Source organism: Bacteroides fragilis NCTC 9343 (genome assembly GCF_000025985.1).
Lineage (GTDB): Bacteria > Bacteroidota > Bacteroidia > Bacteroidales > Bacteroidaceae > Bacteroides > Bacteroides fragilis.
The window spans coordinates 4325120-4382790 of the sequence record NC_003228.3 but is presented as its reverse complement, the minus strand read 5'-3'; the positions used below and the strand labels follow the sequence as shown (position 1 = coordinate 4382790).

50 protein-coding genes and 2 pseudogenes (2 of these 52 running past the window's edge) are annotated in these 57671 nt (G+C 40.8%); 41 read left to right on the top strand and 11 right to left on the bottom strand.

Going from position 1 to position 57671, the window contains the following annotated elements:
• The 3 genes in view from BF9343_RS17940 to BF9343_RS17930 are tightly spaced (at most 22 nt apart) and all read right to left on the bottom strand, a layout consistent with a single transcriptional unit that may run on beyond the window.
• On the bottom strand, positions 1-125 hold the 5' portion of the coding sequence (locus tag BF9343_RS17940) for a bifunctional 3-deoxy-7-phosphoheptulonate synthase/chorismate mutase type II (protein ID WP_005791103.1). The gene continues 937 nt to the left of window position 1, outside the view; only the first 125 of its 1062 coding nucleotides appear in the window; the start codon lies at positions 123-125; its stop codon lies off the left edge, out of view.
• 22 nt (positions 126-147) lie between these two features.
• On the bottom strand, positions 148-1332 hold the full coding sequence (locus BF9343_RS17935; protein WP_005791102.1) for a pyridoxal phosphate-dependent aminotransferase: 1185 nt from the start codon (positions 1330-1332) through the stop codon (positions 148-150).
• Positions 1307-2152, bottom strand: coding sequence for a prephenate dehydratase (locus BF9343_RS17930; RefSeq protein WP_010993542.1), 846 nt, complete (start codon positions 2150-2152; stop codon positions 1307-1309). The genes BF9343_RS17935 and BF9343_RS17930 overlap by 26 nt, the downstream gene beginning before the upstream one ends.
• Positions 2153-2619: 467 nt before the next feature.
• Here BF9343_RS17930 and BF9343_RS17925 point away from each other — a divergent pair, with 467 nt between their 5' ends.
• The 7 genes from BF9343_RS17925 to BF9343_RS17895 all read left to right on the top strand — a co-directional run bounded on the left by BF9343_RS17925 (position 2620) and on the right by BF9343_RS17895 (position 13433).
• The gene (locus tag BF9343_RS17925) at positions 2620-3342 is read left to right on the top strand and encodes a FadR/GntR family transcriptional regulator (RefSeq protein WP_005791100.1); all 723 of its coding nucleotides are present in this window, start codon (positions 2620-2622) and stop codon (positions 3340-3342) included.
• Between the two features lie 205 nt (positions 3343-3547).
• Positions 3548-4456 carry a dihydrodipicolinate synthase family protein gene (locus tag BF9343_RS17920; RefSeq protein ID WP_010993541.1) on the top strand — a complete coding sequence of 303 codons (909 nt, stop codon included), beginning with the start codon at positions 3548-3550 and terminating at the stop codon, positions 4454-4456.
• Positions 4457-4546: 90 nt separating this feature from the next.
• Positions 4547-7843 carry a SusC/RagA family TonB-linked outer membrane protein gene (locus BF9343_RS17915; protein ID WP_010993540.1) on the top strand — a complete coding sequence of 1099 codons (3297 nt, stop codon included), beginning with the start codon at positions 4547-4549 and terminating at the stop codon, positions 7841-7843.
• Between the two features lie 13 nt (positions 7844-7856).
• A complete protein-coding gene (locus BF9343_RS17910) occupies positions 7857-9317 on the top strand; it encodes a RagB/SusD family nutrient uptake outer membrane protein (RefSeq protein WP_041926260.1) in 1461 nt (486 codons plus the stop codon).
• Positions 9318-9409: 92 nt separating this feature from the next.
• The gene (locus BF9343_RS17905; protein WP_041926259.1) at positions 9410-10510 is read left to right on the top strand and encodes a sialidase family protein; all 1101 of its coding nucleotides are present in this window, start codon (positions 9410-9412) and stop codon (positions 10508-10510) included.
• Between the two features lie 23 nt (positions 10511-10533).
• Entirely contained in the window at positions 10534-12192 is a 1659-nt protein-coding gene (locus BF9343_RS17900) for a sialidase family protein (protein WP_011203528.1), read from the top strand.
• A 5-nt stretch (positions 12193-12197) separates the two neighbouring features.
• The gene (locus BF9343_RS17895; protein WP_010993536.1) at positions 12198-13433 is read left to right on the top strand and encodes an MFS transporter; all 1236 of its coding nucleotides are present in this window, start codon (positions 12198-12200) and stop codon (positions 13431-13433) included.
• A gap of 67 nt (positions 13434-13500) precedes the next feature.
• Here the strand turns inward: BF9343_RS17895 and BF9343_RS17890 are convergent, their stop codons facing one another.
• The 3 genes from BF9343_RS17890 to recJ form a co-directional block, all read right to left on the bottom strand.
• Positions 13501-14463 carry a tetratricopeptide repeat protein gene (locus BF9343_RS17890; protein WP_005791091.1) on the bottom strand — a complete coding sequence of 321 codons (963 nt, stop codon included), beginning with the start codon at positions 14461-14463 and terminating at the stop codon, positions 13501-13503.
• Positions 14464-14526: 63 nt separating this feature from the next.
• Complete coding sequence (locus tag BF9343_RS17885) at positions 14527-16431, bottom strand: RecQ family ATP-dependent DNA helicase (RefSeq protein ID WP_005798437.1); 1905 nt, start codon at positions 16429-16431, stop codon at positions 14527-14529.
• Positions 16428-18146, bottom strand: coding sequence for a single-stranded-DNA-specific exonuclease RecJ (gene recJ, locus BF9343_RS17880; RefSeq protein WP_005817610.1), 1719 nt, complete (start codon positions 18144-18146; stop codon positions 16428-16430). The genes BF9343_RS17885 and recJ overlap by 4 nt, the downstream gene beginning before the upstream one ends.
• Positions 18147-18344: 198 nt before the next feature.
• Here recJ and BF9343_RS17875 point away from each other — a divergent pair, with 198 nt between their 5' ends.
• A complete protein-coding gene (locus BF9343_RS17875) occupies positions 18345-18917 on the top strand; it encodes a DNA-3-methyladenine glycosylase I (protein WP_010993535.1) in 573 nt (190 codons plus the stop codon).
• Between the two features lie 326 nt (positions 18918-19243).
• Here BF9343_RS17875 and BF9343_RS17870 read toward each other — a convergent pair whose 3' ends face one another.
• Together BF9343_RS17870 and BF9343_RS17865 are read right to left on the bottom strand one after the other, a co-directional pair.
• Positions 19244-20077, bottom strand: coding sequence for a DUF4373 domain-containing protein (locus BF9343_RS17870; protein WP_008770025.1), 834 nt, complete (start codon positions 20075-20077; stop codon positions 19244-19246).
• Positions 20078-20215: 138 nt separating this feature from the next.
• Positions 20216-20563 (bottom strand): SH3 beta-barrel fold-containing protein, encoded by a 348-nt coding sequence (locus BF9343_RS17865; protein ID WP_005791082.1) that lies wholly within the window; start codon positions 20561-20563, stop codon positions 20216-20218.
• A 1087-nt stretch (positions 20564-21650) separates the two neighbouring features.
• On the opposite strand from BF9343_RS17865, the gene updY reads away from it, so the two are divergent.
• The 23 genes and pseudogenes from updY to BF9343_RS17755 all read left to right on the top strand — a co-directional run bounded on the left by updY (position 21651) and on the right by BF9343_RS17755 (position 40699).
• Positions 21651-22190, top strand: a complete 540-nt coding sequence (gene updY / locus BF9343_RS17855) for a capsular polysaccharide transcription antiterminator UpdY (RefSeq protein ID WP_010993533.1) — start codon at positions 21651-21653, stop codon at positions 22188-22190.
• A gap of 58 nt (positions 22191-22248) precedes the next feature.
• Positions 22249-22734 carry a UpxZ family transcription anti-terminator antagonist gene (locus tag BF9343_RS17850; protein ID WP_010993532.1) on the top strand — a complete coding sequence of 162 codons (486 nt, stop codon included), beginning with the start codon at positions 22249-22251 and terminating at the stop codon, positions 22732-22734.
• A 98-nt stretch (positions 22735-22832) separates the two neighbouring features.
• On the top strand, positions 22833-23453 hold the full coding sequence (locus tag BF9343_RS17845; protein ID WP_010993531.1) for a PI-PLC domain-containing protein: 621 nt from the start codon (positions 22833-22835) through the stop codon (positions 23451-23453).
• Positions 23454-23464: 11 nt separating this feature from the next.
• Positions 23465-24097 (top strand): HAD family hydrolase, encoded by a 633-nt coding sequence (locus BF9343_RS17840; protein WP_010993530.1) that lies wholly within the window; start codon positions 23465-23467, stop codon positions 24095-24097.
• Entirely contained in the window at positions 24094-24810 is a 717-nt protein-coding gene (locus BF9343_RS17835) for a glycosyltransferase family 2 protein (RefSeq protein WP_010993529.1), read from the top strand. The genes BF9343_RS17840 and BF9343_RS17835 overlap by 4 nt, the downstream gene beginning before the upstream one ends.
• Before the next feature lie 2 nt (positions 24811-24812).
• The gene (locus tag BF9343_RS17830; protein ID WP_010993528.1) at positions 24813-25544 is read left to right on the top strand and encodes a glycosyltransferase family 2 protein; all 732 of its coding nucleotides are present in this window, start codon (positions 24813-24815) and stop codon (positions 25542-25544) included.
• Complete coding sequence (locus BF9343_RS17825) at positions 25541-25864, top strand: hypothetical protein (RefSeq protein WP_010993527.1); 324 nt, start codon at positions 25541-25543, stop codon at positions 25862-25864. The genes BF9343_RS17830 and BF9343_RS17825 overlap by 4 nt, the downstream gene beginning before the upstream one ends.
• Before the next feature lie 19 nt (positions 25865-25883).
• Positions 25884-27416 carry a lipopolysaccharide biosynthesis protein gene (locus BF9343_RS17820; protein WP_010993526.1) on the top strand — a complete coding sequence of 511 codons (1533 nt, stop codon included), beginning with the start codon at positions 25884-25886 and terminating at the stop codon, positions 27414-27416.
• 98 nt (positions 27417-27514) lie between these two features.
• On the top strand, positions 27515-28264 hold the full coding sequence (locus BF9343_RS17815; protein ID WP_133123829.1) for a hypothetical protein: 750 nt from the start codon (positions 27515-27517) through the stop codon (positions 28262-28264).
• A complete protein-coding gene (locus BF9343_RS24220) occupies positions 28239-28916 on the top strand; it encodes a CatB-related O-acetyltransferase (protein ID WP_050427974.1) in 678 nt (225 codons plus the stop codon). Before BF9343_RS17815 ends, BF9343_RS24220 begins: the two co-directional genes overlap by 26 nt.
• A gap of 35 nt (positions 28917-28951) precedes the next feature.
• Positions 28952-29932: a glycosyltransferase family 10 domain-containing protein gene (locus BF9343_RS17805; protein ID WP_010993523.1), complete on the top strand. Its 981-nt coding sequence runs from the start codon at positions 28952-28954 to the stop codon at positions 29930-29932.
• A gap of 51 nt (positions 29933-29983) precedes the next feature.
• Positions 29984-30835 carry an alpha-1,2-fucosyltransferase gene (locus BF9343_RS17800; protein WP_032534013.1) on the top strand — a complete coding sequence of 284 codons (852 nt, stop codon included), beginning with the start codon at positions 29984-29986 and terminating at the stop codon, positions 30833-30835.
• On the top strand, positions 30832-31818 hold the full coding sequence (locus BF9343_RS17795) for a glycosyltransferase family 2 protein (protein ID WP_010993521.1): 987 nt from the start codon (positions 30832-30834) through the stop codon (positions 31816-31818). Before BF9343_RS17800 ends, BF9343_RS17795 begins: the two co-directional genes overlap by 4 nt.
• Positions 31815-32900: an EpsG family protein gene (locus BF9343_RS17790; RefSeq protein ID WP_010993520.1), complete on the top strand. Its 1086-nt coding sequence runs from the start codon at positions 31815-31817 to the stop codon at positions 32898-32900. Before BF9343_RS17795 ends, BF9343_RS17790 begins: the two co-directional genes overlap by 4 nt.
• Before the next feature lie 34 nt (positions 32901-32934).
• Positions 32935-33762 carry a glycosyltransferase family A protein gene (locus BF9343_RS17785; RefSeq protein WP_032534012.1) on the top strand — a complete coding sequence of 276 codons (828 nt, stop codon included), beginning with the start codon at positions 32935-32937 and terminating at the stop codon, positions 33760-33762.
• 44 nt (positions 33763-33806) lie between these two features.
• Positions 33807-34559 carry a glycosyltransferase family 2 protein gene (locus BF9343_RS17780; RefSeq protein WP_010993518.1) on the top strand — a complete coding sequence of 251 codons (753 nt, stop codon included), beginning with the start codon at positions 33807-33809 and terminating at the stop codon, positions 34557-34559.
• Positions 34556-35452, top strand: coding sequence for an NAD-dependent epimerase/dehydratase family protein (locus BF9343_RS17775; RefSeq protein ID WP_010993517.1), 897 nt, complete (start codon positions 34556-34558; stop codon positions 35450-35452). Before BF9343_RS17780 ends, BF9343_RS17775 begins: the two co-directional genes overlap by 4 nt.
• Before the next feature lie 115 nt (positions 35453-35567).
• Positions 35568-36518 (top strand): MraY family glycosyltransferase, encoded by a 951-nt coding sequence (locus BF9343_RS17770; protein WP_010993516.1) that lies wholly within the window; start codon positions 35568-35570, stop codon positions 36516-36518.
• 6 nt (positions 36519-36524) lie between these two features.
• Positions 36525-37108: pseudogene (locus tag BF9343_RS24215) on the top strand (N-acetylmuramidase family protein).
• 320 nt (positions 37109-37428) lie between these two features.
• Entirely contained in the window at positions 37429-37908 is a 480-nt protein-coding gene (locus tag BF9343_RS17760) for an HU family DNA-binding protein (protein WP_005791037.1), read from the top strand.
• Positions 37909-37932: 24 nt separating this feature from the next.
• A complete protein-coding gene (locus tag BF9343_RS23790) occupies positions 37933-38025 on the top strand; it encodes a smalltalk protein (protein WP_149245192.1) in 93 nt (30 codons plus the stop codon).
• A 273-nt stretch (positions 38026-38298) separates the two neighbouring features.
• Positions 38299-38463 (top strand): annotated as a pseudogene (locus BF9343_RS23160) (PD-(D/E)XK nuclease domain-containing protein); the annotation flags it as partial.
• Positions 38464-38626: 163 nt separating this feature from the next.
• The gene (locus tag BF9343_RS17755; RefSeq protein ID WP_010993514.1) at positions 38627-40699 is read left to right on the top strand and encodes an LruC domain-containing protein; all 2073 of its coding nucleotides are present in this window, start codon (positions 38627-38629) and stop codon (positions 40697-40699) included.
• Between the two features lie 49 nt (positions 40700-40748).
• Here BF9343_RS17755 and BF9343_RS17750 read toward each other — a convergent pair whose 3' ends face one another.
• Positions 40749-41183, bottom strand: a complete 435-nt coding sequence (locus BF9343_RS17750) for an acyl-CoA thioesterase (protein ID WP_005791034.1) — start codon at positions 41181-41183, stop codon at positions 40749-40751.
• Between the two features lie 79 nt (positions 41184-41262).
• Between BF9343_RS17750 and BF9343_RS17745 the strand changes: the two genes are divergently transcribed.
• From BF9343_RS17745 to BF9343_RS17700, 10 genes are all read left to right on the top strand, one after another.
• Positions 41263-41826, top strand: a complete 564-nt coding sequence (locus tag BF9343_RS17745; protein WP_008770002.1) for an L-threonylcarbamoyladenylate synthase — start codon at positions 41263-41265, stop codon at positions 41824-41826.
• Positions 41826-43616 (top strand): chloride channel protein, encoded by a 1791-nt coding sequence (locus tag BF9343_RS17740; protein ID WP_032497022.1) that lies wholly within the window; start codon positions 41826-41828, stop codon positions 43614-43616. Before BF9343_RS17745 ends, BF9343_RS17740 begins: the two co-directional genes overlap by 1 nt.
• 94 nt (positions 43617-43710) lie before the next feature.
• The gene (gene fmt, locus BF9343_RS17735) at positions 43711-44685 is read left to right on the top strand and encodes a methionyl-tRNA formyltransferase (protein ID WP_008770001.1); all 975 of its coding nucleotides are present in this window, start codon (positions 43711-43713) and stop codon (positions 44683-44685) included.
• Positions 44686-44847: 162 nt separating this feature from the next.
• Positions 44848-45498 (top strand): ribulose-phosphate 3-epimerase, encoded by a 651-nt coding sequence (gene rpe, locus BF9343_RS17730; RefSeq protein ID WP_005798369.1) that lies wholly within the window; start codon positions 44848-44850, stop codon positions 45496-45498.
• Between the two features lie 9 nt (positions 45499-45507).
• Positions 45508-47607 carry a ComEC/Rec2 family competence protein gene (locus BF9343_RS17725; protein ID WP_010993513.1) on the top strand — a complete coding sequence of 700 codons (2100 nt, stop codon included), beginning with the start codon at positions 45508-45510 and terminating at the stop codon, positions 47605-47607.
• Positions 47608-47658: 51 nt separating this feature from the next.
• The gene (locus BF9343_RS17720; RefSeq protein WP_005791024.1) at positions 47659-48690 is read left to right on the top strand and encodes a DHH family phosphoesterase; all 1032 of its coding nucleotides are present in this window, start codon (positions 47659-47661) and stop codon (positions 48688-48690) included.
• A 142-nt stretch (positions 48691-48832) separates the two neighbouring features.
• Positions 48833-49477, top strand: coding sequence for a DUF4827 domain-containing protein (locus BF9343_RS17715; protein ID WP_008657631.1), 645 nt, complete (start codon positions 48833-48835; stop codon positions 49475-49477).
• A gap of 36 nt (positions 49478-49513) precedes the next feature.
• Positions 49514-50902 (top strand): phosphoglucosamine mutase, encoded by a 1389-nt coding sequence (gene glmM, locus BF9343_RS17710; protein ID WP_005791020.1) that lies wholly within the window; start codon positions 49514-49516, stop codon positions 50900-50902.
• Positions 50903-51146: 244 nt separating this feature from the next.
• Positions 51147-53456 (top strand): beta-galactosidase, encoded by a 2310-nt coding sequence (locus BF9343_RS17705; RefSeq protein ID WP_010993512.1) that lies wholly within the window; start codon positions 51147-51149, stop codon positions 53454-53456.
• 419 nt (positions 53457-53875) lie between these two features.
• The gene (locus BF9343_RS17700; RefSeq protein ID WP_005798361.1) at positions 53876-55072 is read left to right on the top strand and encodes a 6-bladed beta-propeller; all 1197 of its coding nucleotides are present in this window, start codon (positions 53876-53878) and stop codon (positions 55070-55072) included.
• A 120-nt stretch (positions 55073-55192) separates the two neighbouring features.
• Here the strand turns inward: BF9343_RS17700 and hydF are convergent, their stop codons facing one another.
• Both hydF and hydG read right to left on the bottom strand, forming a co-directional pair.
• Positions 55193-56368, bottom strand: a complete 1176-nt coding sequence (hydF, locus tag BF9343_RS17695; RefSeq protein WP_010993510.1) for a [FeFe] hydrogenase H-cluster maturation GTPase HydF — start codon at positions 56366-56368, stop codon at positions 55193-55195.
• Positions 56365-57671, bottom strand: partial view of a [FeFe] hydrogenase H-cluster radical SAM maturase HydG gene (gene hydG, locus BF9343_RS17690; protein WP_005798359.1) — the 3' portion only. 112 nt of this gene lie beyond the right edge of the window; the window shows 1307 of its 1419 coding nt (coding positions 113-1419); its start codon lies beyond the right edge, outside the window; the stop codon is at positions 56365-56367. The genes hydF and hydG overlap by 4 nt, the downstream gene beginning before the upstream one ends.

The window sequence follows — 57671 nt, the reverse complement described above, 5'->3', positions numbered from 1 at the left end:
CCTTTGGCTGCCAGTTGGGTAGCTGTTGACATTACTTGCTCTTCTGTTTCGGCGCTGCAAGGGCCGGCTATTACCATCGGGCGTTTATCTTCCACACCCGGCAATAAGATTGATTCGAGTTCCATATCGATCTAATTCGTTTAGTTGTTATTTCATTATTGATTTGATTCGTTCCAGCGCTTCTGCCAGCTTGGCGTCTTTGCAGCAGAGAGAGATGCGGATGTATCTTGCTCCGTTGCTTCCGAATATAAATCCAGGAGTGATGAAGACGCGGGCCTCCTGCAGCACTTTCTCTGTCAGTTCTTCCACGTCGGCGCAACTTGCGGGGATTTTTCCCCAGAGAAACATGCCCACCTGCTTTTCGTCGTACGTGCATCCCAGCGTTTTCATAATCTCGCCGGCCAGGTGACGACGGTTCCGATAGTTTACATTGTTGCCTTCGTACCAGGTCGAATCCGCTTCAAGTGCTTTGGCAGCTGCCAGTTGCATGGCACGGAACATTCCGCTGTCGATGTTGCTTTTCACTTTCAGAATCCATTGTACAAACTCTGCGTTCGAAGCCAGCATGCCGATACGCCATCCCGGCATATTGTGACTTTTACTCATGGAGTTGAATTCTATACAGCATTCTTTGGCACCCGGCACACTCAGGATACTGATCGGCTTATCGTTCAGGATAAAGCTGTACGGATTGTCGTTCACAATCACGATGTTCTTGCGGCGGGCAAACTCCACCAGGCGTTTGTACAGTTCCGGAGTAGCGTTGGCACCGGTAGGCATGTTCGGATAGTTGGTCCACATCAGTTTCACGCGGCTCAGATCCATCTTTTCCAGTTCATCGAAGTCCGGCATCCATCCGTCTTCCTCTTTCAGGTTATAGTTCACCACCTCGGCACCCAGTATTTTGCTTAACGAAGTGTAGGTGGGATATCCCGGATTGGGCACCAGTACCTGTTCTCCCGGATTGACAAAAGCGAGTGTCACGTGCAAGATGCCTTCTTTTGATCCGATCAGCGGCTGAATTTCTGTTGCCGGATTCAGTTCCACTCCATACCAGCGTTTATACCAGTCGGCAAAACCCTTGCGAAGTTCCGGTATACCCACATACGGTTGATAACCGTGTCCGTTCGGATCGTGAGCATTATTACATAGCGTTTCGATGGTCTGTTCCGAAGGAGGCATGTCCGGGCTTCCGATTCCCAGGCTGATTACATCTTTACCTTCTGCGTTCATCCGTGCCACTTCTTTCAGTTTCTTCGAAAAGTAGTATTCGCTTACACCGGCCAGTCTGTCGGCCGGCGCTACCTTATACGTTTGATTTTCCTTCTGCATATTCGCCTAATATTTTAAGTTCTTTCGTCAATGGAGTGATTGCTGTAATCGATTGTTTATATCTCAGGTAATCGTTGAAAGCTACATCTACGTAAAACTGGTATTCCCATTCCCGTCCGATGATAGGGAGCGATTGTATTTTTGTTAAGTTGATATTATAAAAAGATAGAATAGACAGAACCTGTGAGAGACTTCCTTCGGAGTGGGGGAGAGTGAAAACGATGTTTGCTTTGTTGAGAACGGTGTTTTGCTTTCGTATCTCGTCCACCTGCCACGGATCTGCCACTACCAGAAAACGGGTGAAATTGTGTTTGTTGGTTTCGATGCCTTCCTGCAGTACCTTCATTCCGTAGCGTTCGGCAGCGGCACGGGAACAGATGGCGGCGTGCCCTTTCAGGTTTTCCCGTTTGATGATTTCGGCACTCAAAGCCGTATCTTCGGCTTCTACCACTTTGATACGTGGGTGTTGGTTCAGGAACTCCCGGCATTGCATCAGGGCAATCGGGTGAGAGTTCACCTCGGTAATGTCATTCCAGTCCTCTTCGGGCAGGCAAACGAAGCTATGCGAAATGCGTAATTTGTATTCGCCGATAATTTGTGTGCCGCTTTGGCGCAACAATTCGTTGTTGTGCAGCAGGCTTCCTGCAATCGTGTTTTCAATGGCCAGCATCCCGATGGTCTGACTATCTTTCCGGATGGCAGCAAACACATCTTCAAAGTTGGCGCAACAGATTAATTCTATCTCTTCTCCTTCGAAGTACTTGTGTGCGGCTATATCGTGATACGAGCCCAGTGTTCCTTGAATTGCTATTCTTTTCATTCCTATTGAGTATATGGTATAAAAAAATCCCGCGTCCATGTCGGAGCGGGATTCATATTATTAGTTTCTCTTAATTTCAGTTCTTAAGCACCCTGTCACTTGATACATACAAACTCCCGCTCTACTTTCTGGCTAAAGTAAAAGTAAAAAAAGAAGTAATATGTAAAAGTGAATACGTTCATCAGATCTATTTTCTTTTTGTTTTAAATCTGAGGCAAAATTAATGCTTTTATCTTAAACGCAAATAAAAAACAAACTTTTTTTTGTGATTTATGTGTTTATATTCCCAATTTGTGCTTTTATGACTATAAATGGCCTTTATAATATAGTATATAGGCTTGTCTTTGTTAATGTTTGCTAAATGGGACGTTTCAGTTCTTAAGATGCTAGTTTTTCTCCTAAAAACTTCTTTTATTTGTCAGACAAATAAGATTAATCTTATTTTAACTAAACTGAATTGTTATACTATGGATACATTAAAACTACATGGTCAGGCGATAACTTTGGTCGATCAGGTCGAAGATAACCTACTTACTTATTTTAGAACCAAAGATCTGCGGGCAGGAGATGCCATTCCCAATGAGATGGAACTGGCCGCTGCTTTGGGTGTGGCACGTAGTGTGCTGAGGGAGGCCCTCAGCCGATTGAAAATGGTAGGGATGATCGAGACACGTACCAGGCGGGGAATGATTCTGACCGAACCTTCTATCCTTGGAGGCATGAAGCGGGTTGTCGATCCTCGCATTCTGAGTGAGCATTCCCTGTTTGATCTTTTAGGTTTCAGGATTGCTTTGGAATTGGGAATTTGCAGTGATCTTTTCCAGAATATAACTCCGGAAGATATTGTTGAACTGAAGGAGATTGTCCGGTTGGGAATCGCTTTTGAGAACAATGAATATGCCCCTATCAGTGAATTTACTTTTCATGCTAAACTTTATGAGATAACCGGTAATGCCACTATCCGTGAATTTCAGGAGATCATCCATCCCGTGATGGTTTTTGTGAAAGACAAATTCAAAGAGTTGCTCGAACCTATTAATATAGAGATAAAAGAGCGGGGAGAATTGGTAACTCACGCTGACCTTCTCGGCTTTTTGGAAAAACATGATGAGGCCGGTTATAGAAAGGCGCTTGAGAAACATTTTGCCGTATACAAGATTTTTATGAAACGTAGAATCGTTAACGAATAATCGGGGGGATTGCAAGAAGTCAAACAGAATTTTAGCATTCCCTTGGGGAATATCTGGAGGATGGCCGTTCTTTTATTGCAGGTAACCGGGTAAATAACCATTTATTGTAGCTGCGCAGCCATTTTATACCTTTGTTATCGACACTGAGAAATGGGTTTCCAATCAGAGATTCCTTATTCTTATTAATATCTAATTAAATAATAAAATGAAACATTATCAACGTTTGGAAGGAATGGTTGCCGCCACTTTTACTCCTATGGATGCGCGGGGAGATATCAATCTTTCTGTTATAGACAAATACGCCGACCTGATGGCTGAATCAGGAATGGCAGGTGTATTTGTTTGTGGAACCACAGGAGAATCTCATTCACTGACTACGGGTGAGCGTAAAGCTATTCTTGCTCAGTGGATAAAGTCTGCCCGGAAACGCTTCAAGGTGATTGCGCATGTGGGTAGTAACTGCCAATTGGAAGCTATGGAGCTGGCTCGGCATGCACAAGAGGTGGAAGCTGATGCTTTTGCCGCTATGGCTCCCTGTTTTTTTAAACCCTCTTCGGTAAAGGATCTGGTGGACTTTTTTACTCCAATTGCTCAAAGTGCTCCCGATCTTCCTTTCTATTATTATAATATGCCGTCTATGACGGGAGTATCTCTTTCGGTTCCCTCTTTTCTTATAGAGGGAAAGAAAACGATGCCTAATCTGGTTGGAACAAAATTCACACACAATAACCTGATGGAGATGGGTGAATGTTTGGAACTCAATAATGGAGAATTCGAAGTGCTGCATGGATACGATGAAATTCTGATTGCCGGATTGGCTTTAGGAGCCGTTGCCGGTGTTGGTAGTACCTACAATTATTTACCTGCTGTATATCAGAATCTTTTTGATGCGTTCAAGGAAGGTGATATCTGTACTGCTCGCCGGATGCAGCAGAAGTCGATTGAAATAGTAAAAATAATAATTAAATACGGAGGAGGTGTACGTGGAGGAAAAGCAATAATGAATTTAATAGGTGTTGATTGCGGCCGGTGTCGTCTGCCCGTCACACCGTTTGGCGATGATGAATATTCTTCGCTCAAAAGAGATCTTGAAAAAATAGGTTTCTTGAATTAAAAAATAAAAGTAGGGAAGGGGAAATAGACTTTGGACGGAATATACCCCCTTCGCCCTACGCCTTAAATTTTATATTAAAAGCATACAAAGATGAGAAAAATTACTCGAATTAAGTGTCTCATTGTTGTTTTATTGACATTTATTGGGACATTAGCACCCGTTCATGCTCAACAAAGTGGCAATTTTGAGATTAGTGGTGTTGTTAAGGACACATCCGGAGAACCGGTCATAGGTGCTACAGTTATTGTAAAGAACACACAAATAGGTACAACTACCGATGTCGATGGAAAATTTAAATTGAAGGTTCCACATAAATCTTTGTTACAAATCTCCTTTATTGGAATGAAAACCAAGGATCTGAAAGTAACCAATAATACATTTTATGAAATTACTTTGGAAGATGAATCGGTTCTACTTGACGAGGTCGTAGCCATCGGTTATGGAACTCAATCTAAGGCAACCGTTACTTCAGGAGTTGTATCTGTGAAGAAAGCGGAGTTAATGTCTTCTGTCTCTGCATCTCCTTTGAACAATCTACAGGGAAAGGTTGCTGGACTGGATATTCGACAGACTACCGGACAGCCCGGTGCACAGCCGGTAGTGCTGATCCGTGGCGGGTCAACCGATCCGGCTAACGACTCTCCTCTTTTTGTCATTGATGGGGTTGTCCGTAGCAACATGAATGGACTCAATCAGGAAGATATTGAGTCTATGGAAGTACTGAAAGATGCCGCTTCCGCTGCAATTTATGGTGCTAAGGCCGCCAATGGTATCATTCTTATTACTACCAAGCAAGGCTCTTCAAAAGATGGTAAAGCCACTATTTCCGCTTCCTACCGTTTGGGAGTTGAGCAGATTCGGCAGCATTATCCGTTTTCCGGTGCACGCGACTATCTGTATGCTTCCCGTTTAGCCGGTTCCCGTGGAATCAATGACGCCAATGTCAGCGGACGCCTGGAAGGCGGCGCATATCCTTATTCAACAGGTAATATCAATTATAAAAATGGAGCCTTGGAAGGATATGGCTATTCTCGTTTCACTACCGAATATTTAGATGATTTGATTTCCAATATGGGACAGTCTTATGTCGATGATTTGCTGAACAGACAAGGATATGAAACGATGACCGATCCTTATTCGGGAAAACAGTTGATATTTAAAGACAATCACTATCAAAAAGATGTATTGTTTCAGACTGCATTGACACACAACTACGATCTGAGTGTTTCCGGCGGAAATGACAAAGGTAATTATTATGTGAGTTTGGGGTATATTAATTCCGAAGGTATTGTTCTGGGTACGGGATACGATCGTTTCAGCCTTACTGCCAATGGAAATTACAATCTTCGCAGTAATTTAAAATTAACCGTCGGATTGAAACATTCCACAATTTCGAATAAAGCGACTGATCCGGAGAACTCGGGCACAAGCACAATGGACCGTTCTTCTCGCTATCCTACGACCTTCCGTCTGTATTATGACGATGGAACTCCCGGTATTGGTGAAGCCGGAGGCTCACCCCGGAATAGACTGCACGAATTATATTATCAGGATATTTCGGACAAAGCTTATCGAAACACGATTCAGTTAGGATTGGATTGGGAGATTCTGAAGGGATTGCATTTTAAGCCGTCAGCCTCCTATTATATGCAGGAAAATATCTATCGTTTTTTTGAGAAGTATAACGAGTTTAATAAAGGTCGTAAGACACTCGAGAAACACGACCAGTATAAGCAAATCATGGCAGACGCGGTGTTTACCTATGATAAAGTATTCAGTGATAAACACACTCTTAATGCAATGATAGGTATGAATTATACCCAGGACGATACTTATAAATTGAAAGGAACAGGCTCGGAAGCCCCTACGGATTATGTACCTACGTTGGCGCCTACCAAGCCCGATTTACAGCGTACCACTTCCTCTTTGGATAAAGAAGTACTGGTAGGTTTCTTTGCCCGTGTCAATTATGACTATAAGCGCCGCTATTTGCTGACGGTTTCAGCACGCTATGACGGAGCCTCCCAATTTGCCGAAGATCATAAATTCGCATTGTTTCCGGCCGTATCCGGAGGATGGAATATGCATTATGAAGACTGGTTTCCCAAAACCGTTGTCAGCCGGATGAAATTGCGGGCGAGTTGGGGACAGACCGGAAATAATAAGTTGTCGTATTCTAATACCCAAGGCGAATATGCTTCATATATTTATGCCGGAAATCCGGGGGTACTGAATAGTGTACTTGCCAATAACAGTTTGGTATGGGAAACAACCTCTAATGTGGATTATGGTTTTGATGCCGGTTTCTTTGATAATCGTCTTGAACTGTCGGTAACCGGATATAATAAATTGACTTCCGATCGTTTGTATGACAAAGCTCTTCCGGCACAGACAGGTTTTAGTTCTATAAAGGCCAATTTGGGGACTGTACAGAACAAAGGTTTTGAGTTATCGCTGACAGCACATCCTCTTTCAACAACTTCCCCCGTGAATTGGGATGTTACGGGTACTTTCAGTATGAACAGGACGTATATGAAAAAGCTTCCTTATAATGGGAGAGACAAAAATCGGGTACAGGGCGGACTTGTATGGGATGCTAAATCGGGTACTTATGTTGAGACCGGCGGCCTGGCCGAAGGCGAGAGGATAGGCGGACGTTGGGGATATAAGTATCTGGGGGTATACGATACAGATGAAGAAGCTGCAAAAGCTCCGGTCGACACCAAGGTCTCCGGTTCTAAGATGAATAAGAAAAAGGTTGCTGGAGATGCTATCTGGGCCGACCTTGACAATAATGGAGTTATCGATGATAAGGATATTACTTTTATTGGCTGGGCCAATCCGGATAAGAAGGGAGCCTTGATTAATAATTTGTCTTACAAGAATTTTTCTCTTCGTTTGGTTGTCGATTTTGCTTTAGGACATTCCATTGCCAATATATGGAGATGCCGTGCCAATGCCAATGCACGCAATGCCATTATAACGACTACTGACGTTACGAATGGAAACATCTGGTGGCAGACGGGTGATGCTGCAACAGCCAAGTATCCGCGTTACGATGTTGCTTCGGACTGGGATAACGGATATCGCAATCACATGCGTACAATAGCTTATGCCGGAATGAATTCAAATGGAAATGCCGACAATACGGCTTATTATTCAAAGGGAGATTATTTGTGCTTCCGTGAGGTTTCGTTAGGTTATGAACTGCCGCGTTCCGTATGTTCTAAAATGAAGGTGAAAGGGGTGTCTTTGAATGCCGGTGTGACAAATATCGGATACATTACAGCCTTTGACGGATTAAATCCTGAACAGTACGATGGACAAGAGACCGGTGAATACTTTCTCCCGATTCAATTTAACTTTGGTGTAAGACTAACTTTTTAAAATGATTTTCACTATGAAAGCAACAAAAATATTGATCTGTATTCTCTGCTGCACATGGATTTGCAGTTGTAGCTTGTTGGAGGTTGATCCGGTTTCTACCATCACTTCACAGTCGTTCTGGAAAACTCCGGGAGATGCCAAAGCTTATCTTACGGGCATTTACAATAAGGTGCGTTCCCTGAATAATACTTCTTATTACGGTGAAGACCGGGGAGATGCTTTTAAAGCCGGTGAGATCGGCCCTACGAGTGTGGCATGGGCCCATACTTTGCTTGAGAGCAATGCTCCTTCTTATCGTTCGGCTTATAATATCATTCATCACGCCAATCTTCTTTTCAATAAAATTGAAAGTCTGAAGTTTACTAATGAGACTGAGAAGAATCGTATAAAAGCTGAGTGTCACTTTCTAAGAGCATATACTTATTTTCTTATAGTGCGTATTTGGGGAGATGCTCCCATCATTACTGATCCTGTGCTTTCGGACAACGTTGAGCTTAAACCCCGTTCTCCCAAAGAAGACGTCATGAAGTTGATCCTTGAAGATATAGAACAGTCTGTCCTGTTATTTCCGGAGGATGGATATATCAATAAGAATTTAGCTTCAAAGCCGGCTGCCTATGCTTTGAAAGCCGATGTTTTAATGTGGAAAGCAAAGGTCCTGAATGGTGGAAATGCGGATCTGGAAGAAGCGATCAAGGCAATCGATCAGGTAGGCGGGAGTGGAGTGTCTTTGCTACCGGATTATGCAAAGGTATTTGCCAATGATAATAAAAAGAATAATGAGATCATTTTCTCTTTTTATTTTGAACGCTATGAAACTGGAAATCTTTCTATTGCAACCAACACTACATCGAGAACCGATAATTTATCGATGGCTGTCAACTTGGCCGATGCGGCAACTTCACCCAATCAGAGCCGCCATGTCTATGCCCCAAGTGACAAGGCCAGAGAGTTGTATCTTAAGTATCCGGGCGATAGGCGCTATAAAGTCGCCATGATTGATTTGGTGGATAAAGATGGTAACCTGATTTTAACCCAGACAAACAAATTCAGGGGGAAGGCCTATTCCGACGATCGTTATTTTGACGATGACTTGATAGCTTATCGTTGGGGAGATCTTCTTCTGTTGCGTGCTGAGGCCAATGCTGCACTCAATAAGATATCTGAGTCTCTTGTCGATCTGAATGAGGTTCGTGACCGGGCGGGCCTGGAGCCCTATGATGGCCCGAAAGATAAGATTGCTGTAGAGAAAGAAATCTGTGACGAACGTTTAAGAGAGCTTTTTATAGAGCAAAAACGATGGTTTGATTTGGTGCGTTTCCATTGTGGCGGGACCATTGACATTTATAAGGAGGTGCCCAATTTGAATGACAAACCCGGTTATCCGTTGTATTTCCCAATCAATTATAATGATATGGTCTTAAATGACAAACTGGTGCAGACAGATGGGTACGAAAGTAATGTAGAGAGATAGAATATAAAAAGAAGGAACTGTGTGGAGTAGCTGTTATATACTTTTACACAGTTCTTTTGATACGGAAGTATAATAATTTAAAGCATAAGTTTATGAAGAACACAATCTTGAAACTGTTTCTATTGTTTTGTGCTGTTCCTTCAATCGGACAAAATGTCCACCCCAATCTGCCTTGGATCGACATATCGGGGCAGCGTGAACGGCAGGTGACAATAGCTCCGGGCAGGCCGGATTTATATAACGGACATCCTACTACTGTAATGATGGATGATCATAAGACTATTCTTTGTACCTGGTCTTACGGGCATGGAGGTAAAGCGTCTTTCATAGCCGAAAGTAAGGATGCCGGGCTGACTTGGAAAAATGGTAAAACCCCTGCTGACTGGCAGACGATGAGCAATTGTCCCAGTATTTATAAACTGACGGATAAGCAGGGGAAAGAGCGTGTCTTTGTGTTTAGTGCCTGGCCGGACATGCCTATGACTTATAGTGAAGACGGAGGGAAGAGCTGGAGTCCGGTCCGTAGTTTGAATAAACCTTGTGTGATGGCGTTTTCAAGCATTGTAAAATTGAAGAATGGCGATTATCTCGGGTTGTATCACCGTGGACTGAATGATCGGGATCGTCCTCCGTTGACTTTGTGGCAATCTGTCTCACATGACGGAGGATTGACCTGGAGCGAGTCGGTGAAAGTAGGCGAGATGGAGGGGCGTTCACCCTGTGAACCCTGTGTCTTCCGCGCTCCCGATGGCAAACGGCTTGTCTGTGTAGCGCGTGAAAATAACCGGGTAGGCAATTCTCTGATGATGTTTTCTGATGATGAGGGAACCACCTGGTCTCCTTTGCAAAAAACTCCCTGGGGCCTGACCGGAGACAGGCATGTAATAAAGTTTACTCCTGACGGTCGTATGATTGCCGTCTTTCGGGATATGGCTCCCAACAGTCCGACGAAAGGGCATTTTGTAGCCTGGGTCGGTAATTATAAAGATTTGCTTGAGGGAACTTCCGGACAATATAAAATAAAGCTTTTACATAGTTATGCCGGTTCGGATTGTGGATATCCCGGTCTCGAAATCCTTCCGGATGGGACTATTGTCGCCATCACTTATGTTAAAATGCGGCCGGGCCCTGAACAACACTCCATTGTCGGCGTACGCTTCAAACTTGAAGAAACTGATAAAATGCTATATTAACTTTTATCCCCAATTTTACCAATATGCGTTATATTTCGATATTGTTTTTATTGAGTTGTTTTTTACTCAGTACTCCGTTACGTGCCGAGCGGGTGAAAGTTATTGTTAGACAGCCCATAGTACCGGTCTTGACAAAAAAGGAGATTAATCCGGTTTTGCAATTAAAGTTGATAAAGAGCTGTCCGGGACCATGTTTTGTAAAGGAGATCGGATTATCCCTGAAAGGTACTACTTTGTTGACCGATTTAACTCATTTGAGTTTATATAGAGTTGCCGGAAAGAGGGGGCTTTCTGACTGGGAAAAGTGTGTCGACTCAGTTGCTCCCGCTTTAAAAACGGTTTTAGACACTCCGTTGGAATTGAAATCAGATACTACCATACTGTGGGTAACTGTTAAATTGAAAGATAAAGTTGACTTAACCCATCGTGTGACGGTCAGTTGTGATCATGTGACGACGACTTGTGGTAAGGCTTCTGTAACTTCCGTTCGTCCGATTGTCGCACTCCGTACCGGAGTCGCTGTACGGCAAAGAGGGGAAGACGGAGTTCATACTTCGCGTATTCCCGGCATTACTACTTCCCTGAAAGGAACTTTGATGGCCATATTTGATGCCCGTTACGATAGTTCGCGTGACTTGCAAGGTGATATCGATATTGCGATGATGCGAAGCCTGGATGGTGGAATGAGCTGGCAGCCGATGCAGATAGTGCTCGACCGCAAAAAGTGGGGTGGATTGCCAGAGAAATATAATGGAATCAGTGATGCTTGTATCCTGACCGATGAAAAGAACGGTACTATTTATGTGGCGGGACTCTGGATGTATGGAGTCTTAGATCCCCGATCGGGTAAATGGGTGGAAGGAATGACGCAGGACAGTACCCGTTGGATACACCAATGGCATGCGAAAGGTTCTCAGCCCGGGCTCGGGGTTAAAGAGACCTGTCAGTTCTTGATTACGAAAAGCGTGGATGACGGACTGACTTGGAGTGACCCTGTAAATATAACAGCACAAACCAAGAAACCGGAATGGTGGCTGTATGCTCCGGCACCGGGGCATGGCATTACTTTGAAAGACGGTACATTAATATTTCCCACACAAGGCCGTGATAAAGATGGAATACCATTCTCTAATATTACGTATAGCAAGGATGGGGGAAAAACATGGATAGCCTCTAAGCCGGCTTATCACAACACTACGGAGTGCATGGCAGTCGAATTACAGGATGGCAGTGTCATGTTGAATATGCGTGATAACCGTAATCACGGTAATAAAAAGGTCAATGGACGCCGTATTTGTGTCACCTCCGATCTGGGAAGCACATGGACGGAACATTCCACTTCCCGAAAAGCATTGATAGAGCCTACTTGTATGGCAAGTATTCATCGACATACTTATCAGGAAAACGGCAGGCAAAAGACTCTTCTTCTATTCTGCAATCCGGAGTCTTATGACAGTAGAGACCACATGACGCTAAAGTGCAGCCTGGATGATGGAAATACCTGGGATTCCGGCCGGAAAATCATGTTGGATGAGTTGGGAAGTTTTGGCTATTCCTGCATAACTTCGGTCAATGATTCTACGATTGGTGTTTTTTATGAAAGTAGCCAGGCACAGATGGTTTTCCAACAAATACAGTTGAAAGAGCTCATAGGTAAAGGTAAATCATATAAAGAGAGATAGTTGGTATGAAAAATAGAAAAATATATCCTTGGATCGTTGTCGGACTTTTATGGTTTGTGGCATTATTAAATTATATGGATCGTCAGATGCTGTCAACCATGAAAGATGCGATGCAGATAGATATTATAGAATTGCAGTCGGCTACCAATTTTGGGCGGCTAATGGCAGTCTTCCTTTGGATTTACGGTCTTATGAGTCCGATGGCAGGAATTATTGCCGATCGCGTCAGTCGTAAATGGTTGATTGTCGGGAGTCTTTTTGTCTGGTCGGCGGTCACTTATGGCATGGGGTATGCCGATACATTTAATCAAATCTACTGGTTGCGCGCATTGATGGGAGTCAGTGAGGCATTATACATTCCTGCGGGCCTCTCCTTGATAGCCGATTGGCATCAGGAGAAATCACGTTCGCTGGCAGTCGGTATCCATATGACGGGATTGTATGCCGGTCAGGCTATTGGCGGGTTTGGTGCTACGGTAGCTGCGGCCTATTCGTGGCATACTACATTCCATTGGTTCGGTATTGTAGGCATTGTCTATGCATTGGTCTTGATTATATTCCTTCGTGAGAATGAAGAACATGCCAGGGTCATTCGGGCCATGCATACAGATAAATCAAAAAAGATTCCGTTGTTTAAAGGAGTGACTCTTTTATTCGGTAATATTGCTTTTTGGATTATTCTGTTCTATTTTGCGGCTCCCAGTCTTCCCGGATGGGCTACGAAGAATTGGTTGCCTACCCTGTACGCTGAGAATCTCGATATCCCTATGGCTGAGGCAGGGCCTATATCCACTATAACGATTGCTGTCTCTTCTTTTATCGGAGTTATTCTGGGAGGGTTATTGTCAGACCGTTGGGTATCCAAAGACATACGCGGACGTATCTATACAGGCGCAATCGGGTTAGGGTTGACCATACCTGCGCTTCTTTTATTGGGCTTAGGCAATGGTTTCATCAGTATAATAGGTGCAGGATTTCTGTTTGGGGTCGGTTTCGGTATGTTCGATGCCAATAATATGCCTATTTTGTGCCAGTTTGTTTCGGCCAAATATCGGGCAACGGCCTATGGTATAATGAATATGACCGGAGTTTTTGCCGGAGCAGTTGTAACAAGCTTGTTTGGAAAATGGACGGACGGTGGCAACCTGGGATTGGGATTTGCTATTCTGGGAGGTATTGTATTGTTGGCTTTGGGCATGCAGTTGTGCTTTCTTCGTCCGCACACGGATAATATGGAATGATACAAATCATTTCCCGGACAGGGAGTAAGGTTCCGGTCCGGGAAATGACTGTATCAGAACGGTTAGTTTACAGTCCCAATACGTTTGGGGTTGTTTCTGCTTGCTGATTGTTGAACTGTCCGTTCAGGTTCTCTCCCTCTTTCGGGTTCAGCTCCAGCGATTTCTTCATATCTTCAATCGAACCGTCTTTGTCCCCGTTTAATAGTTTGGCACGTCCCCGTTCATGATAGGCGGCTCCAAAGTTCGGATTCAACTCGATAGCTTCGTCAAACAACTCAATAGCAGCTGTCAATTTCTTCTGTGTGATAAATAGTTGTCCCAGATATAGGTAAGCCTGTTCGTTGAAGGGGTTTATCTCTGTCACATGGAGATAGTCCGTCTCTGCTTCTTCTTCCTTTCCGGTGGCTTCTTTTATTTTGCCACGTAGCAGGAGGGCAGCTTCTTCGTCCGGATTCTGTGCAAGTATGGCTTCAATATCTTCCATAGCCTCTGCAAATTGCTGCATCTTATACAGTGCTTCGGCACGGAGCAGTCGGGCTTCCGTGAAATCATCTTTCAGCACAATGGCTTTTGTCAGATGGGCGATGGTCATTATTCCGTTATCCAATCCATGATTGGCTTTGCCCAACAGGTAGTGTGCCATTGCGTTTCCTTCTTCCAGTGCGATGGCTTTCTGGGCGGCATCGGCCATCTCCTGATAATCTTCTTGCATGAAGCAGAGATTGGCCAGGGTCAGGTACGTGCTTGTCAATTCTGGTTCCAGCGCGATCATACGTTCCAGCAACTCATGTGCTTTCCCGAATTCACCGGTCTGGATGTAAAGCTGGCTCAGATAATTCAGTGTTTCGAAATCTTCTTCAATGGCCAGCGCTTCGTTAAAGCACTTAATGGCATAGTCCGGACGTCCCATACGTTGGGCACGCAGGCCGTCATATTTAAATATCTCAAAGTTCTTTTTGGCGTTTTTTTGTTTTTCTTCCTCAGGGTTTTCTGTTTTCCCCGCAAAAAAAGATTTAAAGAAGTTCGGCATGATCAAAGTTTTTTTTAGTTTGGTTGCAAATGTAGTAATTTCATCACATAACCCTGTTGCTTTTCAGGAAGTTTTTTCAGTAAGCAGTCCGTTCTCAGAGCTCAGTAAGCCCTCGTCCAGCATAAACCGTATCACTTCGCTCAACTGCTCTTTATCTGTATTTATGTGTGAAGCTATCTCCGCCGGAGTCATCGGATGCTCTTTCAGCAGAGCACATATTTGCTCTCTCAGTCCGTCGAAGGTGCTTTGTGATATATCCGGTTCGGCGCGGTGGCTGAGGCAGACGTCACATTGCCCGCAGTTATGTTCGTTCTTCTCTCCGAAGTAGCGGAGCAGCATCCGGCTACGGCAGACATTCTCCGAAGTGACGTATTCCACCATGGCATGGATACGGGTTTCATAGCGTTCTTTCCGTTCTTCATATACTGCTCGGGGTATTTGCAGATAATGGAGGTCTATCCGCTCACGTGTATATATAATGTAAGGTGTTTTTTTGTGCGGGATGTAGTCGACGATACGGCGCTTGCTCAGCATCACCAGCAAGTCGTAAATCTGTTGCCGGGTCAGTCCCGTACGTACCGCCAGAGTCTGCTCGCTGATGTAGGCATAGTCTGTAAAGACACCCGTGTAAGATCGCAGAATCATTTGTATCAGTTTCTCTGCGGCTTCTCCCATCTCACGGAGTTTATATAACTCATCCCGGCGGATCGTGAAGATAATCCGTGAGGCATTGTCCTGCTCATCGGTATATTCCAGGTATCCTGCCTGTGTCAATATCTTCAGTGCGCTGTCTGCAGGTACGGGAAAATATTTGAACTTGCGGCAGAATTCTTCCAGGCTGAAGTCATACATGCATCCCAGCCCGTCGCCCATCGCCATCTGATAATGATATTGCAGATGCTCGTACACATCTTTTATATAGTCTTTATCCGGGAAAGTATCTGCAATGCGTTTGCTGAGCGTTGTTTTATCCGACTTGGCATAGAGTATCACCGCGTATGCCTTTTGTCCGTCTCGTCCCGCTCGTCCCGCTTCCTGAAAGTAGGCTTCCGGTGAGTCGGGCAGGTCCAGGTGGATGACGATACGTACGTCCGGTTTGTCAATGCCCATACCGAATGCGTTGGTAGCTACCATCACCCGGCTTTCTCCGTTTTGCCATCGTTTCTGGCGAAGATCTTTGGTTGCGTTATCCAGTCCCGCATGATAAAAGTCGGCCGTGATTCCTTCGTTTACCAGCAGCTCGGTTGTTTCTTTGGTTTTTCGCCGGCTTCGTACATATACAATCGCGCTGCCTTGTATCCGGTTCAGTATGTGCAGCAACTCCCCGTTTTTATTATCAGTGGGGCGAACGATGTATGCCAGATTCTTTCGTTCGAAGCTCATACGGAACACGTTTTCTTCCCGGAAGCGGAGGCGCTCCTGTATGTCCTTCACTACTTCGGGAGTGGCCGTGGCGGTCAGTGCCAAGACCGGAGCATCCGGTACGAGATCCCTGATATCCGCTATTTTCAGATAAGCCGGACGAAAGTCATATCCCCATTGTGAGATGCAATGGCTTTCGTCTACCGTAATCATACTGATTTTCATGGACCGGAGTTTGGCCCGGAAGATTTCGGTATCCAACCGTTCGGGAGAGATGTATAGAAACTTATAGTCGCCGAAGATGCAGTTCTCCAATGCCACCACAATCTCTTGCCGTGTCATTCCTGAATAGATGGCTATCGCTTTGATTCCGCGCTTTTTCAGGTTCTGCACCTGATCCTTCATTAGAGCAATCAGTGGGGTGATGACAATGCACAATCCCTCTTTGGCAAGGGCCGGAACCTGAAACGTAATTGACTTTCCGCCTCCGGTGGGCATCAGTCCCAGTGTGTCTTTTCCATTGCCAATGCTGGTTATGATGTCCTCCTGCAGGTCGCGGAAGGAATCATAACCCCAGTATTGCTTTAAAATCTCTTGGTAAGTCACTCTATCGGTTTGATATCTTCAATCTGCAACTGCACTTCCCCCCGTTTGTGGGTGTTCTCTTCAATGGTATAGCAGATGTCAAATGATCGCTTGGTTTTGATATATCTCACGTGCGAACTTTGTCCGAAGGCGATGCCGTTCATCACATTGTTCGATTTGTTGTCTACCAGTTCCAGTTTGATGTGTTCCTGATCGCGACCGACTACCTTGCTTGTTCCATAATCGTACACGTGATGTGTGCAGAACACCGGTTTCTGGTTGTCGGGACCGAACGGGTTGAATCGTTTCAATTCATTGAAGAACTTCGGCGTGATATCTTTAAAATCTATTTCGGCATCGATATCGATCACTGCGCTGGTCTGTTCCGGCAGTATATGTTCCGACACGAAACTTTCGAATCTCTCGGTGAATGCCTGTACGTTTTCCACTTTCATCGATAGCCCGGCAGCATAGGTATGCCCTCCGAAGTTTTCGAGCAAGTCACGGCAATGTTCGATAGCTTTGTAAACATCGAAACCGGATACGGAACGTGCCGAACCGGTTGCCATATCATCCGTCCGGGTCAGTACGACTGCCGGACGATAGTAAATCTCCGTTAATCGTGAGGCAACGATTCCGATCACTCCTTTGTGCCAGTCTTCATTGTAAAGCACTATCGAACGACGGTCTGCCAAGCCTTCCAGTTCGGCTACGATTTTATTGGCTTCTTCCGTCATGCTCTTATCCAGATCCTTCCGGGTTTCGTTGTATTGGTTGATTTGTCCGGCTTTCTCGAGTGCTGCCGAGAAATCTTTCTCAATCAATAGGTCTACCGCTTCTTTTCCGTTCTGTATACGTCCGGAAGCATTGATGCGGGGACCTATTTTGAATACAATGTCGCTCACCGTAATTTCTTTTTCCGATAATCCGCATACATCGATAATCGCTTTCAGTCCTACGCTCGGATTGCCGTTCAGCTGTTTCAACCCATGATAGGCCAGGATACGGTTTTCGCCCATGATCGGTACAATATCCGATGCAATGCTTACGGCGGTCAGGTCGAGCAACGGAATCAGGTGATGAAACTCAATGCCGTTACTGATGGCAAAAGCCTGCATGAATTTGAAGCCTACGCCACATCCCGAAAGATGAGTGTATGGGTATGTATTATCCAGTCGTTTGGCATTCAGGATGGCAACGGCAGGGGGCAATATGTCGTCCGGTACATGATGGTCGCAGATGATGAAGTCAATTCCCTTCTCTTTGGCATACGCAATCTCTTCTACGGCTTTAATGCCGCAGTCCAGTACGATGATAAGCCCTACTCCGGTTTCAGCGGCGTAGTCAACTCCTTTTTTGGAAATTCCGTATCCTTCGTTATAACGGTCAGGGATGTAATAGTCAAGGTTCGAATAGAACTGTTGAATGAACTTGTAGACCAGTGCCACAGCCGTGGTACCGTCCACATCGTAATCTCCATAAATCAGAATGCGCTCTTTCTTTCCCATCGCCATGTTCAGGCGTTCCACTGCGATGTCCATATCCTTCATTAGGAATGGATCATGCAAATCGGGCAATTGCGGACGGAAGAATTTCTTGGCATCCTGTGCCTTCGTAATTCCCCTTTGTACCAAAAGTCGTCCCAGGACGGGGCTAATGCCTAGTTCCTGAGCCAATGCCCGGCTTATCTCTGCCTGTTCTTGTGTGATGGGTCGATAATTCCATTTGTGATTCATTTTATATATTGTTTTTTCTTTTTATCTGTTCTCTGATGCCGGAAGTGCATAACTTTCCAACAAGCTGTAAAAGTACGAAAAAAACCGGAAGTGTGGGGGATATACTGAAAAAAATAATTGCTTGTGTTTTGTTTATCGATATTTGGTGCGACATGGTGAATCTACTATCTTTGTATCGTACTATTAAGTGTTATAATTATGCAAGATATAATAAACGGGCGTTGCGGTTGGTGCGGAAGTGACGAACTGTATGTGAAGTACCATGATCAAGATTGGGGAAAATTGGTGACCGATGACAAGACGCTGTTTGAGTTTCTTGTGTTGGAGAGTGCTCAGGCCGGCTTGAGTTGGATAACCATCCTTAAGAAACGTGAGGGGTATCGCAAAGCCTTTTGCAATTTCGATGCTGAGTCGGTGGCACAAATGACCGATGAAGATGTTGAACGGTTGATGCACTTTGATGGCATTGTGAAAAATCGTCTGAAGATCAAATCGACCATCACAAATGCAAGGTCATTTCTCGCCGTACAAAAGGAGTTCGGTAGTTTTTATGACTATACTCTATCATTCTTTCCCGACAGAAAACCGATTGTCAATACATTTCAATCATTGAGTGAGATTCCGGTATCATCTCCCGAATCTGATGCCATGAGCAAGGATATGAAAAAACGGGGATTTAAATTCTTTGGAACTACGATTTGCTATGCTCACTTGCAGGCCTCCGGATTTATGAATGATCATCTGGCGGATTGCATCTGCCGGAAGAGGTAAATAACAATATAACTGTGTACAGTGGAAGAGGATATTTTATGCCTTTTGCCCGTTAACATTGTTAATGCCATTTTCCGATGGCTTTGTTCTTGTCTGCAAATAACAAGTCTTTTGCATTTAAAGAATTTGCTATTTGCAGACGAAAAACGAACTTTAACGTAACGTTAAAATAAAGCTTCTGCAGATTGAAATATTGTGCTCTGAAGTGGCTGTAGATCATTTGTTTAAATGTATGTCCCGTTTTCCATTCCCGACAGAGAACCTTCCGTATGGAAACCGGTATACTTGCTTTTTTATCAACTGCAAACTGTACTTTCCTATCCGGATTATTTTCTTTTTGCCTTATTCAGTGCTGCTATCAGATACCTTCCTTTTGCCCCTATGTCACTCCAGCAAGTATTGGCAATCAGTTGCCATACCCGTGTTCCTTTCCTTCCATAATCCGATAGCCTGAGTATGGCATTCACCTCTCCTGCTTCGGTAATCCCCAGTCTTTTGAGTGTATCCGTCAGTCCCGGATAATTGTGTGTCATTGTGTTGAAGGCGTATCCGGGTATCGGGAGAGGAGCAGAAACCTCCTCCCATTCTTTCTCCTTCCCCTTGGGGGGAGCTGAGGGGGGTAATTCTTTATTTTCCTCTGCTTTCTTTTCTTTTACTTTACTTTGTCCGGAATTGCATGCATTTTTTGCGTTAACGGCTACATCATGTACTACATTTCCCGGACTAATGGTTACATTTTCACCTTCCGGCGCTTCTGTTTCCTGCTGAGTCAAGTCGTTCACCAGCAGATAGGGCAATGCTTTCAGATCCCTTTTTCTTCGCTTTGTTGCCTCCATCCATATCTTCTGTATGTTTGCCGAAGTCAGTATTCCGTTTGCCAGATAACTGTTTCTGTCCAATATCCCTTTGATGAAGAGGATCTCAATGATCCCCTGTACCTCAGCGGCCTGCACCTCTCTTCCCGCCTTGTTGGCAAAAATCAGACACTGCTCTTCATCCCAACGGATGAAGTATCCCTCTTTGTATATTTTGCACAGCAGTTTCAGTACGATTGCCGAACCCTTTATTCCATATTTAGCTTCTATCACTTCCATTGCGTTCTCTTCCATGAAGTTTACGCCCACCGGGAAATAGTTGATCCCGTCATATGCTATTGCCATTGTTTTTTAGATTAGTCGTTTGTACTTTCAATAATACATTCACCATAAATTACCCCGGATTCCCAAAGATGTCTTCACTTGATTTCTCAAAATAAAAATAATTCATCGGTGAAAATCCGTGTAATCTGTGGTGGCGCCCTATACGATCGGTCTCCACTCCATGAAGTTCTCCATCTGGAATGTCGTCCATCGCTGTTCATCCACATTCCAGTAGACTACTGCGCCTTCTATTTGTGTGGGATCATACTTTTTGTGGAATTCCGCTTCATAGTAGATCAGTGTCGCTTTCACCAACCTGAAGTCTCCGTTCTGCTTTTGATAAGCGATGGCTGCGTGCCCGTATTGCAGGTGGTCGGTCAATGCTTCCAGGCGCTCCGCCATCCATTCGGCACACATTTCAGTGTATCCTTTCTCAAAGACAATCCGTTTTTTCCATCTCAGTTTCATGGCTTCAGTTTGTGATGCCGGTCTTTTCTTCTGTTTCATACGTATATGATTTAAAGGGTTAATAGATAAATTATCGCCCCAAAGGTAAGTCGGATCGAATGTATTCCGGTTTGATAAAATTCATTGTAGGTATTTCAGCGCTTTCCTTCTTGGTTCTTTTTCTTTCTTTCCATCTTATTCCAGATTTCGTTGACGTAAGTTCTGATTGTGCTGAAAACTAATGGTTTGAATACTCCATTTCTTATTTTTCCAAAAAGTTTTTTTTCCTCTATGTAGCGTGCCAATGAATCTTTGCACGTCTTGATATTTTGTTCTTTTGCGTCCAATATGTAGGATTCTATCAGCGCTTTTATAACTCCTTCATTGTTGGAGATAATTCCCGGTATCTGCGCTCCTGCTTTTCTGCCTCTTGTCTCTTTAATAGGTTCTGTGATAGGAGGTTGTGCTTTAGCGTTAGCGTTTTTTTACACTTTTGTTCACTGTCTGTAATAATTCATTTTCTTTGTTCATGATTTTTTTATTTAATCAATAACTAAATGTTGTTAATATGTTGCAAAGGTAGAGAGTAATCTTTCAGTGGGCAAATGAATGTGGAATTAAAGTGGGAATCAAAGGGAAAATGAAACCTTTTCTCTTCTTAATTGTCTGACATTAAATGAAATAATTCTTAAAAAAGTGAGTGTTTCAATAAACGATCGTCTAATTGAACGCAAAGATAGAGGGTATTTTCATAACTGCAAAATGTTTAATAAAAAAAATATTTTTTCTCATGGCTTGTTCTATTTAACTATCTGGTAATCAAATATCTATAAACTAACAAAAAACGCTTTAATATCTGTCTGCTTTTATATGTATTTTAATTGTCTGGATCTTTAAAAAAGTGTGTTTCAATAGACGATCGTCTATTGAAACAGTTTTGCTTCATAATAGACTCGTTTACAGATTGTAAGATCAGTAAAGCCCTGTTCTTTCAAAACTTCGTTTTCTGTTCTTCTTTTTCAAACTGTCTCTCCTGCGATAGGGGAGTACCTGATGAAATGATATACGCTGCAAGGCAAACAACAGAATTAGCAAACTTGACCGGAAGGTGTTTCACTACCCCGGTGTCCCCCAATTATATCCTTTTGTGAACAATAGCATTAATAAATCCTGGTACGCTCTTCGTATCACCTATAGCCGTGAGCTTGCCTTTAAGGAATACCTGGACTCCCGCGGAGTGAGGAATTTTCTTCCCATGCGCTATGAATACGTATTCCGTGGTGAGCGTAAGATCCGTAAATTGGTTCCTGTTGTTCACAACTTGGTTTTTGTTTATGCCACTCGCAGTGAGGTTGACGAAATGAAATCCACTGTCGGGGCTTCTCTTCCTATTCGTTATATCATGGACCGTGAGACCCGTCAGCCTATTACCATTCCTGAAGTCCAAATGCGTAGTTTTATCGCCGTTGCCGGTAATTACGATGAACAGGTTGTTTATCTGGATCCTTCAGTCGTTTCCATGAAAAGGGGAGACCGTGTCCGTGTCACCGGTGGCATCTTCGAGGGAGTTGAGGGTGAGTTTGTCCGTATCAAAGGTGACCGCCGTGTGGTGGTTTCCATCCAGGGGGTTATGGCAGTTGCCACGGCCTTCATTCATCCCTCTTTAATCGAATTAATAAAGAATTAAAAACTCTGTGAACTCTGTGCCCTCTGTGGTGCATATTCCAATACGTAAATAAATCACCATGTTGTCTTTGCAATCAGAAATCGATTCTTTGTGCGCCGTTTCGCACGAACTTCTCCATTTAGGTCTGGATGGCGAACCCATCTACTCCGACCGTTTCCGTCAGTTGAATACGGATGTGTATCATCGTTGTGAGCATCTTTTCGGTTCACATGGACGTACCCTCGAAGAGGAAGCTTCTCTTTGTATCGCTTTGTTGACCGGCTATAATGCTACCATTTATAATCACGGTGATAAGGAAGATAAAATCCAGTCGGTCCTCAATCGTAGTTGGGATCTCTTGGATACACTTCCCGTCTCTCTGCTGAAATGTCGTTTGTTGGTAGCCTGTTACGCCGAGGTCTTTGACGAAGAGCTGGCGGCGGAGGCACATGCAATAATAGACGGTTGGAAGGAGCGGGAATTGACGAGGGAAGAGTTTGAGATGGTGGAGCATTTAAGGCGTTTGGAGGAAAATCCGTATCCATATGTGGATATAGTTGATTAATTTATTGTAATAATCTATTGTAGATTGTGTTCTACATGTTTTAGGTGTAATTGTGTGATTTATAACTTATGTATTTTGAACTAATTTATTGAAAGAAAATGGAAATAATAGCTCATAGAGGATTCTGGAATAAAGAGTCTGAGAAGAATACCTTAACTGCAATCAAGCGTGCTATTGATAATGGTTATGGCTTTGAAACAGATTATAGAGATAATAACGGTACAATTGTAATATCTCATAATATGCCGTTGGGTAATGAGCCTACTGCTGAGGAAATTTTCAGATTGTATCGTGATAGTGGTACGGAAAGCACCCTAGCTTTGAATATAAAAGCAGATGGCCTGCAAGAGTTATTAAAGGACATGCTAAATACATATCAGATAAAGAAATATTTTTTATTTGATATGTCTATACCTGATACAATAGATTATATTCTTGATAATATGAATATAGCTACCCGGCACTCAGAATATGAAAAAGAATTTCCTTTTTACAGTCAATCCTCTTATGTTTGGATGGATTGTTTTAAAAGTGAGTGGATTAGCTGGGGTAATTTGGAAGAGCATCTTAAAAGTGGTAAAAAAGTATGTATTGTCTCACCAGAATTGCACAGACGTCCATATAAAGAAGTTTGGAACAAGTATGCAAGTTTCAATCATGCTAACTTGATGTTATGTACAGATTTTCCTATGGAAGCTGACTTTTTTTTTAATAAATAAATAATGTAAAAATGGATAAAATTAAGGCTGTTATATTTGACATGGATGGGGTTCTTATTGATGCCAAAGAATGGCATTATGAGGCTTTGAATAAGGCTTTAAGGCTTTTTGGATTTGAAATATCTAGATATGACCATTTGGTTACATTTGATGGTTTGCCGACAGCGAAAAAACTCGAAATGATGACGGTAGAGAGGGGGCTTCCGAAAAGCTTACATCAATTGATCAATGATATGAAGCAAATATATACGATGGAGTACGTATATATGAAATGTAAGCCTCTTTTTGTTCATCAATATGCTTTATCACGCTTAAAATCGGAAGGTTTTCGTTTGGCACTGGCCTCGAATTCGGTACGGGTTACCATAGATATGATGATGGAGAAAGCAGATTTGAATCAATATTTAGATTTCTCTTTATCTAATCAAGATGTAAAAAAATCCAAACCTGATCCGGAAATTTATATTACGGCAATAAACAGGCTGGGTTTGTCTCCTGAAGAATGTCTGGTAGTGGAAGACAATCAGAATGGGGTTAAAGCAGCTTTAGCCAGTGGAGCTAATCTTCTCAAAGTAGAGACAATCAATGACGTCACCTACTCGAATATAATTAATCGTATAAATGAAATAGAGAATAATATATGAACGTAATTGCATTGATGGCTGGAGACAGTAATGACTTCAAAGAGAAAGGCTATACTTATCCTAAATATTTTTTAGAACTAGATAATAAACCTCTTGTACAGAACATTGTGGAGTCTCTTAAAAAGATAGACTGTAAAATCACTTTTATTATTCGTAAGGAAGATAATGATCAGTTCTTCTTAGGAAGTTCATTGAAGATTTTAGCACCATTTGCGGATGTCGTTTGTATTTCTGGTTCCACAAAAGGAGCTGTATGTACCACTTTGTTTGCTATTGATTCAATAAATAATGAAGATGAGGTATTGCTGATTAATGGGGATCAATTGGTGAAGTACGATATAAATGATATTATTGCTGATTTTAGAGAAAGAAACTTAGACGGCGGCATAGTTACTTTTGAGTCCGTTCATCCCAGATGGAGCTATGTTTGTTTGGACGAGCAAGGCTTGGTGGTGCAAACAAGTGAAAAACGTCCTATTTCTAATGTTGCAACAGCTGGAATTTATTATTATAAAAGGGGCTTGGATTTAGTGGAATCATGCTTTTCGGTTCTAAAAAAAGATGTTCAGCTAAATGGTAGTTATTATATAAGTTCTACTTTTAATGAATTGATATTGAGACAAAAAAAAGTAGGTGTATATAAAATTGATAAAAAGGAATATATATCGTTTGCGACGACTCAAATGTATGAAAACTATATAAACAAGAAATAAAGATGATTAATATTGTGATTCCTATGGCCGGAGCGGGTAGTCGCTTCGCACAAGCCGGTTATAAAAAGCCAAAGCCATTCATTGATGTATTAGGTAGGCCTATGATTTGTCATGTTTTGGATAACTTGAATATGCCTGATGCTAGGTTTATTCTTTTAACTCGTAAAGAGCATTTTGAGAATGAACAAGAAACTGTGAACTGGATAAAATCAAAATACAATGTCGAATTTGTGTTAATAGATAATTTGACGGAAGGAGCAGCCTGTACAGTGCTTCATGCTCATAAACTTATTGATAATAATACTCCGTTATTAATTGCTAATTCGGATCAGATAGTGGATATGAACATTGCTGAATTTATCAATGATAGTGAGAATCGAAATTTAGATGGTTCAGTGTTGTGTTTTAAAGATCATGATACAAAATGGTCTTATGCCAAAATAGATGGTGAAGGTTTAATAACTGAGATAAGAGAGAAAGTTGTTATTTCGGAATTTGCAACTGTCGGTATCTACTATTTTGCGAAAGGAGGTTTTTTTGTAAAAAATGCAATTGATATGATTATACGTAATGAACGTGTAAAAAATGAATTCTATGTTGCACCGGTTTACAATTTTGGAATACAAGAGGGACTTAAATTCGGAATATTTAATATAAACATAAATCAAATGCATGGAATCGGCACTCCAACAGACTTAAATGTATATATTGATTTAGTGCAGAGAAATAAATGAAAACAGCGAAACTTGAGGATATGATAAAAGGTTGGTTTATAGGAAATTTTGAACCAACTCTTTTAAGAACGAACGATGTTGAAGTAGCAGTTAAGTCTTATAACAAAGGTGACTATGAAGAGAAGCATTATCATAAAATTGCTACGGAAATAACTGTTATCGTCAGTGGTAAGGTGAAGATGAACGGAATAGAATACTCCAAAGGAGATATAGTAGTTATGGAGCCCAATGAGGCGACTGATTTTGAGTGTCTAGAAAATGGTACACAGAATGTAGTTGTGAAATTACCTGGAGCAAATGATGATAAATACTGCCTGTGATTATCAGTGATAAATTGAGATGAGGACAAATAAAGCTTTAAAGAATATATTTTACTCTGTCTTTTCATACGGTTCTTTGTTTATTTTGTCCTTAATATTGCGAAAAGTATTTTTAAAATATATAGATATTGAATATTTGGGGCTTGACAGTGTGTTTGAGAATATGTTTTCTCTGATGGCACTGGTAGATGTAGGGACAGGGTCGCTAATATCATATTTACTGTATAAAGCTTTTTCGGAGAATAATAGAAGGGAAGTATCTGTTTTAATGTCAATGTACAAAAAGATGTATCTATTCATAGCTGTTGCTATGGGGATAATTAGCATCTTTTTAATCCCATTGTTGCCCATTTTAATTAAGTCCAAAGGGTTTGATTGGAACTATATTATAGTAATATATCTTATTAGAGGAATAGCTATGGTTGGTTCTTATTGCTTCTCTTATAGAAGGCTTTTATTTAAAGTTGATCAATGTGAGTATGTATGTACTAAAATTGATACAATAACTAATTATTTTAAATATTTGAGTTGGTTTATTGTAATTATTGCTACTCAAAGCTATATCGCATATTTGATTATTCAGACTATTTCTGTATTTGTTGCCAATATCATTATAGCTAGAATGTCTTATACGAAATATCCATACTCAAAAGAAGTCAAGGTTAGTATTCCTGATTTTAGAGAGAGAAATTTTTTCATGGATATGAAAAATGTATATATGTCTAAAATAGCTGGTACAATTTTTGGCAGTACTAATAGTTTGGTTTTATCTTCATCGTTAGGGGTAAAGTCTGTCGCAATGTTAGCAAATTATACATTGATATCAGAAGCTATTGCCGCTGCGTTCTCAAAGATATTTTCACCTTTGCAAGGCAGCATAGGAAACTATGTGTATTCTGAAGATAAAGCGGAAGGATTTAAACTATTCAGAATGTTTGAATTACTTTCTTTTATTATTGGATCAACAGTTTCTATTTGTTTTGCAAATTTAATAAATCCTTTTATATCCATTTGGATAGGCGAGAAATACGTATTGTCCCTTTTCATTGTAATATTGATATCTATGAAATTGTATATTGGTTTTGCCTCTCATTTTGTTTCGTGTTATAGGGAGGTTTTTGGCAGATTTGAAATTGATAGATTTTACAATTTGGGAGGTGCGTTGTTAAGCTTATTTGTATCGATTATGTTAGTTAATAGCTATGGTATAGCTGGGGTATATATTGGAACTATTATAGGTATGTTGGGGTTTTGGATTGGTCGTTATAAAGTTCTGAAAGAAGAATATTTTGGTAATATATCTACCGGATATATAAAAAGGCAGTTGTTGAGAATTGTTGTTTTGCTTGTTGGCTATTTTATAACATTTGTAATTTGTTCTTTTTTGGGGAATGGTATAATTTTTTTTATTGCTAAATTATTTGTTTGTATTTCTGTGATTAGCGTGATGAATTATATTATATACCGGAAAACAGAGGAGTTTCAACGTATGCTGTTTTATTTTAATAGAAGTAAAAATGTCATTATAAATAATTTAAATAATCATCGATGAAAATACTAGGTAGTTTTTTAAAGAACATTATTCAACATACTGTTTTTATAAGGTATTTCTTAGACTATATCGAACGCCGATGTAATATAAACTCTCGTATGGAAAATGATTTATATCATGAAGGGTGGTCATTCATAATTATAACAGATGGAAAGAGTAAAGAAATGCTGAATTTTACTATTAAAAGTATTTTAGACGAATTTGGTGAGGATCGCTATGAGATTATTGTTATTGGTCAAAATAGAGATTATCCTCAATTAAATAATAAAATTAAGTATATATCATATTATAGCCTTCCATTTTTAGCCGGTTGGATAACAATTAAAAAGAACATAGGTGCTAAAGCTGCTATTTATAATAAACTGGTGATAATGCATGATTATGTGTCGCTAAATAGGGGCTGGAAAGTAGGTTTTGAAGAGTTTGGTCGAGATTTTGACATTTGCATGAATAGAATCACATTGAAAAATGGGAATAGAACCAGGGATTGGTTAGTCTATGATTATCCTAACATAGGGCCAGCTCTATTGCCATATAAGATTCAGTGTAAAAAATATCAATATATTAGTGGTACCTATTTTGTAGTGAAGAAAGATTTTTTTATTAACAATCTGCTTGATGAGAAATTAAGATGGGGTGAAGGAGAGGACGTTGAATGGTCAAAGAGAGTAAGAGAAAAAGCTAATATAGTTTTTAATAATAATAGTTGTGTTTCTTTTTTAAAGGATAAGTCACCAAATGATGCACCATACTGTGATAACTGGATAGAAAATACGATTAAATTATATGGCATGTATTCCATTGATATTAATAAAGAAAACTATGTCGAAGATATTGCTAAATATTAAGAAGTGTATAAATCTAATTTTGCTTGTTTTATATAGAGCAAGTATTAGATTTAAGTTGAGAAAAAATAAAAACTCTTTTGACTCATCTAATTATTTTTATGGAGGTAATAATATTTGCATTATAAATACTAAATGGGGTAAACATAGTGGTATTGGAGGCTATGCCGAAATTATAGATACTCTTGTCGGTAATTTTACAAATATTTCTTCTTGGGCTAAAATAGGAATAAGAGATCATATACATACTAATTTTTTAATTTGCGATTTCGTTTATAAAGATAATGATCACATAATGCCACCAGGGATCAGTTCTTTCGAAGATTATTGGGTTAAAATTGGTAATGATGTATGGGTTGGTACTAACGTCACAATCTTGCGAGGCGTAGAGGTTGGTGATGGTGCTGTAATTGCAGCAGGAAGTGTCGTTACTAAATCTATTCCACCATATGCTATAGTAGGTGGAAATCCTGCTAAATTTATAAAATGGAGGTTTCCGTTTGAAGTAAGAGAAAAGTTGTTGGAAATCAAGTGGTGGGATTGGGATGATGACTTGATAAAAGAAAAAAAAGACTATCTACAAAATTTAGTTGGATTTGATATGGATAAATATAAAATAGAGTATCGTAAGAGAAAGGAAGATTTATTCTATTGAGCGTTGAAATTGTTTGTTGTAATAAGTGATTCTATATGAAAAAAGTATTCATTCCTATAAATACCAAAATTCCTGTTGAAAGGCAGTTCCCTAATAGAGTTCCTATTTGGGGAAATTACGAGTTTATTATATCTACTAAAGAACCAGAGCAAGAATACGATTATGTTGTGGTATTAGATGACATTGAATATTCTCTTCGTTTGATGTGCTGTAAGCAAAATATATGTTTATTTACAGGAGAACCTCCATATGTTAAGCTTTATCCTCGTAAATATTTAAACCAATTTGGGCATGTTTATACGTGCCAATCCAGTGTATTAAAAAGAGATAATGCCTGCTTATCTTATCCTGCATTACCTTGGATGCTATATTACAATTTCTATAATGACAAACAAAAAGAAGAGTTATTAATAGATTATGATTTTTTGAAAAATAGACCAACATTACAGAGGAAAAATAAAATCTGCTTATTTACTTCTAATAAAAAAATATCTAAGGGGCATATTGAACGCATTAAGTTTGCGTTGAAATTGCAAGAGGAAATGCCTGATTTGATTGATATATATGGTTCTGGCTTTACTAATGTTGATTATAAATATGAAGTGATGGTACAATATAAGTATGCCATTGTAATAGAAAACTGTTCATATCCGTATTATTGGACTGAGAAATTGGCTGATACTTTCTTGTCAGGATGCTATCCGATATATTTTGGTGATCCACATATTGGAGATTTTTTTTCAAAGGAAGAAATGGCTGTGATTGATATTAGGAATTTTGATGAAAGTAAGCAGACTATAAAAAAAATAATAGATAATAATGTTTATGAGAAGCAATATGAGAATATTTGTCATGCACGAGACAAAATTTTAGATAAATATAATATGTTTTCTTTAATTTCGAGTACACTGGATTCAATACCTGCTAAGTTAGATAAGGAAAAATTACTTCTTTCTCCTATGCGGCTTAGTGTTTTTGATAGAATTAGAAATAGAATATACAGGTTGTTTTATTAGTTATATGTGAGCCATTTTATATGTTAGATTAATTTGTTTTTTAGATGTTGTATGAAAATAGTACAAATAATTGGTGGATTAGGCAACCAAATGTTTCAGTTTGCATTTTATTTAGCATTAAAGGAAAAGTATGTTAATGTAAAATTAGACACTTCTTCGTTTGGTGCTTATACGCACAATGGATTTGAACTTGATAAAGTTTTTCATGTTGAATATCTAAAGGCGTCCATCCGAGAAAGAATAAAATTGTCTTACCAGGGAAGTGAAATATGGATAAGGGTGTTGCGTAAACTATTGAAACGAAAAAAAACAGAATATGTAGAGCCATATTTGTGTTTTGATGAGAATGCTATATCATTATCGTGTGATAAATATTATATAGGATATTGGCAAAGCTATAAATATTTTACGAATATAGAAGCGGCTATTCGTGGACAGTTTCATTTTTCTAAAGTTTTAAGCGATAAGAATGAGTTCATAAAGAAGCAAATGCAAAATTCAAATTCAGTGAGCCTTCATGTTCGATTAGGAGACTATGTTAATAATCCTGCTTATTCTAATATTTGTACTTCTGCTTATTATAATAAAGCCATAAATATAATTCAAAGCAAAGTCTCAGAACCAAAATTTTTTGTTTTCTCAGATGATACTGTGTGGTGTAAGGATCATCTAAAAATACCTAATTGCCATATTATAGATTGGAATAACAAAGAAGAATCGTATTGGGATATGTGTTTAATGACTTATTGCAAACATAATATAATAGCAAACAGTTCTTTTAGTTGGTGGGGAGCTTGGCTTAACACAAATCCCGAGAGGATTGTTATTGCCCCTGGGAAGTGGATTAATGATGACAGAGTACAAGTAAGTGATATTATTCCTTCTGATTGGATTTGTGTATGAATAGTAATCCTTTTGTCTCAGTTGTAATGTCGGTATATAATGGAGGGGAGTTTTTAAAAGACGCTATCAATAGTATACTTAGTCAAAGTTATAAGAATTTTGAATTCATTATAATAAATGATGGCTCCTCGGATAATTTTTCGGAGATATTGGAATTATATGATGATGAAAGAATTAAAGTCCTAAATAATCAAGAAAATAAGGGTCTTGTTTATTCATTAAATAGGGGATTACTGGAATCTATTGGTAAATATATCGTTAGAATGGACGCTGATGACATCAGTTTGCCAAATAGAATTGAAAAACAAGTCGAGTTTATGGAGAGAGAGCCTGAAGTTGGGGTTTGTGGCTCTTATATTGAGATCTTTGGTGATACAATAAAGCGGAAAGTACAAAGATTCCCAAGTAATGTCAATGTGAATGAAGCTTTTCTATTATTTTCTACTTGTTTAGCTCATCCATCCGTTATTATCCGTAAATCTATTGTAGATAAATATAAGTTACGTTATGATGACCGATATTTGCATGCAGAGGACTATGCTATTTGGTGTCAGGCAGTTAAATATACTAAGATTTCTAATATTAGGGAAGTATTATTGAAATATAGAATATTAGAATCAAGTGTCACTAGACAAGCAAATAAAAATTTTCAGTCGCGTTTTGATGTTCACAAGTCAATTTATAAAGATATTTTTAGAAATAAAGGGATAGATTATACGGAAAAAGAGTTGTATTTGCATTTCATCATTTCGGATAATAATAGATTTAGAAATCAAGCTTTAACAATAAGACCATCAGAAATAAATGCTCACCTTACAAAAATATTGTCTCATTATAGAGGGGCTAGCAATTATAAATATATTGCTTTCTTAGTGAATAAAAGAGGGTTGAGTTTGTCGAGATGGTACTCAGAGAGCAGAGGCTTCTATTTTATTATGTATCTTTTTAAATTCTTGTATTATAAGATTCAGATAAAGAAATGATACCTTACGCTTTCATTATATTATTAGTTGTGTTTTTCAGTGTTTTTGATTTTTCTAATTTAAATGTTTTTAAAAAGAAAATATTATTATTTTTTCTTTCCTTTATTCTAATATTATTTGTTGGAACACGATTTGAAACAGGTGATGATTGGGGCGAATATACAAAGGTGTTTGATAAAATTCCACTAGTAAGCGATTTATGGAATGATAACGGTATGTTTCTTTTGTTCAGAATGGAACCTGGTTACATTCTATTTAATAGTGTAATTAAATCTTTTGGTGGGAGTATAAATGAAGTCTTTTTATTATCGTCAATAGTTGTTATTTCCTTATTTTTTGTATTTCAAAAAAGGTATACACTACTTCCTTTTTTAGCTGTATTACTTTATATGCGTTATGGGTATATGCAGTTTAATATGATGTTTGTCAGACAAGGAATAGCTATATCTATCTTCTTTTATTCTTTAAAATATATAGAAGATAAAAAAATAATAAAGTATTTATTAATCAATATATTATCCTCTCTTTTTCATTCGAGTTTATTAATAGTTCTTCCTCTGTATTTTGTTATTAACAGAAGATATAGTAACATTTTTTTGTGTACAGTTGTATTTATTTCTGTACTATTGTCTTTCTTTGACTGGATGGGAGCTATTCTTAGTTTTTTTCCTCCTTTTATACAGAGCAGTTTAACAAGCTATACGGAATCAGACGTGTGGGGCGGTATGACTGGTAAGATAAATATAGCAGTTGCTGAAAAATTTATATTACTTTTAATGTGTTTGAGGCTTCGGGAAAAATTGGAGCAAAAAAACATCTCATTTAATCTGGTTTTTAATCTGTTTGTATTGAGTATTATTTGTTATTATGCCTTTTTCCAAACGTATGTATTTCAGCAGAGGACTGTACTCATATTTCAACTGTCGACAATTTTTATTATCTCGCAATTGTTTCTGTTCTTTTCTGTTAAGAATAGAATGATGGTGCTTTTTATATTGAATTTGATGGTAATCTATTTTTTCTTTAGATATATAAATATAGGGAAGGATGTTTATCTGCCTTATAGGTCGTGGTTGATTTAGAATTAGATTACTGAGCATCTATAATCTAATGACAATGCTTTTATCTATTATTGTTCCCACATTTAAACCTCAAAAAACTTATTTTGAGGAGTGTCTTTTTTCGTTATTTAACCAAACGATGTTTCACTATTTATATGAAGTGATAGTTGTATTGAATGGTGATATTGACACACAGTACACGGATATGATATTAGATATATTTGCTTATAAACCAGCTGGCTTGTATTGTAGGTTGATAAAAACTGATCAAGCAGGCGTATCTAATGCGAGGAATCTTGGCATTGATGCTGCAAAAGGGCAATATATTGGTTTCGTTGATGATGATGATATTGTCTCTTCTGATTACCTTGAAGAATTGTGTAAAATATCTTCTCGGAATATAGTTGGAGTTAGTAATGTGCATACATTTAGAAAAACGATAGAAGAGAAGGAGGATAATTTTTTTGCTTGCCGAATTATTCAACAAAGAGAGTGTCAGTATTCTTTGTTTAGAAATCGAGCTATATTAGCATTTCCTGTCGCTAAATTGATACATCGAGATATTATTGGAAATAGAAGGTTTAATCCACGATTTAAAAATGGAGAGGATGCGCTTTTTATGACCGAAATATCGGATTTGATTGGAGGATTTCGTTTTACGAAAGAATATACTACTTATTATGTGAGAGAGAGAGCTGGCTCTGCTTCAAGAAGACCTCTTAAACGAGGACAATTGTGTTGGGATACTTTTATGCTAATAAAAGCATATGTATCTATTTATTTGTCTTCTCCTTTCTCGTATAATTTCTTACTTTTTGCTTCTAGAATTCCAGGGTCCATTAAAGGGGCCATAAAACTGTCACGTAATACAGCTTTTTTTTAGTAAAGTTTTGTCTGTCTTGTGTTTTTGTTTAATATTGTTGAATAATGAATGAACTTGTTTCTATTATTACTCCCTGTTATAATTCTGCGGCTACTATACGAGAAACGATCCGATCTGTCATAGCACAGAGCTATGTTAACTGGGAGTTGTTGATAATTGATGACTGTTCAAATGATGATTCTGTGAAAATTATAATGGAATTTATGGATACGGATTCTCGAATTTATTATTTGAAAACAGAGCATCCTTCTGGGGGACCAACTCTTCCTCGTAACGTCGGGATACAAGCTGCAAAAGGACGTTTTATAGCATTTTTAGATAGCGATGATATTTGGCTTCCTAATAAATTGTCTACTCAACTTCCTTTATTTATTAATGATAATGTTGCAATTGTCTATTCTGATTATGAGAAAATATCTGAAGAAGGAAATCGTACGGGAAGAATCGTTAAATCAGATCCCTATCATCATTATAAATCTTTATTGTGTGGAAATGAGTTAGGATGTTTAACTGTGGTTTATGATACGCAAAAAATAGGGAAACGTTATTTTAAGTTTATTGGACATGAGGACTACAATCTTTGGTTAGATATTCTCAAAGAAGGTTTTATTGCTATAAATACAAATATTTGTTTGGCGTTGTATAGAATACGCAAAGGTTCTGTCTCTTCAAATAAATTGAGAGTTATAAAATGGATTTGGCATATTTATAGAGTGGAACAGAAAAAAACAATCTGGTTAAGTTTGTATTACTCATTGTCAGATTTGAATAAATCTCTTTTTAAATATTTAAAATGAATCTTCTTTTTACGGGTGCTTCTGGTTTTCTAGGGAGAAATATTTGTTTTTTGCTAAAAGAAAAATATAAGATAGATACTATGGGACTTGCTCTGCAGGATAATTACAAAGTGGATATAGCGCAAGAAATCCCGACACTAAATATGCCATATGATGTTGTTTTACATGCTGCAGGAAAAGCCCATTCAATACCTAAAACGGAGGTAGAAAAACAAACCTTCTTTGATATCAACCTGCAAGGTACAAAGAATTTGTGTACGGCTTTGGAAAATTTTTGTACGCCTAAGGCCTTCATTTTCATTAGTACTGTTGCTGTTTATGGCTGTGATTTTGGTGAGAATATTACCGAAGAATATTCGTTGAATGGAACTAGCCCTTATGCTTTAAGTAAGATTAAAGCTGAGAAATATCTCGAAGGGTGGTGTAGTATGCACAATGTAAAATTGAGTATACTTCGTCCTTCTTTAATTGCCGGGCCTAATCCTCCGGGAAATTTAGGGACAATGATCCATGGTATTAAGAGTGGCAAGTATCTGAGTATTGCGGGAGGAAAAGCCCGGAAGAGTGTTTTGATGGTGCAGGATATTGCCAATCTTGTTCCTTTATTAGTAGAAAAAGGAGGGATATATAATGTTTGCGATACTTATCAACCTAGTTTTCGTGAGTTGGAAGAGATTATATGTAATCAGTTAAATAAAAAATTGCCTTTGTCTATTCCTTATTATTTTGCTAAAGGTATGGCAGTTGTTGGTGATTGTTTGGGAGAAAAAGCTCCGATTAATTCTTTGAAGCTCCGTAAGATTACGAACTCTTTGACTTTTAGTAATGAAAAGGCAGTACGGGAACTTGGATGGAAACCTGTGAATGTGTTAGAGAGTTTTCGGATAGAGTAAATTGAATTATGACTATTATTTGCTGGATTTTGGGAATACTTATTGTAATTATTCTCGTAGCTTTTCTTTGTGTTCAATTTTGGTTTTATCTGATTTATAAAAACGGTTAACTTACATGTATTATATTCTTATATTAGTTCTGCTATTTCTGGCAGAACTTTTTTATTTTCGTATTGCTGATAAATGTAATATTATCGACAAGCCGAATGAACGGAGTTCGCATACCCGTATTACTCTGAGAGGTGGAGGAATCATTTTCTATTTGGGTGCATTGACTTTTTTCCTGACGAATCAGTTTGAATACCCTTGGTTTATACTGGCTTTGACCTTGATCACTTTTATCAGTTTTGTAGATGATATCCGTTCTACTTCGCAAGGTTTGCGTTTAGTCTTCCATTTTATGGCAATGGCCCTGATGTTCTATCAATGGGGATTGTTTAGCTTGCCTTGGTGGACGTTGCTTGTCGCTCTGATCGTCTGTACGGGGATTATCAATGCCTATAACTTTATGGATGGCATTAACGGCATTACCGGCGGATATTCATTGGTTATCCTGATTTCTTTGGCATATGTGAATGCAGAAGTGATCTTCTTCACAGAACAGAGTTTTATTTATACGATGATTTGTTCTGTGTTGGTGTTTGACTTCTTTAATTTCCGTAAGAGAGCGAAATGCTTTGCCGGTGATGTGGGTTCGGTCAGTATAGCTTTTGTAGTCTTGTTCCTGATCGGGAGTTTGATTTTTCAAACTAAAGATTTCAGCTGGCTTGTATTGCTTGTTGTGTACGGAGTGGATAGTGTGTTGACGATCGTACACCGATTGTTGCTACATGAAAATATTGGTTTGCCTCACAGGAAACATTTGTATCAGATCATGGCCAATGAGCTGAAGATACCACACGTGGCAGTGGCATTGACCTATATGTCGGTGCAAACCGTAGTTCTAGTAGGATATTTGCTGTTACGGGAGTATGGATATGGGTATTTATTAGGGAGCATCTTGGTGTTGGGGCTATTATACTTCCTATTTATGAAGAGATTCTTCTATTTACATAAATCAAATTAATTACTCATGGAAAACTTAACAGAGAATGATTTTCAACGTGTGGCAGATTGGCTTGGCGTTGAAGTGGCAGTGGTAAAAGCCGTACAGACAGTTGAAACCGGTGGTCGTGGGGGCTTTGTGGCGCCGGGGAGGCCGATAATTTTATTTGAAGGTCACATCTTTTGGAGAGAACTCAAGAAGCGGGGACTTGATCCGGAGAGGTATGTTGTCGGTAATGAAAATATTCTTTATCCCAGTTGGAGAAGGGTCATTATTATGGAGGGATAAGAGAGTATGAACGTCTGGAAAAGGCCCGAGAAATACATAAAGAAGCTGCTGACGCTTCCACTTCATGGGGAATGTTTCAGGTGATGGGCTTTAACTATGTGATGTGCGGGTACGGCAGTGTAGATGAAATGGTGAAAGATATGTGTTCCGGAGAAGATAAGCAACTGGAGGCATTTGCCAGGTTCATTAAACTTGCTGAGTTACGGCCCAATCTGGAGCGGAAAGACTGGACCGGTTTTGCCAAAAGATATAATGGTCCCAGATATGCTCAGAATCACTACGATAAAAAACTGGAAGAGGCTTATCGGAGATTTACGAAGTAGAAAAGAGATATGCCCTAATGAGTATAGATTTTTGTTTCGTCCCCGGTTTTATGCCATGCCAGGTATAAAACCGGGGACATTTCGTTAAACGGGTATAATATGAATAATCGGACAATAGCAGAGTATGTGAAGTAGATGTATAAGAAAGAATTAAGTAATAATACTGATAATGTGATGATTATAACTTATTCTGCATAACTTGATCCGGATGCCCTGTTTTCTTTTGTCATCTTCCTGCAAATGTTCACCTTTGCAATGTTGATCAACGCAATGTGAATAAAATCAGTAGTAATAACATTAAAAAAAGGAGATGCAGGAATATGGCATTATTTTATAAAGCAGTAAAATCGACTATGGCAACTAAGTCCGGTGATAAGAAATGGCACTTGAACTTGGTGAAGGTAGGCAAGGTGGTATCTACTCAGCAATTGGCTGAGATGATTGCGGAAAAATCGTCATTGACTCCGGGTGATGTGCATAATGTGGTTCGGAACTTGATGACAGCGATGCGTAGTGCATTGCTGGACAGTAAGACGGTACGTCTGGACGGATTGGGTACTTTTACGATGAAAGCGCGTACACGAGGAAGGGGAGTGGACAAAGAGGAAGAGGTGAACCCGAATCAGGTGGCAGCCCTTCTTTGTCATTTTACTCCTGAATATACTCGTCCTGCGGCTATCGGTACTACCCGGGCTTTGTTTCAGGGTGTTGAGTTCCAGAAAGCGAGTGGGATCGGTGCTTCGGGCAATAATGGTTCCGGAGGTGGTGATGGAGACATAGTAGATGATCCGACTGCGTAGTTAGCGGTTCTATAGGATTAGAATATGAGGAAAAATAATTGGAACATCTTTTTGAAAGTAATCATTGCTGTGGCAAGTGCTATTGCCGGGGTAATAGGAGGTCAGGGATTACTTTGACGGTCAGCCGATCATTTCGGTTGAAATAATAAATGCCGTTGTCTGTTTGAAAGAATGGATAGCGGCATTTTATTATATGGTTTACGGAATCGGTAATTAGGAATAATCTTGTATATTTGTGAGTGAAGCCATTAATAGGAATACGCTATGGCTAAACTTTACCCGATTGGGATACAGAACTTTGAAAGTTTGCGAGATGATAATTACTTTTATATAGATTCTCATTTGAAAACCTCTAAATCTTCAGTTTAGAGGATGAAAAATGCGGGGTAGCATGTGATGGAGTTCAAATTTGACGGGAGTGCGGAAGAGGCTTTGAAACAGATAGAAGAAAAGGGATATGCCGCTCCGTTTGCCAATGATTCCCGCCAACTGATAAAGGTAGGAGTGAATTTTAGCTCGAAAACAAGGAATATTGATAGTTGGATCGTGGACTGACTGTAAGCTTCACATGGCTATATAAATTGATATAAAAAGAATAAAATCTACATTAAGATGATTAGATTTTGTAAGTTTCTGTTTTTTTGTTATTTTTGTATTCAAGTTAGGTTGTTAATTTACTGAATATAGTAACCTTACACAAACAGACAAACATCGTCTTATGAAGAGAAATGTATCATTGCTGAAGTATGCACTGCTGATAGCACTTTGCTGTGTAGCATGTGTAAATGAGAAAGATTTGTATGAACCGTCGGGGGAGGATCCTGGCGAAACGGAAGAGTTGGACCTATCGTTCAAATTCGCTTTGAGATCCGATAAACAGATTCATATATCTGTTACCCGGGCAGATGGAAAAGCTGCTGAGGGGATAGGGGTTGGAGTGTATCTTCAACAGCCTTATGAAGAAGACGGGATTATTTCCGGTAAGCCTCTCTATATGGGCTATACAGATGGGAATGGGCAGATTGATGCTACTATTTCTGTTCCGGCAAACAGTGATAAGTTGTATGTCGCTTCGTTGACAGCCGGTTATCCCGGAGTGCAGGAGATGGATGTGCAACCTTCGATGACGTGCAACTTGACTGCAACAGCCTTTCAAATCAAGACTGCTACTACCCGTATGGTTGCTACCCGGAGTGAAACAGGATTGGATGTTCCCGTCGACCAGAAACTAAGCAATCTTTATGAATTGTATAGCCCTTATACTGATTCGGAGATTGGAAAAGACGGTATACCACTTTTGAATGCTTCTCCACTTGTTACGAAAGAGGAATTATCTGCTAAGTTTCTAAATTTAATGAATAGTTGGTATCCGGAACAGAAGAATGTGCAGGATGTGGATTTGAAAAAGAGTTCTGACCTGGTGGTGACTGACGAATTGGGAGCGGAAGTGTGGGCTACGTATGTCGGTGATGGTGGATTTTATGTAAATAATGCGACCGTCTACAATGTGTTGGCTTATTATAGCTACCAGGAAGGGGAGCTTGGCAGACGTGAAGATATACAGGGACATCGTATGACTTTGTTACTTCCGAATACTCATCAGCAAAAGTGTCCTTCGGGTTTAAAAGTACAATTGTTGTATTGGGACGGAAAACAATATAGTAAGGTATTCCCGAAAGGTGCACGTATCGGTTTTGCTATGGCACGTGACGGATTGAATATAGCTAATGTAAATGCTGCCAATGGAGGAGTGAATTCAAAAAGTTCCTATAAGTTCAAGAATCAGACCTTCCCGAATGGAGATGTTAATGGCTTTTATTATTCTACCCCATCTTTGAATGCAACGAAAAGGACGAATGCGGTGATTCGAAATGTGCCCGATTATAACTGTTGCATTATGGGCTTCGATATTCGCCCTTATGATGATCCGAAAGCTGATTATGATTTTAATGATGTGATGATAAAGCTTACCGCATCACCGGTATCTGCCATAAAACCGGAAGAAGACATTCCGGTGATCGATGAATTTACTCCATCGGAGGCTGTTTACGGTACATTGGCCTTTGAAGACCAGTGGCCTAAGATGGGGGACTATGACTTCAACGATTTTGTGATGAATTACAGTTATGAGTTGGAGAAAGGGGATAATAATATGATTACTGCTCTAAAGTTGACTTTCACGCCGATTGCAAAGGGAGCAGCTTCATGGACGCATATCGGTGTAGGCATCGAACTGCCGCTTTCGGCTGACAATATCGACGAAGCAAAGTCGGAAGGTGCTACACTTGAAGAGGGTAATGACCGGGCCACTTTTATTGTCTGGAATGATGTTAATACTGCTTTCGGTACGACTGAAGGATATGTGAATACGGAGGGTGCGGCGGTCGGAGTTTCCGCTATTCCGGTTGAAGTAACCGTACGACTGAAGACTCCTGTCAGCAACTTGTTAACTCAGAAGTTTAATCCGTTTATTTTTGTCAACAGCCGTCAAAGAGAAATACATCTGGTAGATTATAAGCCGACAAAACATGCCGACACTTCACTCTTCGGGACAGAAAATGACAGATCGGATCCTGGGGCTGAAGTTTATTATCGTATGGATAACCGATATCCATGGGCTCTTGATTTCCCACGGAAGGAAGACTCTTCACCGGCCTGGAATTATCCCAAGGAAAGAGTTATCATTACGAAAGCATATCCTAATTATGAGAAATGGGTGCTTGATCAATCCAATCTTTCCTGGTTTGACGCGAGTGTGTCGGGGAACGTGAATAAGGAATTCTTATATTAAGGAGAAAAACAAAATCCTCCGTAGAAAAAAGGTATCTACGGAGGATTATTTATTTTTTCTTTCTTAAGTCTCTCCCTTCGAACCGGCAGATTGCCTCTATCCATTCTTCGGTCAGTGGCTTGGATTCGTGTCTTTCCAGATCGAATGTCACCATGACCGAACGACAGATGCATTTCACTTCCATTGTTTCGGTGTCGATGACCCGTTGCAGCAGATGAAAGCTTTTGGTTCCGATTTCGCAAACTGCGGTTTGTACGGCGATGTGGTCCGATGAAAAAATCTGTGCCAGAAAGTCGGCTTCAATGTGTACGACTACAATGCCGTCTTTTTCCCAGTCGACTCCCGGGCATACAGAAGCGAAATATTCTGTTTTGCCGAGATCGTAAAATGAAAAATAGACGGTGTTGTTGACGTGTCCGAATTTGTCTACGTCGTTGAATCGTAGTTGTATAGGTAAACTGTGATGAAATTCGATTTCTTCCATTTGTTTTCTCTTAACCTTTGTTATTATTGGGCAAAATTAGTATTTTTGCACGTTATTCTCACAAGAAATAGATCAAGAAATGATAGAAGACATTAAAAAAGCTTGTCAAGTGATGAGCGAAGGCGGGGTGATTCTCTATCCCACCGATACGGTTTGGGGAATTGGCTGTGATGCTACCAATGAAGACGCTGTGCGCCGGGTGTATGAGATAAAACGACGTGCTGACAGTAAGGCGATGCTGGTATTGGTAGACTCGCCGGTGAAAGTGGAATTCTATGTGCAGGATGTTCCTTCGGTAGCTTGGGATTTGATTGAGGTTGCCGATAAGCCATTAACTATCATTTATTCCGGTGCCCGCAACCTGGCTTCAAATCTGCTTGCAGAGGATGGAAGCGTAGGCATCCGGGTGACAAACGAGGCGTTTTCCCGTCGTTTGTGCCAGCAGTTTCGCAAAGCGATTGTCTCGACATCTGCCAATGTCAGCGGACAACCGGGAGCAGCCAATTTTAATGAAATCAGCGAAGAAATAAAATCGTCGGTGGATTACATTGTCAATTTTCGACAAGATGATATGAGTCGTCCTAAACCATCGAGTATCATTAAACTGGATAAAGGTGGAGTGATCAAGATTATTCGCGAATGATGGAAAAAGAAAAGATAAGTTTATTACAGCGCTTTATTATCTGGCGCGAGAATAAAATCAAAGAAAAGCAGTTTATTCTCATTTTAAGTTTTCTGGTCGGTATTTTTACTGCCATTGCTGCACTGCTCCTAAAATTCTTTATTCATACGATACAGAATTTCCTGACAGATAACTTTAATACGACGGAGGCCAACTACCTGTATCTGGTTTATCCGGTGGTCGGTATTTTTCTGGCAGGATGGTTTGTACGCAATATCGTAAAGGATGATATCAGCCATGGAGTTACGAAGATTCTTTATGCAATTTCGAGGAGGCAGGGGCGTATCAAAAGACATAATATCTGGTCGTCGACCATTGCCAGTGCCATTACCATCGGTTTCGGCGGATCGGTAGGAGCCGAGGCACCTATTGTGTTGACCGGATCGGCAATCGGGTCGAATTTGGGAAGTATGTTCAAGATGGAGCACCGTACACTGATGTTGCTGGTAGGCTGTGGAGCGGCGGGTGCCATCGGAGGTATTTTTAAAGCGCCTATTGCCGGACTGGTGTTTACGCTGGAAGTACTGATGATCGACCTTACCATGTCGTCTTTATTACCATTGCTGATTTCGGCTGTCACGGCTGCCACTGTTTCGTATATTACGACCGGACAGGAGGCTATGTTTAAATTCCATCTGGATCAGCCTTTTGAATTGGAGCGTATTCCTTATGTGATTCTTTTGGGAATCTTTTGCGGATTGGTATCGCTTTATTTCACTCGCGCTATGAACTCTGTGGAAGGAGTATTTGGCAAACTCTCCAATCCGTATAAGAAGTTGGCATTGGGAGGTGTGATGCTGAGTGTGCTCATCTTCCTCTTTCCACCCTTGTATGGTGAAGGTTACGATACGATCGAACTATTGTTGAACGGCGTGAGCAATGCCGACTGGGATACGGTACTGAATAACTCGTTGTTTTATGGATACGGTAATCTGTTGCTGGTCTATTTGGTGCTGATCATTCTGTTGAAAGTCTTTGCGTCGAGTGCGACCAACGGTGGAGGCGGATGTGGCGGTATTTTTGCACCTTCGCTGTATCTGGGATGTATTGCCGGTTTTGTGTTTTCGCACTTTAGCAATGATTTTGACTTTACCTCTACTTTGCCCGAAAAGAACTTTGCGTTGATGGGAATGGCAGGGGTTATGAGTGGAGTCATGCATGCACCTCTGACTGGAGTATTCCTGATTGCCGAGCTAACGGGCGGATATGACCTCTTCCTGCCTCTGATGATTGTTTCGGTCAGTTCGTATCTGACAATCATCGTGTTTGAACCGCATAGTATCTACTCTATGCGTTTGGCTAAAAAGGGACAGTTGCTGACCCATCACAAGGATAAAGCAGTATTGACACTGATGAAAGTCGAAAATGTGGTTGAAACTGACTTTGTCAGCGTGCGTCCGGAAATGGATCTGGGCGAATTGGTGAAGGCGATTTCAACTTCGCATCGTAATATGTTTCCTGTGACGGATAAAGACGGGGTCTTGCTGGGCGTCGTGCTACTGGACGATATCAGGAACATCATGTTCCGTCAGGAACTTTATCATCGTTTTACCGTTAGTAAACTGATGACCTCGGTCCCTGCCCGTCTGTATGATACAGATAGCATGGAACAGGTGATGCAGACTTTTGACGATACAAAAGCATGGAACTTACCTGTGGTCAATGAAGAGGGAAAATACCTGGGATTTGTATCCAAATCTAAGATATTTAATTCATATCGCCAGGTATTGGTACATTTCTCGGAAGATTGACGGAACGGCGATGGCCGTATGTAACGGATAGTGTGCTTTGCAGGCAATTCGTTACTTTCGTAATCTGCAGTGTGAAACTCATAACTTATAAATTATGAAGAAAGAAGATTTAAGAATTGTATATATGGGGACTCCGGACTTTGCCGTGGAAGCCCTGCAATGTCTGGTTGAAGGCGGTTATAATGTGGTTGGAGTGATTACGATGCCCGATAAACCTGCCGGTCGCGGACATAAAATTCAGTATTCTCCGGTAAAGCAATATGCACTGGATCATCAACTGCCTTTGCTGCAACCGGAAAAACTGAAAGATGAAGAATTCATTCAGGCGTTACGTGAGTGGAAAGCCGATCTACAGATTGTTGTAGCTTTTCGTATGTTGCCGGAAGTGGTATGGAATATGCCACGTCTGGGAACTTTTAATCTCCATGCTTCTCTGCTTCCGCAATACCGTGGAGCAGCGCCTATAAACTGGGCAGTGATCAACGGAGACACCGAAACAGGTATTACTACTTTTTTCCTGAAACATGAAATAGATACGGGGGAAGTAATCCAGCAAGTACGTATTCCCATTGCCGATACGGACAATGTAGAGATTGTGCATGACAAGTTGATGCATTTGGGCGGTCGGTTGGTTATAGAAACTGTAGACGCTATTCTGGAGGGAAAGGTGAAATCAATTCCTCAGGAAGAAATGGCAGTGGCAGGCGAACTTCGTCCGGCTCCGAAGATTTTTAAAGAGACCTGCCGAATTGACTGGAATCAGCCGGTGAAACGGGTTTATGATTTTATTCGTGGGCTTTCGCCTTATCCGGCTGCATGGAGTGAGTTGGTGAATCCGGAAGGGGAAGCGGTTGTCGTGAAAATCTTTGAGAGTGAGAAGTTGCCAAAGGTGCATACGTTGGCTCCCGGAAGCATTGTTACTGATGGAAAAAACTTTTTGAGAGTGGCTGTGCCGGATGGATTTGTAAATGTCCTTTCGTTGCAGTTGCCAGGTAAAAAGAGACTGAAGACAGATGAACTTTTACGTGGATTCCATCTGACTGAAGCATTTAAGATGAAGGCTGTGTAATAACAGATAGTGCATTATCCTTTTGGGATATGAGCCGATCCCGTTGATTATAATTATGAATTTGAAATAGCAGAAAAAGAATTTCTGCCAAATAAATTGTTATTGAGGGGAGCCCTGATGTTTTTTTGTTAATTTTGTGCTATTATTTTAAGAATGATGAATATGAAACCAATTATATCCCCTTCTATCCTTTCTGCAGATTTCGCATATCTGGCAAAGGACATTGAGATGATCAACCGTAGTGAAGCAGACTGGGTACACATTGATATTATGGACGGAGTATTTGTGCCGAACATATCTTTCGGCTTTCCGGTACTGAAATATGTAGCTAAGTTAACTTCAAAGCCGTTGGATGTACATCTGATGATAGTCAATCCGGAAAAGTTTATTCCTGAAGTGAAGGCATTGGGTGCCCACATCATGAATGTGCATTACGAGGCATGTCCTCACTTACACCGGGTCGTGCAACTGATTCGTGAAGCAGGTATGCAACCAGCGGTCACTATCAATCCGGCCACTCCGATAACCCTGTTGCAGGATATTATCCGGGATGTATATATGGTGCTGGTTATGAGTGTGAACCCCGGATTTGGCGGACAAAAATTTATTGAACACTCGGTAGAGAAAGTGAAAGAGCTTCGTGAACTGATTGAGCGTACCGGATCTAAAGCACTGATCGAAGTTGATGGAGGGGTAAATCTGGAAACAGGCGCCCGTCTGATAGCTGCCGGGGCAGATGCATTGGTGGCAGGAAATGCTATCTTTGCTGCTGAGAATCCGGAAGGAATGATTCACGCCATGAAAGGGCTGTAGAGCCGTCTTGTGAACTTTCAGTATTTACACCGATATCCTTTTATACGCCTGCTATTCCCTCTGATAGCAGGCTTTCTTGTTGGCAATGGGTTGTTTTTTAGGGGAGTCTGTGTTTCGAAGGGCGTGCTGGCAGGAGGGCTGGCAGGATTATTTCTTCTGCTCCTAGTCGTTTATTTTTCTCACCGTTACTCTTTACGTTGGATGTTCGGCTGTATTTTGTACCTGTTCGTGTTTTTTGGCGGAGCAGGTGGAATAAATCAGGCTTTGCAACAGACGCTTTATTCTTTTTCGGAACAAAAATGTGTTTACCGGGCTGTAGTGTCGGAACAACCGGAGCCTAAGGAACATAGCTTCCTTTGTCGGGCATTTTTGGAGGAAAGGCAGGATTCAGTGTGCACCATGCCGGTAAATCGAAAAGTTTTGCTTTATATATCGAAGGATTCATTGTCCGAAGGGTTACGTAGTGGGGATGAGTTAATATTTTTTGCCCATGTATCTCCACCTTCAAATAATGGTAATCCCGATGAATTTGATTATGCGCGTTATCTGCGCTACAAAGGGATTAGCGGGATTGCTTTTGTTGCAAGTGGGAATTGGAAAATTACCGGATATCGGTTTTCCCGATCATGCAGGCAGATTGCATTGGAATACCGGGATCGGATTCTTGACCAATATCGTGCTTTGAAGTTTAATCCGGATGAATTTGCCGTACTTGCCGCACTTACGGTAGGTTATAAGGAGGAGTTGAGCGAAGATATTCGGGAAACTTACTCTGTATCGGGAGCCAGTCATGTACTGGCACTTTCCGGACTTCATATCGGGTTTCTGTATATGATGCTTCTGTTTTTTCTGAAGTGGCTGCCAGGGAATGCTTTTGGTGTGAGACTTTTTCGTGCGGTAGTGATAATTACCGCATTGTGGGGATTCGCTTTTTTTACCGGTCTCTCTCCTTCGGTCGTCCGTTCCGTTATCATGTTTTCACTGTTGGCTTTGTCGGTTTTATCCCGGCGTACAGGTATTTCACTCAATACACTTGCATTGACTGCATGTATCATGTTGGTGGTTCATCCTTTTTGGCTGTTCGATGTAGGATTTCAACTTTCATTTTCAGCAGTTGCAGCTATTCTGTTATTATATCCCTGGCTGTTCCGCCAATTGCCGGTCGGTAATAGCTTGTTAAAGAAGGTATGGGCATTAATGAGTGTTTCGCTTGCTGCACAAATAGGTACTGCTCCTTTGGTTTTATTGTATTTCTCCAGATTTCCTACTCATTTTTTGTTGACTAATCTGTTGGTAATTCCACTTGTTTCAGGCATCATGTATGCAACGGTCGCATTGCTGGTACTCACCCCTTTTCCTATGCTTTATACAGGATGTTCAGTGGTAGTGAGATCTCTTGTTGATTGGTTGAATACTATGGTCCGTTGGGTGGAACATTTACCGTTGGCATCTATAGATCGTGTCTGGATCTATCCGACAGAAGCTTTTGCTTTTTATCTGGTCTTGTTGATCGGTATACGTTATAAAGTAGTGCGCAGTTTGAAATGTTTATATGTTTTTGGTATTTGTATCTTGGCTATGGGAAGTTTTCATTGGGTGAGCAGAATGATGGACCATCCGGTGCAAAGCATTGTTTTCTATAATGTCCGGGGATGTCCGGTGGTGCATTGTATCGAAGCTTGTGGTAAGTCGTGGTTGGCTTATGCGGACAGCATTCCGGATGAAAGACGGCTTTCGCGTGCAGTAGCCGGATATTGGAATAGACTGCATCTGGATGTTCCGGTTGCTATAACAGACAATTTTCATTCGTCCGGTTTTTGGATGCAGGATCATTTGCTTATGTTCGGTAATAAACGTATTTGTATGGTTAGTGACAATCGTTGGCGGAACAAAACCGTTGCTGAATCGTTAAACATAGATTATTTGTATGTATGCAAAGGCTATACAGGGAAGTTGGAGTCATTGGTAGGTTTGTTTCATTGCCGGGAAGTTATTTTGGATTCTTCTCTGTCTGCTTATTATAAAGAGGCTTATAGTGAAGAATGTCGCCGGTTGGGGTTGCATTTTATCTCCCTTTCCGACGAAGGTTCTGTGAGGTTTTTGCTCTAAGTACAAAGATTTATCGTATTTTTGCCAACTCAATATTTATACAAACAAGTTATGCTGACTAAAGTGATTGCTCAGGCTCATATTGATCATTTTACCAAATGGTTTGAACGGGCCGACAAAATAGTAATTGTATCTCATGTGTCACCTGATGGAGATGCCATTGGTTCATCATTGGGATTGTATCATTTTTTGGATTCTCAAGATAAAATTGTTAATGTGATTGTCCCCAATGCTTTTCCCGATTTTTTGAAATGGATGCCGGGTAGTAAGGATATTTTGCTGTATGACCGTTACCAGGAATTTGCCGACAAGCTGATTATGGAGGCGGATGTCATTTGTTGTCTTGACTTTAATGCGCTGAAGCGTATTGATGAAATGAGTGATATAGTGGCCGCTTCACCGGGGCGCAAAATAATGATAGACCACCATCTTTATCCTGAAGATTTTTGCAGAATCACCATTTCACATCCTGAGATTTCCTCTACTTCCGAACTGGTGTTTCGATTGATTTGCCGGATGGGATATTTTAGTGATATCTCCAAAGAAGGAGCCGAATGTATCTATACGGGCATGATGACAGATACCGGAGGGTTCACTTATAACTCTAATAATCGTGAAATCTATTTCATCATCAGTGAGTTACTCTCAAAAGGAATCGATAAAGATGATATTTACCGGAAAGTCTACAATACTTATTCTGAAAGCCGTTTGCGTCTGATGGGATATGTGTTATCGAATATGAAGGTGTATAAAGATTACAATTCCGCCCTTATTTCACTGACAAAGGAAGAACAGGGCAAATTTGATTATATCAAAGGGGATAGCGAGGGGTTTGTCAACATACCTCTGTCTATCAAGAATGTCTGTTTTTCTTGTTTTCTACGTGAGGACACTGAAAAGAAAATGATTAAGATTTCTCTCCGTTCAGTAGGTAAGTTTCCTTGTAATCGGTTAGCTGCGGAATTTTTCAATGGCGGCGGGCATCTCAATGCGTCCGGAGGGGAATTTTACGGTACTATGGAAGAGGCTGTAAAAGTGTTTGAACAAGCATTGGAGAAATATAAACCACTTTTGAAAGAATAAAGTGGTAAGTTGACGGTTGGCTCATCGCTCTTCCGTTAAAAGTTGAAAGTCAAAGGTTAAAAGACTTGAACTTTCTGCTTTTAAATCTATAGATTCGACTAATTTAAAATACATTTGTACGGAATATACTTAAGATACAGAAATGAAAAAACTTCTATTGTTATTTTTTTCCTTGTTAGCCTTTGGATATATGTTCCAGGCTTGCGACAATTCGAAGACTTATGCTGAAATGCTGGATGAAGAGAAAGACGCAGTAAACGCCTTTATTAAAAAACACAATATCCAGACTATTTCCGAGAGTGACTTTGAAGCAAACGGATATAAAACGGATACGACCAAGAACGAATACGTGGCTTTCTCAAACGGAGTCTACATGCAAATTGTGGATAAGGGTATAGTTACCGATAAACCGGAAAATGACTCTATCAAGAATAACAATATTGTAGCCGTACGCTTTGTAGAGCACGACATTAAGGCGAACGATACCACTTGCTTCAATGTGGTGCTTCCCGGTTTCGAAAATTATCCGAACTACTATACTTATCCGGACGTTTTCCGTTATGTGGATAACGGTACTTCAGTAGCCGGTGTATTTACAGAGGGGTCGATGTATGCCAAATATGGTACGACGGATGTTCCTCCCGGATGGCTGCTTGCTTTAAAGTATGTTACCAATTATGCCCATGTGAGAATGATTGTACCTTCGAAGATGGGACATCAGAGTGCAAACCAATATGTAAACCCCTATTTCTACGATATTCGTAAATTTCAGAAAGCATTGAACTAAAACTACTAAATAACCAATTTTCTAAAACAACAACCTATGACTCTAATCAAATCTATCTCTGGTATCCGTGGAACCATTGGCGGAGGCGCAGGCGAAGGACTGAACCCGCTTGACATTGTAAAATTCACGTCGGCTTATGCCACTTTGATTCGCAAAACATGCAAATCAAAAAGTAACAAGATAGTAGTGGGCCGTGATGCCCGCATTTCCGGTGAGATGGTAAAGAATGTCGTAGTCGGTACCTTGATGGGTATGGGCTGGGACGTAGTTGATATCGATCTTGCTTCTACTCCGACAACCGAACTGGCTGTTACAATGGAAGGGGCTTGTGGCGGTATCATTCTGACTGCATCACATAACCCCAAACAATGGAATGCATTGAAATTGCTGAATGAGCATGGAGAATTCCTGAATGCAGCCGAAGGGCAAGAAGTACTTCGTATTGCTGCTGCCGAGGAGTTCGATTATGCGGATGTCGATCATTTGGGATCTTATCGCAAAGACTTGACTTATAATAAAAAACATATCGACAGTGTATTGGCACTCGATTTGGTAGACGTTGAGGCTATCAAAAAAGCTGATTTCACAGTGGCTATCGACTGTGTGAACTCTGTAGGAGGTATCATCCTGCCCGAATTGTTGGAACGTCTGGGGGTGAAACACGTCGAAAAACTCTATTGTGAACCGACCGGAAACTTTGCCCACAATCCGGAACCGTTGGAAAAAAATCTGGGAGATATCATGAACCTGATGAAGGGTGGAAAAGCTGATGTAGCGTTTGTCGTTGACCCGGACGTAGACCGTTTGGCGATGATCTGCGAAAACGGTGTGATGTATGGTGAAGAATATACACTGGTTACGGTGGCAGACTATGTATTGAAACATACTCCGGGCAATACTGTATCCAATCTGAGTTCTACCCGTGCTTTGCGCGACGTAACCCGCAAATATGGTATGGAATACAATGCTTCTGCTGTAGGCGAAGTAAATGTTGTGACCAAGATGAAAGCAACAAATGCCGTGATCGGTGGTGAAGGAAACGGTGGAGTGATTTATCCAGCCAGTCACTACGGACGTGATGCTTTGGTAGGTATCGCATTATTCCTTAGCCATTTGGCACACGAAGGTAAGAAGGTTAGTGAGTTGCGTGCAACTTATCCTCCTTATTTCATTGCCAAGAACCGTGTCGATCTGACTCCGGAAATCGATGTAGATGCCATTCTTGCTAAAGTGAAAGATATCTATAAGAATGAAGAGATCAATGATATTGACGGTGTGAAAATTGACTTTGCCGATAAGTGGGTACACTTGCGCAAGAGTAATACCGAACCGATCATCCGTATATATAGCGAAGCATCGACTATGGAGGCTGCTGAGGAGATCGGGCAGAAGATTATGAACGTAATCAACGAATTGGCTAAGTAAGTCATTTAATAAATATACGAAAGGCTGTATTGGTAACGATGCAGCCTTTTTTTATCATAATATAATCCATCTTTTTTTTAACAAAGTCTATTTTTTCGAAATAATATTTCCCGTTTCTTTGTACCTTCTGTTTTCGGAAATATCATGGGAGAAACCCTTGTCGGATATCGGAAACACTGTCTTTCTTTGAAGAAAGGAGGCTTTAGTGAGACGACTCAAAAACTCAAAACAATTTAATAAGAACATGAAAAAACTGATTCTGCTTCTCATTTTGATTTTTTCATTGCCTGTTGCAGCACAAAATTTCACAATCGGGAAGAGCACTTTCCTTTTGAATGGCAAGCCTTTTACGGTTAAGGCTGCCGAGTTGCATTATACCCGTATTCCGGCTCCTTACTGGGAGCATCGTATCGAGATGTGTAAGGCATTGGGGATGAATACGATTTGTCTTTATGTATTTTGGAACATCCATGAACAGACTGAGGGACAGTTTGACTTTACCGGACAAAATGATATAGCCGCTTTTTGCCGCCTGGCTCAGAAGCATGGGATGTATGTGATTGTACGCCCGGGTCCTTATGTTTGTGCCGAATGGGAGATGGGCGGACTTCCTTGGTGGTTACTGAAGAAGAAAGATATTGTACTTCGTACACTCGATCCTTATTTTATGGAGCGCACTGCAATCTTTATGAAAGAAGTCGGAAAACAGCTTGCACCTTTGCAGATTACTCGCGGAGGAAACATTATCATGGTGCAGGTAGAAAATGAATATGGTGCTTATGCAGTTGACAAACCCTATGTTTCGGCTATTCGTGATATAGTGAAAAGTGCCGGGTTTACCGAAGTTCCTCTTTTTCAATGTGACTGGAGCAGTACCTTTGATCGGAATGGATTGGACGATTTGCTCTGGACTATCAATTTTGGTACGGGAGCCAACATTGAACAGCAGTTCAAGCGTCTCAAAGAGGCTCGTCCGGAGACTCCATTAATGTGTAGTGAGTTCTGGAGTGGATGGTTTGATCATTGGGGACGCAAGCATGAGACCCGTCCTGCCAAAAGCATGGTGCAGGGTATCAAAGATATGCTTGACCGTAATATTTCATTCAGTCTCTATATGGCCCATGGAGGTACTACTTTCGGGCATTGGGGTGGTGCCAACAATCCGTCTTACTCCGCTATGTGTAGTTCTTACGATTACGATGCGCCTATCAGTGAGCCGGGATGGACTACGGACAAATATTTCCAGCTTCGTGATCTGCTGAAAAATTATCTGCCTGCAGGAGAACAATTGCCTGAGATTCCCGAAGCTTTTCCGGTGATTGAGATACCTGAAGTGGAGTTTACTCAGATTGCTCCTCTCTTTTCCAATTTGCCCGAGGCTAAAGAGAGTATGGATATACAACCGATGGAGGCTTTTGATCAGGGGTGGGGAACGATTTTGTATCGGACTACTTTGCAGGAGCCTGTCGAAAATGGCACTACGATGAAGATCACAGAAGTACATGATTGGGCACAAGTTTTTGCCGATGGTAAATTGTTGGCTCGTCTGGACCGTCGTCGTGGTGAATTTGTCTTGCAACTGCCGGCTTTGAAGAAAGGAACGCGTATCGACATCCTGGTAGAAGCTATGGGACGCGTTAACTTTGATGAGTCGATTCACGATCGCAAAGGTATCACTGAAAAAGTAGAACTTGTCCGTGGAAAGCAATCTGCAGAGTTAAAGAATTGGACGGTTTATAGTTTTCCGGTGGATTATTCGTTTGTGCAAGATAAAAGATATAAAAATGGGACAGCTCAGACTATGCCTGCGTATTATAGGACTACCTTCCGTTTGGATAAAGTTGGCGATACGTTCCTTGACATGAGTACTTGGGGTAAAGGTATGGTATGGGTTAATGGCCTTGCTATCGGACGTTTCTGGGAGATTGGTCCGCAGCAGACACTCTTCATGCCCGGTTGTTGGCTCAAAGAGGGAGAAAATGAAATTATTGTTCTTGATTTGAAAGGCCCTGAGAAAGCATCTATCCGCGGACTGAAGAAGCCCATCTTGGATTGGTTACGCAATGAAGGGGCTTCTACCCATCGCAAAGAGGGTGAACAACTGGACTTGAGTCGGGAAACTCCCGTTGCCGAAGGTACGTTTGTTCCGGGCAACGGATGGCAGGAAGTTTGCTTTGATCGTCAGAGTATCGGTCGTTATTTCTGCCTTGAGGCCCTTTCGGCACAAAAAGGAAAGAAGATAGCAGCCATCGCCGAACTTGATGTACTGGGTGCCGACGGTAAGCCAATTTCACGTGAAAAGTGGAGAATACGCTATGCCGACAGCGAAGAGACACGTAGCGGTAACTGTACGGGAGATAAAGTGTTTGACCTTCAGGAATCCACTTACTGGATGACGGTGGCTAAAGATGCTTATCCTCATCAATTAGTCATCGATCTGGGTGGAGACTATACCGTAACCGGTTTCCGCTATTTGCCCCGTGCCGAAAAGGGATATCCCGGCATGATAAAAGATTACCGGGTGTACGTCAAAGGGGAAGATTTTCAATACTGACAGAGGTATTGTTCTATAGAGAAAGTGAATAGCCGGTTTTATTAGAACCGGAACTATATATTTTAGGTAATATATCCTACTGAAAGTTAGTTGGATAGTGATAGGCTGTGAATGTTATCATTTGACATTCACAGCCTAATTATATTACCCAATTTTCAAGTGACAGAAATGTTTTTTGGTTATTAAAGAGTTGTCACGGGTATTTGATGCCATCATCGAGAGGAAGATTCCGGAGAAATATAAGTAAAAGTAAAAGATTTTTTTAGTTATAATACTTTTGGAAAGTAATCTTTTTTTTATTACAAATATAGGAATTTCAGCTTTATATGTTTTGTGGATTCATGGAAAAATATCCGGAAAAAGAAATGATAAATAACAAATGTTCTGTATCTTTGACCAAAATATAACTTTAAAACATGATGAACACAAAGTCTTTTTTCATGGTTGCCATTGGCGTTTTTGTTTTGGCATCTTGTAATTTAAATCAAGTCGACCAAACAGGTCTGTTAACCGCTTCCGTTCGTGATGCACTTAATTCGCCGGCAACTTTGTCTATTGCTGATGAGATAGAGTCAGTTGAATATATCCCTTTGGAAATGACCAATGATGATGCCTCATTGATAGACGGTGTGGTAGACTTTGCCATCACAAGCAAATACATTTATGTATTGGTGGGCAAGGAAGCCCGTATCGTACTGTTCGATCGTCAAGGACACTTTTTACGTACATTCCTTCGCCAAGGCCAAGGTCCCGATGACTTTAATGGTATGATAGGTTTTATACAGGCTGATGAGGCTGATAATCGTTTCTATGTTATCGGCAATAAGGTTGGCATATATACATTGGAAGGCACGTTTGTGGAAGACCTGCCTGTAAATTCTCCCATTATTTATGCTCATCACCTTGGTAACAAGCGCATTGGTGCCATCGCTATGCCTCTTATGCCGTTTCAGAACGGTAGTTTTGGTATTGGGGTATTTCAAGAGGACGGTGAGGCGATAATTACCAAAAACGATTTCTATTCGCCGTTGGTACCCCGTGAAGATTCAGGCTTTACTTTTGGAGTAATGGGTTCACCTTCGGATGGGAAGCAGGCGTCAGTCTTGTTTAAAACAGCTAGCAATGATACCATTTACCGTTTGTCGGCAGACACCATACAGCCTGTTTTAGTGGCCGGTCTAAGCAATTCGGATGAAGAGGTTATTCGTGGGCTCAATATTCGCGATATTAAAAGATTCCCTGCTAACGGTGATATTTTTGTAAGTGATATTTTTGAGACGCCTCGCCGTTTTTATCTGCGCATGATGCTGAATGAGAAGTATTATGTGGCTTCGGTGGACAAACACAGTGGAGAAACTGTTGTGGAGCAGTGTGATATCCCTGAGACAAGTGCTTATAACTTGGCTGATATCAATATGCAGTTAGGTATGGTAGGTAGTAAGGGGCATAACCGGTTCCCGGTATGGGGACGTGTCTTAGGAAATAATTTGGTACAGGTTGTTACACCTTATGAGATAGAAACATTTAAAGAACAAACTCAAATTACTGTACCACAAGAATTGCAAAAAAGAAATGCCAATGAAAATCCGATTTTCATCATATATAAGATAAAATAATATTATTAACTGTTTTATTATATCAGACTCTTTGAATAAATTTCAAGTTTTTGGTTTCATTAGATGACAGGAGCATAAACGCCTTATGAAATACGATCGTGTCTCATAAGGCGTTTGTTGTCAGTGGAAAGGAATGCCATTGATATATGCGATAACTATTCCATAGTTAGTCATTGGGACACCTTGTGCTTTAGCTTTGACTATCCGATTCAGGACATGTTTGCGATTGAACATGCAGGCTCCGCAATGAATAATCAGGTCGTAGCAATTCAGGTCCTTAGGAAAATCATTTCCGGAAACAATGTCGATATGCAGTTTCTCTCCGATACGTTTGCGCAACATTCGTGGAAGTTTCACTCTGCCGATGTCTTCGGACAGTGGAGCATGAGTACAGGCTTCGGCTATCAGGACCCGGGAATTTTCTGTCAGTTGGTCGATGATATACGCTCCTTCGGTATAGTAGTCAATGTCTCCCTTGTAGCGGGCAAATAATACCGAGAAGGAGGTTAGCCGGCTCTGTGGCGGTTTCTTTTCGTAGACGGTTCTGAAAACCTGCGAATCGGTAATGATCAATGAGGGGGGAACTGACAAGGCTTTGAGGGCATTGTCCAACTGGTCGGTTGTGCAGCTCAAGGTGATGCATTTTTTGTCAAGAAGTTCGCGTAGTGTTTGTACTTGTGGCAGGATAAGTCGCCCTTTAGGAGCCTGTATATCCTGTGGCATCACGAGTAGTACCACATCGCCTTCGTTGGCCAAATCTCCCACAATATCCGGTTGCTCGTTAAGTTCCGGTAACCGATGAAGAATAGACTGACGGATTGAGTCTATGCCCGTTTTTTCTTTGGCACTGACAATTAAAGGGTGTTGTCCTGTCTGTTGTTCCAATTTATCGGCGACTTCATCCGGTTTCTCTAACAGATCGGCTTTATTCAGTACCAACAGGTAGGGGATATTCCTCTCTTTCAGTAACTCTATCCATCGTTGCTCTTCGGAAAGTTCCGTATCGCAACAAACCATCAGTGCGATGTCGGCTTTGTCCGCAGCTTGTAAGGTTCGTTCGATACGTAGGGAGCCCAGTTCACCTTCATCGTCGAATCCGGCTGTATCGATGAATACACACGGACCGATACCATGTATTTCCATCGGTTGATATACAGGGTCGGTAGTGGTACCGGCGATGTCCGATACCAAAGCAGCGTTTTGATTGGTCAATGCATTGATCAATGACGACTTGCCACTGTTTCGTTTACCAAACAAGGCAATGTGCAGGCGATTGGAGCGGGGCGACGTTTTCAAAACCTGAAGTCCCTTTCTCCTGCCGCAATTTGCTTCAGGTTTTCTAAAGCCCGTTCTCGGATTTTAGGGTTGGGGATATGTTGCATTTCTTGCTTTATCATGGCTACTCCGCGAGCTTTCGTCTCTTCCGAGGCATAATCTTCCAGATATTCCTGTAAGGTTATCAGTGCATTAGGGGAACAGCAGTTGGCTATTTGTCCCGATTTGACAAGTGACATAAACCGGTCACCCGTGCGTCCGGCACGATAACAGGCTGTACAGAAGCTGGGAATATAGCCCAGTTTCAGTAACCAGTTGACCACTTCGTCCAGTGTCCGGGTGTCGCTGACATCGAATTGGGCGGAGTTCTCTTCCGGAGTTTCTGCTTCGGCATAACCGCCTACACTGGTCCGTGATCCTCCGCTGATCTGCGAAATACCTAAGTCAAGCACTTTTTCACGGGTCTTTTGCGATTCTCGTGTGGAAATAATCATGCCTGTGTAGGGTACGCTGATGCGAATAACGGCTACTATCTTTTGGAAGATCTCGTCAGAGATGGCATTTTCAAAGTCTTCGGCATTTATGTCATCGGCCGAGCAGATGCGGGGAACGCTTATGGTATGCGGTCCCACGCCATAAACGGCTTCCAAGTGTTCGGCATGCATCAGCAATCCTACAAAATCATAGCGGTATGTATTCAGGCCGAACAGGACTCCCATGCCTACATCATCGATTCCTCCTTGCATGGCACGGTCCATGGCCTCGGTATGATAGGCATAGTTGCTTTTGGGCCCGGTGGGATGCAGCTGTTCGTAATTCTCTTTATGATATGTCTCTTGAAAGAGGATATATGTACCGATACCTGCATCTTTCAGCTTGCGATAATTCTCTACCGTAGTGGCGGCAATGTTCACGTTTACCCGGCGGATAGCTCCGTTTTTATGATGGATACTGTAGATGGTACGGATTGATTCGAGTATATAATCGATTGAGTTACGCACAGGGTCTTCACCGGCTTCGAGTGCCAGGCGTTTGTGTCCCATATCTTGCAGGGCAATAACTTCCCGGCATATCTCTTCCTGAGTTAACTTTTTGCGGATGATGGTTTTATTTTTGAGATGATACGGGCAGTACACACAACCATTGACACAATAGTTGGATAAGTAAAGCGGAGCAAACATGACGATGCGGTTGCCATAGAATTTTTGCTTGATCTCTTTGGCAAGATGAAAAATCTCTTTAGTAAGATCTTCTTCAGCACATTCCAGCAATATGGCGGCTTCCCGGTGGGTGAGCCCCTTACAAAGGCGGGCTTTCTCTATTA

Bases quoted from the DNA above. Each gene is read 5' to 3' on its own strand.
- BF9343_RS17770 (WP_010993516.1), top strand. From the start codon at position 35,568: ATGTATTATATTCTTATATTAGTTCTGCTATTTCTGGCAGAACTTTTT.
- BF9343_RS17930 (WP_010993542.1), bottom strand. From the start codon at position 2,152: ATGAAAAGAATAGCAATTCAAGGAACACTGGGCTCGTATCACGATATA.
- rpe (WP_005798369.1), top strand. From the start codon at position 44,848: ATGAAACCAATTATATCCCCTTCTATCCTTTCTGCAGATTTCGCATAT.
- BF9343_RS17890 (WP_005791091.1), bottom strand. From the start codon at position 14,463: ATGCCGAACTTCTTTAAATCTTTTTTTGCGGGGAAAACAGAAAACCCT.
- BF9343_RS17870 (WP_008770025.1), bottom strand. From the start codon at position 20,077: ATGGCAATAGCATATGACGGGATCAACTATTTCCCGGTGGGCGTAAAC.
- BF9343_RS17905 (WP_041926259.1), top strand. From the start codon at position 9,410: ATGAAGAACACAATCTTGAAACTGTTTCTATTGTTTTGTGCTGTTCCT.
- BF9343_RS17845 (WP_010993531.1), top strand. From the start codon at position 22,833: ATGGAAATAATAGCTCATAGAGGATTCTGGAATAAAGAGTCTGAGAAG.
- BF9343_RS17935 (WP_005791102.1), bottom strand. From the start codon at position 1,332: ATGCAGAAGGAAAATCAAACGTATAAGGTAGCGCCGGCCGACAGACTG.
- BF9343_RS17800 (WP_032534013.1), top strand. From the start codon at position 29,984: ATGAAAATAGTACAAATAATTGGTGGATTAGGCAACCAAATGTTTCAG.
- fmt (WP_008770001.1), top strand. From the start codon at position 43,711: ATGAAGAAAGAAGATTTAAGAATTGTATATATGGGGACTCCGGACTTT.
- BF9343_RS17920 (WP_010993541.1), top strand. From the start codon at position 3,548: ATGAAACATTATCAACGTTTGGAAGGAATGGTTGCCGCCACTTTTACT.
- BF9343_RS17915 (WP_010993540.1), top strand. From the start codon at position 4,547: ATGAGAAAAATTACTCGAATTAAGTGTCTCATTGTTGTTTTATTGACA.
- BF9343_RS17745 (WP_008770002.1), top strand. From the start codon at position 41,263: ATGATAGAAGACATTAAAAAAGCTTGTCAAGTGATGAGCGAAGGCGGG.
- BF9343_RS17830 (WP_010993528.1), top strand. From the start codon at position 24,813: ATGATTAATATTGTGATTCCTATGGCCGGAGCGGGTAGTCGCTTCGCA.
- BF9343_RS17795 (WP_010993521.1), top strand. From the start codon at position 30,832: ATGAATAGTAATCCTTTTGTCTCAGTTGTAATGTCGGTATATAATGGA.
- BF9343_RS17895 (WP_010993536.1), top strand. From the start codon at position 12,198: ATGAAAAATAGAAAAATATATCCTTGGATCGTTGTCGGACTTTTATGG.
- BF9343_RS17750 (WP_005791034.1), bottom strand. From the start codon at position 41,183: ATGGAAGAAATCGAATTTCATCACAGTTTACCTATACAACTACGATTC.
- BF9343_RS17900 (WP_011203528.1), top strand. From the start codon at position 10,534: ATGCGTTATATTTCGATATTGTTTTTATTGAGTTGTTTTTTACTCAGT.
- BF9343_RS17835 (WP_010993529.1), top strand. From the start codon at position 24,094: ATGAACGTAATTGCATTGATGGCTGGAGACAGTAATGACTTCAAAGAG.
- BF9343_RS17815 (WP_133123829.1), top strand. From the start codon at position 27,515: ATGGAAAATGATTTATATCATGAAGGGTGGTCATTCATAATTATAACA.
- glmM (WP_005791020.1), top strand. From the start codon at position 49,514: ATGACTCTAATCAAATCTATCTCTGGTATCCGTGGAACCATTGGCGGA.
- recJ (WP_005817610.1), bottom strand. From the start codon at position 18,146: ATGAATCACAAATGGAATTATCGACCCATCACACAAGAACAGGCAGAG.
- BF9343_RS17760 (WP_005791037.1), top strand. From the start codon at position 37,429: ATGGCATTATTTTATAAAGCAGTAAAATCGACTATGGCAACTAAGTCC.
- BF9343_RS17700 (WP_005798361.1), top strand. From the start codon at position 53,876: ATGAACACAAAGTCTTTTTTCATGGTTGCCATTGGCGTTTTTGTTTTG.
- BF9343_RS17715 (WP_008657631.1), top strand. From the start codon at position 48,833: ATGAAAAAACTTCTATTGTTATTTTTTTCCTTGTTAGCCTTTGGATAT.
- BF9343_RS17925 (WP_005791100.1), top strand. From the start codon at position 2,620: ATGGATACATTAAAACTACATGGTCAGGCGATAACTTTGGTCGATCAG.
- BF9343_RS17865 (WP_005791082.1), bottom strand. From the start codon at position 20,563: ATGAAACAGAAGAAAAGACCGGCATCACAAACTGAAGCCATGAAACTG.
- BF9343_RS17780 (WP_010993518.1), top strand. From the start codon at position 33,807: ATGAATGAACTTGTTTCTATTATTACTCCCTGTTATAATTCTGCGGCT.
- BF9343_RS17705 (WP_010993512.1), top strand. From the start codon at position 51,147: ATGAAAAAACTGATTCTGCTTCTCATTTTGATTTTTTCATTGCCTGTT.
- BF9343_RS17825 (WP_010993527.1), top strand. From the start codon at position 25,541: ATGAAAACAGCGAAACTTGAGGATATGATAAAAGGTTGGTTTATAGGA.
- BF9343_RS17820 (WP_010993526.1), top strand. From the start codon at position 25,884: ATGAGGACAAATAAAGCTTTAAAGAATATATTTTACTCTGTCTTTTCA.
- BF9343_RS17755 (WP_010993514.1), top strand. From the start codon at position 38,627: ATGAAGAGAAATGTATCATTGCTGAAGTATGCACTGCTGATAGCACTT.
- BF9343_RS17785 (WP_032534012.1), top strand. From the start codon at position 32,935: ATGCTTTTATCTATTATTGTTCCCACATTTAAACCTCAAAAAACTTAT.
- BF9343_RS17720 (WP_005791024.1), top strand. From the start codon at position 47,659: ATGCTGACTAAAGTGATTGCTCAGGCTCATATTGATCATTTTACCAAA.
- BF9343_RS17740 (WP_032497022.1), top strand. From the start codon at position 41,826: ATGGAAAAAGAAAAGATAAGTTTATTACAGCGCTTTATTATCTGGCGC.
- BF9343_RS23790 (WP_149245192.1), top strand. From the start codon at position 37,933: ATGAGGAAAAATAATTGGAACATCTTTTTGAAAGTAATCATTGCTGTG.
- BF9343_RS17875 (WP_010993535.1), top strand. From the start codon at position 18,345: ATGCAAGATATAATAAACGGGCGTTGCGGTTGGTGCGGAAGTGACGAA.
- BF9343_RS17775 (WP_010993517.1), top strand. From the start codon at position 34,556: ATGAATCTTCTTTTTACGGGTGCTTCTGGTTTTCTAGGGAGAAATATT.
- BF9343_RS24220 (WP_050427974.1), top strand. From the start codon at position 28,239: ATGTCGAAGATATTGCTAAATATTAAGAAGTGTATAAATCTAATTTTG.
- BF9343_RS17840 (WP_010993530.1), top strand. From the start codon at position 23,465: ATGGATAAAATTAAGGCTGTTATATTTGACATGGATGGGGTTCTTATT.
- BF9343_RS17790 (WP_010993520.1), top strand. From the start codon at position 31,815: ATGATACCTTACGCTTTCATTATATTATTAGTTGTGTTTTTCAGTGTT.
- BF9343_RS17850 (WP_010993532.1), top strand. From the start codon at position 22,249: ATGTTGTCTTTGCAATCAGAAATCGATTCTTTGTGCGCCGTTTCGCAC.
- BF9343_RS17910 (WP_041926260.1), top strand. From the start codon at position 7,857: ATGAAAGCAACAAAAATATTGATCTGTATTCTCTGCTGCACATGGATT.
- BF9343_RS17805 (WP_010993523.1), top strand. From the start codon at position 28,952: ATGAAAAAAGTATTCATTCCTATAAATACCAAAATTCCTGTTGAAAGG.